The following is a 56,986-nucleotide window of genomic DNA, read 5'->3' as shown; positions in this document are numbered from 1 at the left end:
CCACCTGCCCTCCCTCGGCGTCATCGGCTGGGCCCGCTGGTTCTGGCGGCAGCTCACCTCGATGCGGGTCGCGCTGCTGCTGCTCCTGCTGCTGTCGCTGGGCGCGATCCCCGGCTCGCTGATCCCGCAGGAAGGCATCGACGCCACCAAGGTCGAGGACTTCCGCGCCCGGCACGACGTGCTCGCGCCGCTCTACGACAAGCTCGGCCTCTTCCACGTCTACAGCTCGGTGTGGTTCTCCGCGATCTACATCCTGCTGTTCATCTCCCTCATCGGCTGCATCATCCCGCGGACCTGGCAGTTCGTCGGCCAGTTGCGCGGCCGGCCGCCGGGCGCCCCCCGGAAGCTGACCCGGCTGCCCGCCTACACCACCTGGCGCACCGAGGCCGGCCCCGAGCAGGTCCGGGAGGCCGCGCTCGCGCTGCTGAAGAAGCGCCGCTTCCGGGCCCACCTCGCCGGGGACGCCGTCGCCGCCGAGAAGGGCTACCTCCGCGAGGTCGGCAACCTCGCCTTCCACATCGCGCTGATCGTGATGCTGATCGCCTTCGCCTGGGGCCAGTTGTTCAAGTACGAGGGCAACAAGCTGGTCCTGGAGGGCGACGGCTTCTCCAACACGCTCACCCAGTACGACGACTTCAAGTCCGGCAACCTCTTCACCCAGGACGACCTGGACCCGTTCAGCTTCACCCTGAAGGACTTCCACGGCACCTACGAGACCACCGGCCCCAACCGCGGCACCCCCCGCCTCTACCAGGCCGAGGTCACCTACAGCGAGGGCGCCTACGGCAAGGAGAAGTCCACCACCGTCAAGGTCAACGAGCCGCTGGAGATCGACGGCTCCAAGGTCTACCTGGTCAGCCACGGCTACGCGCCCGTCGTCACCGTCCGGGACGCCAAGGGCGAGGTGGTCATGGACCGCGAGGCCGTGGCCCTGCTGCCGCTGGACGCCAACGTCACCTCCTCCGGCGCCATCAAGGTGATGGACGGCTACCGCAACGCCGAGGGCGAGAAGGAACAGCTCGGCTTCAACGCCTTCTTCCTGCCGACCTACGGCGGCAAGGGCAGCGCGATGTACTCCACCTTCCCCGCGCTGCTCAACCCGATGCTCGCGCTCTCCGCCTACCACGGCGACCTCGGGGTCGACGCGGGCATCCCGCAGAGCGTGTACCAGCTCGACCGGACCAACATGAAGGAGTTCAAGGACTCCGACGGCGAGCTGTTCAAGAAGCAGCTCAAGGTCGGCCAGACCATGACGCTCCCGAACGGCGCCGGCTCGGTCACCTTCGACGGCGTCCAGGAGTGGGCCGGCTTCCAGGTCACCCAGCAGCCCGGCAGCGGCTGGGCGCTGGGCGGCGCGGTCGTGGCCGTCTTCGGCCTGGCCGGCTCCCTGTTCATCCAGCGCCGCCGGGTGTGGGTGCGGGCCGTCACGGGCGCCGACGGCGTGACGGTCGTCGAGATGGCCGGCCTCGGCCGCAGCGAGTCCGCCAAGGTGCCCGAGGAACTCGGCGACCTCGCCGGGACCCTGTACGAGCGGGCCCCCGGCGCGCCCGACCCCGACCCCTCCGACTCCCCCGATCCCACCGCCGTATCCGACCCCGCAGCCGCATCTGCCGAGAGGGCTGAGAAGAAGTGACTCTCGCCGCCGTAACCGAACTGGCCGCAACGACCAACGAGCACCTCGCGAACATCAGCAACACGCTGATCTACTCCGCGATGGCGGTCTACACCCTGGCCTTCTTCGCCTACATCGCCGAATGGATTCTCGGCAGCCGCAGCAAGGTCGGCCGCACCGCCGCCGCGCTCACCGCCGACACCGGGACCCGGGCGGGCACCGCACCGGCCGTCACCGTGCGCAAGGCCGGCGGCACCGCCGTACTGGAGCGGCCCCAGGTCGTCGTCCGCTCCGCGGCCGGCGCGCGGGACGTGCCCGACGGGCCCGGCGCCCACGGCGGGACCGAGAAGGGCGACCTCTACGGACGTATCGCCATCTCGCTCACCGTGCTCGCCTTCCTCATCGAGTTCGGCGGCGTGCTCGCCCGCGCCCTGTCGGTGAAGCGGGCGCCGTGGGGCAACATGTACGAGTTCAGCATCACCTTCTCCACCGTCGCCGTCGGTGTGTACCTGGTGCTGCTCCTGCTGAAGAAGAACATCCGCTGGCTCGGCCTCCCCCTGGTCACCACGGTCCTGCTCGATCTCGGACTGGCCGTCACCGTCCTGTACACCGCCAGTGACCAACTGGTTCCCGCGCTCCACTCGTACTGGCTCTACATCCACGTCTCTACGGCGATCTTCTGCGGCGCGGTCTTCTACGTCGGCGCGGTCGCCACGCTGCTGTACCTGTTCAAGGACTCCTACGAGAGCAAGCTCGCCTCCGGCGGCACCCCCGGCCGGTTCGCCGACTCCGTCCTGGACCGGCTGCCCTCCGCGGCCTCCCTGGACAAGTTCTCCTACCGGGTCAACGCCGCCGTCTTCCCGCTGTGGACGTTCACGATCATCGCGGGCGCGATCTGGGCGGGCGACGCCTGGGGCCGCTACTGGGGCTGGGACCCCAAGGAGACCTGGTCCTTCATCACCTGGGTCGCCTACGCCGGCTACCTGCACGCCCGCGCCACCGCCGGCTGGAAGGGCCGCAAGGCCGCCTACCTGGCTTTGATCGCCTTCGCCTGCTGGCTGTTCAACTACTACGGCGTCAACATCTTCGTCTCCGGCAAGCACTCCTACGCGGGCGTCTAGCGCCTGCCGTCCGGTTCAGGCCGCAGGCGCGTGCGCTTGCGCGCCCCGGGGGTCAGGCTGGTGTCATGACCGGTTCCATCGAACAGGGCACCAGCCAGACCCACGGCAGTACGCAGATCCTCCACTTCCTGGTCCGCCTGCCGCGGCCCGTGGCGGAGGTCTGGCCCGCGCTGGCCACCCCGGACGGGCTCGCGGGCTGGTTCACCCCGGCCGACGTCCTCGAACCCCGCCTCGGCGGCGCGGTCACCCTGCGGGGGCTGGGCGGCGGACGCGTCACCGCCTGGGACGTGGAGCGGATCGCCGAGTACTCCGTCGAGGCCGGCGGCCGCATCCGCTTCCACCTGGAACGGGACGGCGACGACGGCACCGCCCTCCGCCTCACCCACGAGTTCCGGGACGGCGACGACTCCGAGCACCGCTGGCGGCTCCGCTTCGACCACCTCATCGCGCTGCTGTCCCGCTCCTCGTGACGTGGTCAGTCCCCCTTGGGGTCCTCGTCCTTCCTCGGGTCCTCGTCGAGGGACTTCAGGAACTCGGGGTTGTCGTCGGGGGCGACCCACTGACGGCGTTCGAAGGACGGTGCGGTGGCGCGCTTCTTGCCGGCGATGATCCAGGAGATCGAGCCGACCAGGGGGAAGAGCAGGACGAGGATCGCCCAGAGCGCTTTGGGCATGTGACGGACGTCGTCGTCCTTGGTGCTGATGCAGTCGATGAACGCGTAGACGCTCAGCGCGAGGGGCACGAGGAACATCAGCACCCGCAGCATGGGGCCTCTCCAGCGAAAGCGGTGGGCGGTACGGGGCCAGGGTAGCCGCTCGGGGATACTGGACCGCATGGCTTACGACGATCTCCGCTCCCTGCTCCGGGCACTGGAACGCGAGGGCGACCTCAAGCGTGTCAAGGCCGAGGTCGACCCGTACCTGGAGGTCGGGGAGATCGTCGACCGGGTGAACAAGGCCGGCGGCCCCGCCCTGCTCTTCGAGAACGTCAAGGGCTCCGACATGCCCCTGGCGATGAACGTCTTCGGCACCGACCGCCGCCTGCTGAAGGCGCTGGGCCTGAAGTCGTACGGGGAGATCTCCGAGAAGATCGGCGGGCTGCTCAAGCCCGAGCTGCCGCAGGGCTTCGTCGGGGTGCGGGAGGCGTTCGGCAAGCTCGGGTCGGTGACCCATCTGCCGCCGAAGAAGGTCAAGCCCGAGAACGCCCCGGTCCAGCAGGTCGTGCTGCGCGGCGACGAGGTGGACCTGGAGCGGCTGCCCGCCCTGTTCACCTGGCCCAAGGACGGCGGGTCCTTCTTCAACCTGGGGCTCACGCACACCAAGGACCCCGAGACCGGGGTCCGCAACCTCGGGCTCTACCGGCTCCAGCGGCACGACAAGCGCACCATCGGGATGCACTGGCAGATCCACAAGGACAGCCGCAACCACTACCAGGTCGCCGCCAGCAGGGGTGAGCGGCTGCCGGTCGCCATCGCCTTCGGGTGTCCGCCCGCCGTGACGTACGCCTCCACCGCGCCGCTGCCCGGGGACATCGACGAGTACCTGTTCGCCGGGTTCGTGCAGGGCAAGCGGATCGAGATGGTCGACTGCAAGACCGTGCCGCTCCAGGTGCCCGCCAACGCCGAGGTCGTCCTGGAGGGATGGCTGGAGCCGGGCGAGATGCTGCCCGAGGGGCCGTTCGGCGACCACACCGGGTTCTACACCCCGCAGGAGCCCTTCCCCGCGCTGACCATCGACTGCGTGACCATGCGCAGGCGCCCGCTGCTCCAGTCGATCGTGGTCGGCCGGCCCCCGACCGAGGACGGGCCGCTGGGACGGGCCACCGAGCGGTTCTTCCTGCCGCTGCTGAAGATCATCGTCCCGGACATCGTGGACTACCACCTCCCGGAGGCGGGCGGCTTCCACAACTGTGCGATCGTGTCGATCGACAAGAAGTACCCCAAACACGCCCAGAAGGTGATGCACGCCATCTGGGGCGCGCACATGATGTCCCTGACCAAGCTGATCGTGGTCGTCGACGCCGACTGCGACGTCCACGACCTGCACGAGGTCGCCTGGCGGGCGCTCGGCAACACCGACTACGCCCGCGACCTCACGGTCGTGGAAGGTCCCGTCGACCACCTCGACCACGCCTCCTACCAGCAGTTCTGGGGCGGCAAGGCGGGCATCGACGCGACGCGCAAGCTCCCCGAGGAGGGGTACACACGGGACGGGGGCTGGCCGGACATGGTCGTGTCCGACCCGGAGACACACGACCGGGTGACCCGGCGCTGGAAGGAGTACGGGCTGTGAGCAGCGAAGCCACCCTCGGCGAGGGCAGCGCGAACCACGCTCCCCGCACGCGCGGGGGTGTTCCGGCGTTCCTGCGCCTGGTGATGATCGAGCACTCGGTGTTCGCGCTGCCCTTCGCCTACATCGCCTCGCTGACCGCGATGTACGACTGGGACCGCAACATCCACTGGGGCAAGCTGCTGCTGGTGACCGTCTGCATGGTGGGCCTGCGCACCTTCGCGATGGCCGTCAACCGGATCATCGACCGCGAGATCGACGCCCGGAACCCGCGCACCGCCCACCGCGAGCTGGTCACCGGCGCGATGTCGGTCAAGCACGCCTGGACCGGCGCGCTCATCGCCCTCGTCGTCTTCCTCGGCGCCGCCGCGCTGCTCAACCCGCTCTGCCTCGCCCTCGCGCCCATCGCGGTGATCCCGATGGTGGTCTACCCGTACGGCAAGCGGTTCACGAACTTCCCGCAGGCCATCCTCGGGCTCGCCCAGGCCATGGGCCCGATCGGCGGCTGGCTGGCGATCAGCGGCGAGTGGTCCTGGCCCGCGGTGATCCTCGGCCTCGCGGTCGGCGTCTGGATCGGCGGCTTCGACCTGATCTACGCCTGCCAGGACGTCGAGACCGACCGCCGCATCGGCGTCAGGTCGGTCCCGGCCCGCTTCGGCATCCCCGCGGCGATCTGGGGAGCGCGCGCCTGCCACACCGTGACGACGGCCCTCTTCGTCTGGTACGCCCTCGCCACCGACGCCGGTGCCTTCTTCTGGCTCGGCCTGCTGGTCGTCGCGGGCGCCTTCGGGTACGAGCACACCATCGTCCGGCCGAACGACCTCTCCCGCCTCAACCGGGCCTTCTTCTCGGTCAACGGGTTCATCGGCATCGCCCTGTTCGTGTGCGCGCTGCTCGACCTGCTGGTCCGGGGGCTGACCGTCTGAGTTCGGCCCGGACGGCGCACCGGTACGCTCAAGACGTGAACGCAGGAGAAACGCAGCGCACACCTTGGATCGTGGGGGTCTCCGGAGCATCCGGCACCCCGTACGCCGCCGCCGTGCTGCGTGCGCTGCTCGACGCCGGTGAGAGCGTCGACCTGGTCGTCAGCCGGGCCTCGCGGCTCACCCTGCTGGACGAGACCGGCATCTCCTTCCGGGACGCCCACTGGCGCGAGGACCTGCGCGAATGGCTCGCCCGCGGCGCCGACGGCAAGCCCGGCACCTTCACCGTCGACCTCGACCGGGTGCGGTACTGGAGCGCGGGGGACCTCGCGGCCGGGCCGTCCTCCGGGTCGTACCCCGCGAAGGGGATGCTGATCGTGCCCGCCTCCACGGCGTGCGTGGCCGGGGTCGCGCTCGGGCTGTCGAAGGACCTTCTGCAGCGCGCGGCCAGCGTGACCCTCAAGGAGGGCCGCAAGCTGGTGGTGTCCGTCCGGGAGACGCCGCTGGACGGGGGGACCCTGCGCCATCTGGTCGCCCTCGACGACGCGGGCGCGGCCGTGGTGCCCGCCTCGCCGGGCTTCTACGCGGGCGCCACCCACATCCAGGACCTGGTGGACTTCGTCGCCGGGCGGGTGCTCGACGCGGCGGGCGTCGCGCACGGCCTGTACCGGCGGTGGCGGGGCGAACTGGGCGGCGGGGCACGGCCGGTCCGCTGAGCACGAGAACTTTTCCCCGAATTCCTCTGACCTCATTCATCGGAAGGCTTCGATCGCATGGACGCGGTGGACAGGCAGCTCATCCAGGCTCTGCGGGAGAACGGGCGGGCCTCCTACGCGGAGCTGGGGCGCCTGGTCGGACTGTCGGGGCCCAGCGTCACCGACCGCATCAACCGGCTGGAGGCGGCCGGTGTCATCACCGGTTACCGGGCCACGGTGGACGCCGCCTCGCTGGGCCTCGGCGTCACCGCCCTCATCGGCATCTCGCTCTCCGACGCCGCCGACCACGAGGACGTGGCGCAGCGGCTGAAGGAGCTGCGGGAGATCGAGGACTGCTGGTTCATCGCCGGCGACGACTCCTACATGCTCAAGGTGCGGGCGACCGACGTGGACGGCCTGGAGCGGATCATCCGCCGGCTCTCCGGCACGAAGGGCGTCTCCCGCACCCGTACCACGATCGTGCTCTCCACGAAGTGGGAGAACCGGGTTGGGGAACTGCCGGAAGAGGTCTAGGCGTACCGTTGGTCGGGTTGTCGAGGAAAGGTGTGGGCATGGACGTCGGGCTCAAGCGCGAGCTGGAGGAGAAGGTCCGTTCCGGTGAGCGGCTGACCCGCGAGGACGGCATCGCGCTGTACGAGTCGGACGACCTGGCCTGGCTCGGCGGCCTCGCGCACGAGGTGCGGACGCGGAAGAACGGCGACGTCGTCCACTTCAACGTCAACCGCCACCTCAACATGACCAATGTGTGCACCGCGTCCTGCGCGTACTGCTCCTTCCAGCGCAAGCCGGGGGAGAAGGACGCGTACACGATGCGCATCGAGGAGGCGGTGAAGCTCGCCAAGGAGATGGAGAGCGAGAACCTCACCGAGCTGCACATCGTCAACGGGCTGCACCCGAACCTGCCGTGGCGGTACTACCCCCGCTCGCTGCGGGAGCTGAAGGCCGCGCTGCCGCACGTGTCGCTGAAGGCGTTCACCGCGACCGAGATCCACCACTTCGAGACGATCAGCGGTCTGTCGGCCTCCGAGATCCTCGACGAGCTGATCGACGCGGGCCTGGAGTCGCTGACCGGCGGCGGCGCGGAGATCTTCGACTGGGAGGTCCGGCAGCACATCGTCGACCACCGCACCCACTGGGAGGACTGGTCGCGCATCCACAGGCTGGCGCACGAGAAGGGGCTCAAGACCCCGTGCACCATGTTGTACGGCCACATCGAGGAGCCCCGGCACCGGGTCGACCACGTGCTGCGGCTGCGTGAACTCCAGGACGAGACCGGCGGCTTCCAGGTCTTCATCCCGCTGCGCTACCAGCACGACTTCGTGGACATGAAGGACGGCAAGATCCGCAACCGGCTCCAGGCGCGGACCCAGATGGCGACCGGCGCGGAGGCGCTGAAGACGTTCGCGGTGTCGCGGCTGCTGTTCGACAACGTGCCGCACGTCAAGGTCTTCTGGGTGATGCACGGTGTGCAGACGGCGCAGCTCGCGCTCCAGCACGGCGCCGACGACATGGACGGGTCCGTGGTCGAGTACAAGATCACGCACGACGCGGACAACTACGGCACGCCGAACAAGCTGACCCGTGAGGACCTGCTCGACCTGATCCGCGACGCCGGGTTCCGGCCGGTGGAGCGGAACACGCGGTACGAGATCATCCGCGAGTACGACGGGCCCGACGCGGGGCGCCGGGACGAGCCGCAGCCGATGCGGGTCTGAGTCCCGACGCCGGGCGCGACCGGCCCCGTCCGCCCGCGCCCGGCGGCAGGGCGTACGCCCATTCGTAATGGCTACCATGGTCGTGTGCCTCTTACCTTTACTCTCGATCCCGCCGTCACCCCCGCCCTGCGCGACGGCGTGCTCGACCTGTGGACCGATGTCTCCGAGGCCGGCGGCTCGGTGGGCTTCGTGCCGCCCGTGACCCGCGAGGAGATCCGCCCCGAACTGGTCAAGCACCTGGTCGCCATGGCCGAGGGCCGCGCCCGGCTGCTAGTCGGGCACGACGAGGACGGACGGGTGGCCGCCACCGCGTTCCTCACCTTCAACACCCACCGGCTGATGACGCACTGGCTGTGGCTCTACACGGTGATGGTCCACCCCCGCCACCAGGGCCAGGGGTACGGCCGCGACCTGCTGGCCGCCGCCGCCGACGCGGCCCGCGCCTGCGAGGGCATCGAGGCGATCCGGCTGACCTGCCGGGGCGGCACCGGCCTGGAGCGGTTCTACGCCTCCTGCGGCTACAAGGAGGTCGGCCGGGTGCCCGGCGCGATCCGGGTGGCGCCCGGCGACGACCGCGACGACGTGTTCATGCTGCTGCCGCTGACCTGAAGCCCGTACCCCCGTGCGGAACCGGTGGTCCGGCGTGCTTCACTGGACGTGCCCCTTTGTGCCGGAAACGGAAGAGTGGATTGAGATGCTCCGCTACACGCTGATGCGCCTCGGGATCTTCGTGGGCTGCCTCGTGGTCGTCTGGGGTCTCGTCTACTCCGGCGTCTTCCCGCGCGGCCTCGGCGACTCCAACGGCATGTGGATCGTCCTGCTGGCGCTGCTGATCTCGGCCCCGATCAGCTTCGTCGCGCTGCGCAAGGAGCGCGACCGCGCCTCCGTGCAGGTCGTCAGCCGGGTGGACCGGATGAAGTCCAGCCTGGACGCCAACCGCAGCCAGGAGGACGTCGCCGACGACGCCACCCGGGCCCAGGGCCAGACCACCTGACCCGACCCCGATCCCGTACCAGCGCCCCGGTCCGCCGGGGCGCTTTGCGTTGCGCGGGGAGAAGGTGCGTTCCACCTCTCAAAGTCAGGCTATGGGCGTCTCAAAGCAATAGTGTTAATGTCGTATACATGAAGTCGGTAGCCGCACCCCCGTTCCCCGCGAGCGTCCCGCTCGTGCAGCGGCTGCACGTGGACCTCTGCCGGTGCGCGTCCGCGAGCTGTCGCCCCTGACGTCCCCCCGCTTCTCCCCGCCCGTCACGTCAGCCCTGCGCGTCCCGTCCCCCTACGGAGCCTGTCCGTGTCCTCACCCACCAAGTCCTTCAAGGTGCCCTTCTGGGCCCAGATCATCGCCGGTCTCGTCGCGGGCGTCCTGCTCGGCTGGCTCGCCCGCGGCCAGGACGTGTCCTGGCTGGTCACGACCCTGGACAAGATCGGCAGCATCTTCATCGGCCTGCTGAAGCTGGCCGTCGCCCCGCTGGTCTTCTTCGCGATCCTGGTCTCGATCACCAACCTGCGGAAGGTCAACAACGCGGCCCGCCTGGCGTCCCGCACCCTCCTCTGGTTCATGATCACGTCGCTGATCGCGGTGGCCATCGGCCTCGTCATCGGCCTGGTCACCAACCCCGGCGCCGGCACCGGCCTCACCCCGAAGGACGGCGCCAAGCCCGACCACACCGGTTCCTGGCTCGACTTCCTCACCGGCATCGTCCCGACCGACGTGATCACGCCGTTCACCGAGCTGAACGTGCTCCAGATCGTCTTCATGGCCGCCGTCGCCGGTATCGCCGCCCTCCAGCTCGGCGACAAGGCCAAGCCGATCCTGACCCTGAGCGAGTCCGTCCTCGAACTCCTCCAGAAGGCCCTGTGGTGGGTCATCCGCCTCGCCCCGCTCGGCACCGTCGGCCTGATCGGCACCGCCATCGCGACCTACGGCTGGGACCTGATCGGCAAGTACGCCACCTTCACCGCCGACATCTACGTCGGCTGCGCGCTCGTGCTGTTCGTGGTCTACCCGACGCTGCTGGCGACCGTCGCCAAGGCCAACCCGCTGCAGTTCTTCAAGGGCGCCTGGCCCGCGATCCAGTTGGCCTTCGTCTCCCGCTCCTCGGTGGGCACCATGCCGCTGACCCAGAAGGTCACCGAGCGGCTCGGCGTGCCGAAGGAGTACGCGTCCTTCGCGGTGCCGTTCGGCGCCACCACCAAGATGGACGGCTGCGCCGCGATCTACCCGGCGATCGCCGCGATCTTCGTCGCGCAGATCTTCGACATCCAGCTCAACGTCGGCGACTACCTGCTGATCGCGTTCGTCTCGGTGGTCGGCTCCGCCGCCACGGCCGGCCTCACCGGCGCCACCGTCATGCTGACGCTGACCCTCTCCACGCTGGGCCTGCCCATGGAGGGCGTCGGTCTGCTCCTCGCCATCGACCCGATCCTGGACATGATGCGCACCGCGACCAACGTCGCCGGCCAGGCCCTGATCCCGGTCATCGTCTCCGCCCGCGAGGGCCTGCTCGACCGGGACGCCTACGACCGGGCGCACAGCTCCCCGATCGACGAGCCGGAGCCGGAGCCGGAGCCGGTCCGCGACGAGCCCCGGGTACCGGCCGCCGCGTAGGACGCGGTCCGACGACCGCCGCACGGACCGTACGCTGATCCGCATGGGTGCCGGAAAGACCAAGCGGATGCCGCGTGCGGTCCGTGAGCAGCAGATGCTGGACGCCGCCGTACAGACCTTCGCGCGGCGCGGGTACACGGCCGCGTCGATGGACGAGATCGCCGAACTGGCGGGCGTGTCCAAGCCGCTGGTCTATCTGTACCTGAACTCCAAGGAAGACCTCTTCACCGCCGTCGTCCGCCGCGAGGCCCGCGCCCTCGCCGAGGCCGTCCGGGCCGGTGCCCGGCCCGCCGGGGAGCCCGCCGACCGCCAACTGTGGAACGGGCTGCGGGCGTTCTTCACCCACACCGCCCAGCACCCCGACGGCTGGGCGGTGCTGCATCTCCAGGCCCGCACCCACGGGGAGCGGTTCGCCGCCGAGGTGGCGGCGGCCCGCGAGGAGATCGTCGCCTTCGTCACCCAGCTCATCGCCGCCGCGGCCCGCGACGCCCACCGCGATCCCGACCTGCCCGAACGGGAGGTCGCCGGGCTCGCCGAGGCCCTGGTCGGCGCCGCCGAGTCGCTCGCCGACTGGGCGGGCGCCACCCCGGGCGTCACGGCCCGGCAGGCGGCGGCGACCCTGATGAACTTCGCCTGGGCCGGCCTCGACGACCTGATGCGGGGCCGGCCCTGGATACCGCCGGAGGACGACGCCGGGGAGGGGGCGGCCGTCCGGGCGGGGTAGCGGCCCGACCGGGCGGGCCGGCGCGCGGGCCGGTCGGGGTGGCGCGCGGGCCGGTCGGGGTGGCGCTCACAGTGGCCGTACCTCGCCGGTGACGTGCAGTCGCCCGTCCGCGCCCCGCAGCTCGAAGCGCCCGTCCTCCGCCCCGTACGTCACCGTCCCCGGCAGCGGGACCGGCGCCCGGAACTCCGCTCGTACCGTCACCGCCTCCGGTGTGCCGTGCTCGGCCAGGCACCGGGCGGCCGTCCACATGCCGTGCGCGATGGCGCGGGGGAAGCCGAAGAGGCGCGCGGTGAGCGGGTGCAGGTGGATCGGGTTGCGGTCCCCGGACGCGGCGGCGTACCGGCGCCCGAGGTCCCCCGCGACCCGCCACTCGGCCCGTACGGGAAGGGGGTCGGGCCGTGCCGCGGAGGGGGCGCCGTCCGGTGTGCCGTGCCGGGCCAGGTACGTGCTGCGGGACTCCCACCGCGGCTCCCCGCCCGCCCGCAGTTCCGTCACGACGGTGGCCTCCGTGCCCCGGCGGTGCGGGGCCAGCCCGGCGACGTGGACGGCGAGTTCGTACTCCCCGCCGGCCGGCAGCGGGGCCCGGCGGGTGATGTCCAGCGACGTGTGGACCAGGCCGAGCAGCGGCAGCGGGAAGTCCCGCGCGCTCATCAGCCGCATCGCCAGCGGAAAGCCCAGGACGTGCGGATACGTCACGGGCAGCGTGTCCGAGCCGACCGGGAGGCCGCACACCCGCTCGTACGCCGCCAGCCTGGCGAGGTCCGCGGTCAGGCCCGGCAGGACCAGGCGGACGCGGGGGAACTCCGCGCCGGGGCGCGGCCGTTTGACCGGGGAGAGCAGCGCGCCCCGGGCCAGCAGCGGCGGCAGGGCGGGCACCGACCTCAGCGTGCCGGTGCGGTACGCGGCGGTGGTCATCACGCCCCCAGCAGGCTCTGGCCGCAGACCCGCACGACCTGGCCGTTGACCGCGCCGGACGCGGGGTGCGCGAGCCAGGCCGTGGTCTCGGCGACGTCGACGGGCAGGCCGCCCTGGGCGAGGGAGTTCATCCGGCGGCCGGCCTCCCGGATGAACAGCGGGATCGCGGCCGTCATCTTCGTCTCGATGAAGCCCGGCGCGACCGCGTTGACGGTCACCCCGTGCTCGGCGAGGGCGCGCGGCGCGAGCGCGCGGACCAGGCCGATGATCCCGGCCTTGCTGGCGCCGTAGTTGGTCTGCCCGGCGTTCCCCGCGATGCCCGCGATGGACGCCGTCGCCACGATCCGGCCGCCCGCCTTCAGCGTCCCGGCGGCGAGCAGCGCGTCGGTGGTGCGCAGCACGCTCGCCAGGTTGACGTCGAGGACGGAACTCCAGCGGTCGGCGGGCATGTTGACCAGCCTGCGGTCCCGGGTGACGCCCGCGTTGTGGATCAGCACGTCGAGTCCGTCGGGCAGCGCCGCGGCGATCCGGGCGCCCGCGTCGGCGGCCGTGATGTCGAGGGCGAGGGCGGTGCCGCCGAGCCGGCCGGCGACGCGGCGGGCGTCCGCCTCGGCCCCCGGCACGTCGAGGACGACCACGTGGGCGCCGTCCCGGGCGAGGGTCTCGGCGACCGCCGCACCGATGCCGCGTGCCCCGCCGGTCACCAGGGCGGTGCGGCCGGCGAGGGGCCGGGCGGGGTCGGCGGGGGCGGTGACCGGGCCCGCGCCGACGCCGATCACCTGGCCGCTGACGTAGGCCGATCTCGGGGAGAGCAGGAAGCGGAGCGTGGACTCGGCGGCCGGTCCGTCGGCCGTCCGGACCAGGTTGACGGTCCTGCCCCGGCCGATCTCCTTGCCGAGGGAGCGGATGAATCCCTCCAGAGCCTGCTGGGCGGCGGCGCGATGGTGGTCACGGGCGCCGAGGGACGCTCCCGCGCCGAGCGATCCCGCGCCGAGGGACGAGTCCGCACCACGGGGCGGGCCCGCGTCGAGCGGCGTCCTCGCGCCGGGAGACGAGCCCGTACCGAGCGGCGTCCCCGCGTCCAACGGTGCGCCGAGCACGACCACCCGCCCCCCGGCCGCGACCGACCGCACCACGGGATGCAGCGCCGCGTGCACCTCCGCCAGCCCGTCGACGTCCCGCACCCCGGTGGCGTCCAGGACGACGGCGGCGGGGCGGTCGGACGCGTCCGCGCGCAGGCAGGACAGGTCCAGTTCGGACTTCCCGGCCGTCAGCAGCAGTGTCCCGCCGTCCAGTTCGGGGTGCTCCGGCGACCAGCGGCGCAGTGGCGCCGGCTGCGGCAGACCGAACCGCCGGGTCAGGAAACGGCCCGGCGCGGTGCCGGTGAAGCTCAGATAGCGGTCGGCCATGCGTGACTCCCAGCTCCCGATCTGCTTACTCTGGAGTAAGGTTACCGTAGGTAATACTAGGTGGGGTCGGACCGGTCCCGTTCGGTGGAGGAGCAGATCGAGATGAGTTCCCTTGAGTCCGCGCGGGTCCGCCGGGTCGCGGTCGTCGGCGGTGCGCGCATCCCCTTCGCCCGCTCCGACGGCCCGTACGCCACCGCGTCCAACCAGGAGATGCTGACCGCCGCCCTGGACGCGCTGGCCGAGCGGTACGGCCTCCAGGAGCCCGGCGCGGTCGGCGAGTTCGTGGCCGGCGCGGTCCTCAAGCACAGCCGCGACTTCAACCTCGCCCGCGAGACCCTCCTCGGCTCGGCGCTGGACCCGCGCACCCCCGCCTACGACATCCAGCAGGCGTGCGGCACCGGCCTCCAGGCCGTGATCGCCGCCGCCAACAAGATCGCCCTCGGCCAGACCGAATCGGCGGTCGCGGGCGGCGCCGACACCGCCAGCGACGCCCCGCTCGGCGTCAACGACCGGCTGCGGCGCATCCTGCTCCAGGCCCGCCGCGCGAAGTCGGTGGGCGACCGGCTCAAGGCCCTCGCCCAGGTACGGCCCGCGCACCTGGTCCCCGACATCCCGCGCAACGCCGAGCCGCGCACCGGCCTGTCCATGGGGGAGCACGCCGCCGTCACCGCCCGCGCCTGGGGCGTCACCCGCCAGGCCCAGGACGAACTGGCCGCCACCAGCCACCAGCGCCTGGCGGCGGCGTACGAACGCGGCTTCTTCCAGGACCTGGTGGTCCCCTTCCGGGGCCTGGCCCGCGACCAGAACCTGCGCCCCGGCTCCACCCCGCGGAAGCTGGCCGGACTGAAGCCGGTCTTCGGCCTCGCCCACCCCGACCCGACCATGACGGCCGGCAACTCCACCCCGCTGACGGACGGCGCCGCCACCGTACTGCTGGCGAGCGAGGAGTGGGCCGCGGCCCGGGGGCTGGAGCCGCTGGCGTACCTGACCGCGTACGAGACGGCCGCCGTCGACTTCGTGGCCGGGGACGTCACCGGCGGCGAGGACGGGCTGCTGATGGCCCCGGCGTACGCGGTCCCGCGGATGCTGGAGCGGGCCGGGCTCGGTATCGAGGACTTCGACCTGATCGAGATCCACGAGGCGTTCGCCTCCCAGGTCCTCGCCACCCTCGCGGCCTGGGAGAAGCGGGGCCTGGCCCCCGTGGACCGCGCGAAGCTCAACGTGGCCGGGTCCTCGCTGGCGACCGGCCACCCCTTCGCCGCCACCGGCGCCCGGATCGTGGCCACCCTGGCCAAGCTGCTCGCCGAACGCGAGGGGCCGGGCCGGGGGCTGATCTCGATCTGCGCGGCCGGCGGCCAGGGGGTCACCGCCATTCTGGAGCGAAACTGACGTACTGGCAGGTAACCCCCGAGACTGCACACCCCCGGCGCCGTACCGTTCCCGAACCCGCACCAACTCCCCACGTGCGCCCCGTACGATCGCCGACCTGACCGCCGGACCTCCCCCTTCGTGGTCCTCCGGTGAACGCCTCGGCGCGCGAGGCACGTACGTCACGCAGCAGAGCAGCGCCGCCGCACGTCCCAGGAGCCGCCCGTGTCCACACCGCTTCCCTCCTTCGCCGCGTCCGCCGCCTACGCCGACGCGCCCGGACCCGTCCTCGTCGCGCCCGAGATACGGAAGCTGGACGGGGTGGTACGGGAGGCGTACGTACCGCCGTTCGCGCCCCCGGTGCGGCACGGGTCGCTCGCCGAGCTGCCCTTCGACAACGCGCGGGCGGTCCCGGACAAGGTGGTGCTCAACCGCCGGGGCCCGGACGGGCGGTGGCGGGACGTGACGGCGGCCGAGTTCGCCGGGCAGGTCCGGGCGGTCGCCAGGGGCATGATCGCCGAGGGGCTGATGCCGGGCGACCGCCTCGCCGTGATGGCCCGCACGACCTACGAGTGGACCCTGCTGGACTTCGCCGCCTGGGCCGCCGGACTGGTCACCGTCCCCGTCTACCCGACCTCCTCCCTCTTCCAGACCCGCTGGATACTCCAGGACTCCGGCGCCGTCGCCCTCGCCACCGAGACCACCGCCCAGGCGGCGGCCCTCGGCCCGGAACTCGACCGGCTGCCCGACCTCAAGCACCTGTGGGTCATGGACAAGGACCACGTCGACCGGCTCGCGGAACTCGGCGAGCGGACACCCGACGCCGAGGTCGACGTCCGCCGGGGCATGCTGAGCCCCAGCACCCTCGCCACCCTCATCTACACCTCCGGCACCACCGGCCGGCCCAAAGGCTGCGCCCTCACCCACGGCAACTTCTTCGCCGAGGTCGACAACGCCATCGAGCTGCTCTACCCCGTCTTCAAGGCGAGCACGGACGAGGACCCCTCGATCCTGCTCTTCCTGCCCATGTCCCACGTCTTCGGCCGCATGGTCGCCGTCGCCTGCGTCCGCGCCCGGGTCCGCCTCGGCCACGCGCCGAGTCTGAGACCCGAGGAGCTGCTGCCGGACCTCGCCGCCTTCCGCCCGACCTGCCTGCTGACCATCCCGTACATGCTGGAGAAGGTCTACAACAGCGCCCGCGCCAAGGCCGAGTCGGGCGGCCGGACCGCCACCTTCGACCGCGCCGCCTCGGTCGCCGTACGGTACGGCGAGGCGCTGGAGGCCCGGCAGACCGGCACCGGCACCGGCCCCTCCCGCTCCCTGAAGACCGCCCGCGCCTGCTACGACCCGCTGGTCTACCGCAAGATCCGCAACGCCATGGGCGGCCGGGTCAAGTACGCCATCTGCGGCGGCTCCCCGCTCGGCCGCCGCCTCGCCGCCTTCTACGCCGGCGCCGGCATCGAGATCTTCGAGGGCTACGGCCTCACCGAGACGACCGCCGCCGCCACCGTCACCCCGCCGCTCAAGCCTCGCCTCGGCACGGTCGGCTGGCCGCTGCCCGGCACCCGCGTCCGGATCGCCGCCGACGGCGAGATCCTGCTGGCCGGCGAGCAGGTCCTGCACGGCTACTGGGACCCGCGGGCGGGCGGCGTGGTGCCCGCCGCCCCCGACGGCTGGTTCGCCACCGGCGACCTCGGGGGCCTCGACGACGAGGGCTACCTCACCATCACCGGCCGCAAGAAGGAACTGCTGATCACGGCCGGCGGCAAGAGCGTCGCCCCGGCCCCGCTGGAGAACTGGCTGCGCTCCCATCCCCTCATCTCCCAGTGCCTGATCGTCGGCGACCGCCGCCCCTATGTCGCCGCGCTGATCACCCTCGACCCGGAGGGCGTCACCCACTGGCGCCGGATGAACGGCAAGCACCCGGTACCGCCGGAGCTGCTCGTGGACGACGCGGAACTGCGCGCCGTCCTCCAGCGGGCGGTCGACGAGGCCAACAAGCTCGTCTCCCGCCCCGAGTCCATCCGCCGCTTCACCGTCCTGCCCAGGGACTTCACGGAGTACGAGGGCCATCTCACCCCCTCGATGAAGCTGCGCCGCGAGACGATCGTGCGGGACTTCGCGGACGCGGTGGAGGGCCTGTACCGGGGGTGAGCGGGCGGGCCGGGCGGGATCATCCGCGGGTGGCGGTCAGGAACGCCTGGGGCGCGGACTCCCCGGCCGTCTCCTCCGGCTCCCGCACGGTCCGGGACCGCACGTCGAACCCGGCCGCCGCCAGCAGCTCCGCCATCCGCTCCGGGCGCCGCCGCAAGAAGTCCAGCGAGACCGGGCGCCCGAAGGGCCGGTCCAGGGTGAGGGGTATGTCACCCACCTGGAACGCCAGCAGCAGATGGCCGCCGGGCGCCAGCACCCGGTGGAACTCGGCGAACAGGTCCGGGAGCTTCTCCTCGGGCGTGTGGATGGACGAGTACCAGGACACCGCGCCGGCCAGCGCCCCGTCCGCCAGGGGCAGCTCCAGCATCGATCCCCGCTGGAAGCGGAGCCCGGGATTCTCCCGCCGGGCGACCGCCAGCATCCCCTCGGACAGGTCCAGCCCGAAGACCGGCAGGCCCAGCGAGGCCAGGTGTCCGGTGATCCGCCCCGGCCCGCAGCCCAGGTCGGCCACCGGACCGGCGTCCGCACCGGCCGCCCGGACCGTCTCGGCGAAGGCGGCCAGGACCGCCCCGTCCAGCGGCGCCACGACCAGCACATCCCGGAAGTGCTCGGCGTAGTCCTCGGCGATGGCGTCGTAGAAGGCCCGGGTGCGGTGGACGGCACCGGCGTGCGGCGCGTCGGATGTGGTCTGCGTCATACCGGAAAAGTAGCGGCCCCCACTGACAACGGGCGGGCGCCGGAAAAGGCAGGAGTCCCGTCGCCGTCGGGACGGCGCGGGACTCCTTGGGTACTGCTAACTCGATCCGGATCGGAGGATCAGATCAGACCGGGGTGACGTTCTCCGCCTGCGGGCCCTTGGGGCCCTGCGTGACGTCGAAGGACACCTGCTGGTTCTCCTCAAGGGACCGGAAACCGGTCGCGTTGATCGCGGAGTAGTGGACGAAGACGTCGGGGCCGCCGCCTTCCTGGGCGATGAAACCAAAGCCCTTTTCGGCGTTGAACCACTTCACGGTTCCGGTAGCCATAAGCCCTCCTTGGGCTCAAAGGGTTGCCCTGCTCCAGCACCAGCAAGTGTGAAGACCAAATGCCGCACAACTGCATATGTCTGAGAACGACGAGAGCCCGCGGTCACATGCTCCGCAGGCTCTGTACTGCAAGGGAAACCAAACTGCAACTTGCGGCGAGCCTAGCATGCGGGCGGCGGAAAGCAACAGAGGCCAAGATCACTTCACTCGAAGGTTTGAACGTCTGCGGCGTCCGGCTGACGCCCGGGGGGTGTCCGGGGCGCCCGGAGAACGCCCCGGGAGCCCTCCGGGGGTCGCCGCTCGGACCGGACCGGGTGAGGGCTAGCCTCGCGATGTGGACAAATCTCGCACCCGGCCGCGCGTCGGCCACATCCAGTTCCTGAACTGCCTGCCCCTCTACTGGGGGCTCGCGAGAACGGGCACGCTCCTCGACTTCGAGCTGACGAAGGACACCCCGGAGAAGCTCAGCGAGAAGCTCGTGCGCGGCGACCTCGACATCGGGCCGATCACCCTCGTCGAGTTCCTCAAGCACGCCGACCGACTGGTCGCCTTCCCGGACATCGCCGTCGGCTGCGACGGTCCGGTGATGAGCTGCGTGATCGTCTCGCAGGTCCCGCTGGAGCGCCTGGACGGCGCCCGGGTCGCCCTCGGGTCGACCTCGCGCACCTCCGTCCGGCTCGCCCAGTTGCTGCTCGCCGAACGCTTCGGCGTCCAGCCCGACTACTACACGTGCCCGCCCGACCTCAGCCTGATGATGCAGGAGGCCGACGCGGCCGTCCTGATCGGGGACGCGGCCCTGCGCGCCAACATGCTCGACGGGCCCCGCTTCGGCCTCGACGTGCACGACCTGGGCGCGCTGTGGAAGGAGTGGACCGGCCTGCCGTTCGTCTTCGCCGTCTGGGCCGCCCGGCGCGAGTACGCCGAGCGCGAGCCGGTGATCACGCGCAAGGTGCACGAGGCGTTCCTCGCCTCCCGCAACCTCTCCCTGGAAGAGGTCGACAAGGTCGCCGAGCAGGCCGCCCGCTGGGAGGACTTCGACGAGGCGACCCTCGCCCAGTACTTCACCACCCTGGACTTCCGCTTCGGCGCCCCGCAGCTCGCCGCTGCCGCCGAGTTCGCCCGCCTGGTCGGGCCGACCACCGGCTTCCCGGCGGACGTGAAGGTGGAACTGCTCCAGCCCTGACCGGCCCCCGGCGCACTACCCTGCTCTCCAGGCCACGTACCCGGGGGAGGGGTGGACGCCATGCGCCCGCTGGAGGCCGGCGAACCCACGGCGGTGGGCCCGTACAGGCTGCTCGGCCGGCTCGGCTCCGGCGGCATGGGCCGGGTCTACCTGGGCCGCAGCGCCGGGGGGCGCACGGTCGCGGTGAAGATCGTGCACCCGCACTTCGCGCTGGACGAGGAGTTCCGCGCCCGGTTCCGGCGTGAGGTCGACGCCGCCCGCCGGGTGGGCGGCGCCTGGACCGCGCCCGTCCTGGACGCCGACCCCGGGGCGCGCGTGCCCTGGGTGGCCACGGCGTACGCGGCCGGTCCGTCCCTCGCGGCGGCGGTCTCCGACGGCGGCCCGCTGCCCGCGCACACCGTACGGGTGCTGGGCGCGGGCCTCGGCGAGGCGCTGACCGCCGTGCACGCCCTGGGCCTGGTCCACCGCGACGTCAAGCCCTCCAACGTGCTGCTCACCCTCGACGGCCCGCTGCTGATCGACTTCGGCGTCGCCCGCGCCACGGACGGCACGACGTCCCTGACCTCCACCGGCGTCTCGGTCGGCTCGCCCGGCTACATGTCCCCCGAGCAGATACTCGGCCGGGACGTCACCGGCGCGGCCGACGTCTTCTCCCTGGGCGCGGTCCTGGCCTTCGCGGCGACCGGCGAACCCCCGTTCCGCGGGGACACCTCGGCCGCCCTGCTCTACCAGGTCGTCCACGAGGAGCCCGACCTCGGCACCCTCACCGGCGACCTCCGCGGCCTCGCCGCCGACTGCCTGGCCAAGGACCCGTCCGCTCGCCCGGCCCCGGCGGACATCGCCCGCCGCCTGGCTCCCGACGGCGGCGCGGCCCGCCTCGTCGCGGGCGGGTGGCTGCCGGGCCCCCTGGTGGAACAGGTCAGCCGCAGCGCCGTACACCTGCTCAACCTGGACCCGACGGGCGAACCGGCCTCGGGACCGATCGGGTTCAGCAGCCCGTCGGTGGGGGGCGTCCCCGGCGACGCCGACGCCGACGCCGACGCCGACGCCGGCTCCGGCTCCGGCTCCGGCTCCGGTTCCGGCTCCGGTTCCGGCTCCGGCTCCGGCTCCGGCTCCGGCTCCGACGCCGGCTCCGACGCCGGCTCCGACGCCGGCTCCGGTTCCGGGCGGTCGTACGAGCCCGCCCGGCCCGCTGACGGTGGAACCGGGCGGGCGGGGGAGCCGGCGCGGGCGGGCGGTCGTGGTCCCGGGAGGCTCTCCCTCACCGTGGCGGCCACGGCGTCGGAGGAAGGCGCCGGGCGGGTCCGGAAGCTGAGCTGCACGGTCGCCCTGGCGGTCGCGGGCGCGCTGGCGGCGGTGACGATCGGGTCGGTGGCCGTGTTCGACCTGCTGCCGAGCGGCACCGACGACGCGGGCGGCTCGAACGACGCCGGACCCGCCGCCTCCGCGCCGGCCGGCGCCCCCACCGACCGGGTCCCGGCCGCGTACGTCGGCACCTGGGAAGGGCGGGCCGCGGCCCGCGACGGCGACCTGCCGCTGGGCACCTTCCGGCTGACCGTCCGGCAGGCGCGGCCGGGCCAGCGGCTCGGCATCCTGCGCCGCACCGACACCGCCGGCGGCACCTGCGACGACGTACTGACCCTCAAGCGGGTGTCGGCCCGGCAGCTCGTCGCCGACGCGGTGGGCGCCGCCGGCAACCGGAGCGTCTGCGACCAGGCCCGGCACACCGTCCGCCTCACCCCCGTGGGCGACGACGTGCGCTACGAGTCGGACAGCGAGGACTCCGGACGCCCGCAGGCCCGGATGTCACGGATCAGGTAGCCGCCGGGCCGGGGCCCCGCCACGAAGCACCGCGCCGCTCACCCCCCGGTGAGAATTCGGGTCACCCGGAGCGGGCCGCGCCGCTCACCCCGGCACCACCACCGTGCGCAGCTCGCCGTCGCCGAGGTGGAGCATGCCCTTGCCCGGGGTTATCTGGCCGCCGACCAGGCCGCGGGAGAGCCGCAGCCCGATGAGGTCGCCGCTGGAGGTCTCCTGCGGGGAGAGCAGGATGCCGCGGCGGGCCTTCTTCACGTCGACCTGCCAGCCGGAGAAGCCGCTGCACACGTCCTCCTCGTCACCGGCGAGGACGAGCGCGAGGCCGCGTTCGGCACCCCGGGAGACGATCTTCTTCATCTGGCTCGCGGCGTCGCAGTCCTCCAGGATCTCCGCGTCGTCGACCAGCACCGCGACCGGCGCCCCGGGCGACGGCTCGGCCTCGTCGAGCAGTTCCTCGAAGTCGTCCTCGTCGATGTCGTCGCCGGTGAACAGCCGCAGCACCCCCTCCGTCCCGTCCAGGGCGCGCAGCGGCGACTGCCGGGGCGCGGCGAGGACCAACCGGGTGCCCTGCGCGAGCAGCGAACGGGCGATGTTGAGCAGGACCGTCGAGCGCCCCGACTTGGCCGGACCGCCGATCACGAACGCCGGCACGCCCGCGGCGAGATCCGGCCCGAAGCCCACGATCTCGTCGCCGCCGATCCCGGCCAGCGCCCACAGCTTGGAGCGCGACGCGTCCGGGTCCCGCATCTCCCACGCCTCGGCGAACGAGATCCGGCTGGGCAGGCTGTCCACCCGGAACGGCCGCCGCGCCCGCGGCACATCCGCGTCGCGCGCCGCCGCCGCCTCGCCGATCGCGCCCAGCGCCGCCGCCTGCCCCTGCCCGGTGGTGTCCTCGGCGAGCAGCGCGAACTGCGTCTCCGTACCGGACTCGTTGCGGAAGGCGCGGCCCGGCGGGATTTCCTCGGGGACCTTGCGGGCCGGGATGCCGAGCGAGGAGAAGTCGCCGCGGTCGGCGAGCCGCAGACCGTACTTGTCCTCGGTGAGCGTCGCGATCCGGCCGACCAGCAGCGTGCGGTCGCCGGTGAGGACGAGGTGGACGCCGGCGCCGGCGCCCTCGCGCATCATCGTCTGCAACTCGTCCGTCAGCGCCCCGTGGTCGATCTCGCCGAGGGTGGGCACCCAGCCCTCCCAGCGGTCCAGCAGGACGACGATGTGCGGCAGCCGCTCGTCCTCGGCGACCGCGGCCCGCTGCTCGCCGATGTCCGCGAAGCCCTTGTCGGCGAGGAGCGTCTGGCGGCGGTCCAGCTCGCCCTTGAGCCGGTTGACCAGGCGGACCACCCGCTCGGTCTGGTTGCGGGCGACGACCGCGCCGCAGTGCGGCAGTCGGGTCAGCGCGTTCAGGGCGCCGTTGCCGCAGTCGATGCCGTACAGATGGACGTCGGCGACCGAGTGGGTGCGGGCCAGCGAGCCCGCGATGGTGCGCAGCACCTGGGACCGGCCGCTGCGCGGGGCGCCGCCGATCATCAGATGCCCGAAGGACGCGAAGTCGACGACGACCGGGCGGCGGGCCTGGTCGGCGGGCAGGTCCTCGACGCCGTACGGGGCGGGCGGCAGCGCGCCGGGGGCGGGCGCCGGCCTGACCGGGACCTCGATGTCGTCGAGCAGCAGTGTCTCGTCCAGCGCGGGCAGCCAGGGGCTGTGCTGGGCGGGGACGGCGAGCGCCCGGTCGGCGTCGCGGACGGCGTCGACCAGCACCTTCAGGTCGGTGATCTCGTCGTCCTCGCGGGCCTGGGACGCCGGTTTGGCCAGCGCCGCCCGGCCCAGGTCCTCCCAGGCCAGCGGCCCGACCCAGGGCCTGAGCGCCGCCGGGTCCGCAGCACCGGGCCGGCGGCCGCCGACCCGCCCCGACTGGAACGGCACCAGCGAGGCGTGCCCGAGCCGCGCGTACGCCCGTCCCGGCGTGCTCTTGGAGATCTGCCCGGCCTCGGGCGAGTCGATCACGTCCGTGGACTCGCCGCTGTCCGTCACGCGCAGCGCGATGCGCAGGTTGGTGTTGGCCCGGATCTCGGGGGAGACGACACCGCTCGGCCGCTGGGTGGCGAGCAGCAGGTGGATGCCGAGGGACCGCCCTCGCTGGGCGATGTTGACCAGCCCGGTGACGAAGTCGGGCAGGTCCCGCACCATCGACGCGAACTCGTCGATGACGATGAGCAGCCGGGGCACGGGCGGGCGCGCGGGGTCGCGCCGGACCAGGTCCTGGTAGTCCTCGATGTCCTTGGCGTCGGCGGCGGCGAGGATGTGCTCGCGCCGCTTCAGCTCCGCGCCCAGCGACTGAAGGGCCCGCTCGACGAGGTGGGCGTCGAGGTCGGTGACCATGCCGACGGTGTGCGGCAGCTTCACGCAGTCCTTGAAGGCGGAGCCGCCCTTGTAGTCGACGAGGACGAACGTCATGTGCTCCGGCGTGTTCGCCACGGCCAGCGCGGCGACGATCGTCTGCAGCAGCTCGGACTTGCCGGAACCCGTGGTACCGGCGATCAGACCGTGCGGCCCGTCCTTGCGCAGGTCGATGCCGAACGGCCCGTCGTACGACTCACCGATCACCGCCAGCGTCGACTGCCCGCCCGTGCGCCACCGCGCGGCGATCGCCTCGCCCGTCGGCGGCTCCAACCGGAGCACGTCCAGCAGCCGGCTGGACCCGGGCAGCGCCGAGTCCTCGGTCTCCCCGCTGATGTCCCGCAGCGGCGCCATCGACCGGGCCAGCCGCAGACACCAGGCCGGGGTGACGAAGTCGGGCCGTACGTCCTCGATCCGCTCGGCGCCGGCCTCCTCGACGCGCAGCCGCAACGTCCGCTCGTCGTACCGGCGTTCCGGCTCGGGCGTCCCGGTGTGCCACGCCTGGAAGGACGGGAACCCGCCGACGAACTGCTGTGCCTGTCGCGGGGCCGCGCGGGCGGCCTCGGCGTCGGCCTTCGGCTCGGCGACGACGAACGCCTGGCACTCACCCGGCAGGAAACGCTCCTCGGCGTCGAGGCAGAGGGCGTACAGGGACACGGCCGGACCCTCGCGCAGCAGCCGTACCACACCCGGCAGGGACCGCAGCCGCCGCGAACCGTCCCAGACGACGACGATGTCCGGGTCGCTGAAGGAGGCGCCCTGGGACCTGTGCTGCTCGGCGGCCTTCTTGCGGGCGTCGAGGATCTGGGTCAGCTCGCCGATGCGGGCGCCGACGGTCTCGGCGTCCGTGCCGATCAGCACGTTGACGTCCTGGCCGGCGGAGGGCCGGGCGTGCGGCAGCCACCGCACCCAGTCCCAGGACTCCCGCGCCGCGTTCTCGCTCAGTATGTAGAACTGCACGTCCATCGGGCTGTGCAGCGCGGCGGTCTGCGCGACGGCCCAGCGGCCCATCGCCCGCGCGGAGTCGCCGGGTCCGGCCATGCCGATGACACCGAGGTCGCGCAGCGACAGCGCGACGGGCGCGTCCTCGATCTTCCAGGTGACCTGCCGGCGGTGGTCGTCCTGCTCGGGGTCGTCGAGCACGACCTCGGACGGCAGTTGCCCGGTGCCCACCCGCATCAGCAGATGGTCCCGGTCGTTGCGCCGCCGCTCCCACAACCGCGTCCGCGGCCCGGTCCCCATCGAGAGCACGGTCGCCGGGTCCGGTATGGCGTGCCGCCGGTCGTCGCGCTCGACGACGAGCGCCTCCTGCGCGTCGCGCTCGATCCGCTCCTTCTGCTCCTTGTACTCCTTGACCTGCTTGGCGTGGGACTTGCGGCCGTGCTTCTTGTCGCTGAAGTACTGGGCGAAGAGGATCAGCGGGCTCAGCGCCGCCATGATCAGGTAGTACCAGCGCTGGAAGATCAGCACCGAGACGATCGCGCCGACCAGCGGGGTGAGCGCCATCAGCCAGGGCAGCGGCCGGGGTTCGAACTCGCGGGGCGGCGACGGCAGCCGGAACGTGGTCTGCCGCTCGGGCGGACGCAGCCGGGGCGGCCGGTTGTAATCGAGCCCGATCCCGTCGTCGGACCACTTCAGGGCGGCGTCGGGCGGCGTGTAACGGGCCAGCTCCAGCAGGCTGTTGCCGACGCCGATCTGCCCTCCGATCGGCCAGCCGGCACCGTCCCCGCCGCCGATCGGCTCCCCGTCGAGGGTGACCTTCGGCCCGTCGGCGTGCACGGCGACCTCGCAGGACCCGTCGCCGGCGACGGAGAGGGTCAGCGCGCGCCCGTCGACCTCCGGATCATCGACGCGTACGTACGAGGCGGCGCCGCTGCCGATGTCGTACCGCCCGACCCCGAGCCGGTGCACGGACCCGGCGCCGGGGCCCCCGACGACCCGCAGCTCCACCAGCCCGGTCGGCTCGCCGGGCACACATCCGGCCGGGTCCTGCAGACTGACGACGGCTCCGTCCCGCAACGGCGACCCGACGACCGTCGCCGACGGGTCGACGGGGTATCCGTCGACGTACACCAGCGGCGCGTTGCCCGCCGGGGCGAGCCGCTGGTGCCCGAGCGGAACGACCTGGGCGCCCCGCACACCGACCTGCCCGGCCAATTCGGCGGCGATGTCCCCCACGGTGGACTCGGGATCGGCGTCGAGCACGACATCGGCGGTGCCCCCGCCGAACGGGTCGACGACGGTCAGAGTCAGGCGCACGCTCGTCCTCCCCAGCATTCCCCCGTGGCCGCTTCCGCGACGCGGGTCACGGTCCGGACGACGATATCCGCTGGGTACGACAACGGGGCAACGGTTCGCGCGGGGCCGTTCCCGAAGGCAACGGCCGACAGGCTCTCCCCACCGCGTTCTCCCCCTCCGGTCCACTCTTCCTTCGGGGATGTGACACCACAAGTCACCCCCGTAAGCTGCTGCCTCGAGAACGGACGATCACACCGGCCCGGCCCGACGGCAGTCGACCGGTTCTGTCCGCGAACAGGGAGCCACGGGGGTTGGCCCTGCGGCATGTTGAGAGGAAGCGGCTTCATGGCCAAGGACCTTGACATCACATACCAGGACATGCGGGAAGCTGCGAAGCATGTCGTGAAGGAAAAGGAAAAGCTCCAGGAGAAGCTCGACGGCCTCCGCAAGTACATCAACAACCTCGTCCAGTCCGGCTACGTCACGAAGTCCTCCTCCAAGGCGTTCGACGAGAACTTCGACGAGTTCGTCCGCGGCACCAAGGACACCCTGGACGGCCTGGACGGCATGGGCGACTACCTGACGACGGCGGCCGACAAGTTCGAACAGATCGACGAGGAACTGGCCAAGCAGGCCCGGAGCAAGTGAGTTCCTGACCGGTACCGCGGGCCGGCCGCGGGCCGCTCGCGGCCGGCCCGCACAGAGCGAAGCCTCGACGGGGGGCAGGGGTGTCGGATCAGACCGCCGATATCGGACGCATCAAGGAGAGTGCCAAGTCGATCTCCCGGATTCACCGGGAATTCACCGGCAACGCCAACCCGGCCGAAGGTCTGGGAGTGGGCACGCTGGGCGACCAGGGACTGGTCGATGTCTTCCGTGCCTTCGGTGACAACTGGAAGATCCACCGGGAGCGACTGACGGAGGAACTGGAGAAGCTCTCCAGTCTTCTCTCCACGGCTGCGAAGGCATACGAGGACATCGACCACGCGCTTGCCGAGGCCCTGCGCGGCACGGACAAGAAGACGCCGAACACCAAGGGGGGCGGCCGGTGACGCGCCCTCGCGCCGAAGAGTGGGCGGTGATCGGGGAATTGTCCGATCCGATCCCCGGCGACCCGGAAGAGATCGCGGGGCTCGGCCGTGAACTGAGACGGACCGCCGAGGCCATCAAGAAGCAGGCGGACGAGATCAAGGCACTCGCATCCGTCGACGAGTGGAAGAGCAAGACGGCGGAGGAGTTCCGCAAAGAGGCCGAAGAGGCGGAGGGGAAACTGCGCAAGGCATTCAAGCGGTACGACACCGCCGCCGATGCCCTGGGCGAGAAAGTGGTCGAAGGCGGCTCCTCGAAGGAGTACGCTTCGGAGCTCCACCGGGCGCAGACGATGGCCGACAAGGCGCTCCGGGATGCCCGTGAGGCTGATGACGAGCAGAGGGCGAGCAGCGGCGCCATCGACAAGCTTCCGGAGAAGACGGCCGATGACGCCCCCGATCGCAAGAAGCTGGAGAAGCGGCAGGAAGCCGCCACGACCGCGCTCGAGAAGGCCAAGAAGGATTTAGAAGCCGCGAAGCGTGTCCGCGACGCGGCGGCGAAGCGGGCACGGGATGCCATTCGTCACGCCATCGACCACGACGGGTTGAAGGACGGCACCTGGGACAAGTTCAAGGACTGGGTGCACGACAATTCCGGATGGATCAAGAAAGCCCTGGACACATTGGGCTGGGTCGCGACCATCTGCGGGACCCTGTCCCTCATGGTCGGCTGGGTCCCGATCGTCGGACAGGCGCTTGCCGCGGTCCTCGGCACCATCGCGCTCGGGGCCACGCTGCTCTCTCTGGTGGGACACACCTTGCTGGCGCTCGCCGGTGAAGGAAGCTGGTTCGACGTCGCTCTCGACGTTGTCGGTCTTGCCACGTTCGGCATCGGACGGGGAGCACTGGCGGGCGCCAAGGGTGCGTCGCAGGCGGCGCAGAGCCTTGGGCGGTCGGCGGCAGCGCGGGCGCTCCGCCAGGGAATCAAGGCCAAACCGAATACGGCGGCGTACAAAAAGGCGGTCAACAAGGCCTGGAAAAAGGCGAATGAACTCAGCGGCGGGGCGCCTCGCGGCAAGGCCGCTGTCGAAGCGGTCGCCAAGGCACCGAAAGGCTGGTTTCCGGGCGCACGGAACATGGTCGACGCGTTCAGTCCGAGACTCATCTGGAAGGAGTCGGTGGACAGCATCAAGGGAGCCAAGGACCTGCGTCCCAGCAATGTGCAGCAGCTCTTCGACGCCGACACGTGGGCAGGCGCGCGGCCCAGAGTCGGGGATTCGGGCATTGCCGACATCCAAAGCAGCCTCGGACGAATGGCGGATTCCCTGCACGCCGACAGCGCGGTGAAGGCGGCTACGGACGTATACCAGGCCCAGACCCGCATCTGGGCGGGTTCGACCGCGGTCGCGTCGGCCACGGACGCACTGGACAAGGGGCCGATCACCGGCCTGATCGGTGATCAGGTGGGAATCCCGGGACTGGACGACGGCGTGTGGTCGGCAACCGGTGTCAAGGACGCCACGACGACGAGCAACGGGTGAGACGGACGAGCGGTGGGCCAATGGAACCAGTGATGACCGAGCGGCCGGCACGGCGCGAGCCGCCGGAGCCTCCGGCGGAGCCCGTGGTGCGGCCTCGGGGCATGACACGGCATCGCACGCTCCTGGTACGCCGGGCCCGGCTGTACGCAGACGGACGGACCTTGGTCGTGCGCGACGACCGACTGCGAGAACAACGCTACGAAGCAGGGCCCGGCGGTATCCACCGTGCCGTCTTCCTGCCACCGGACGGTGACGCGTGGGACGCCGCGACACGTCGACCGGCGGAGCGCTGGGGTGTCCTCGTCTTCCGTGCGGACGACGGCCGAGACCTGCTGACCGCGCCCCTGGCTGATTGGCTCCCGGAGGCCGGTGCGGTGGGGGTCGCGGAATTGCGCCCATCCGAGTGCCTGGGCCGGACCGGGCTCCGCGATGTCGTCGCGGCCGTCGGGATTCCGCTGGAGGAGAGAGCACACGGTTCGCGAGACGGTACCGGTACCGGGCGGTACGACCGCAGCCGTGGCGCACGACCGGATCGGGCGAGCCATTCCGAGTTGCCCCGCTGGCACGGCCGGGCCCGGGGGATCGGGCTTCTCGGGTGGTTCATCGGCATGGTCGTCGGATTCGCGTCCGGACTGGACTGGGCGCTGACCATCGCGGCGTTCGGTCTGCTGCTGGTCCCTTCGGCTGACGCGATCCTGCGCCTCAGCGCCTGGTGGCGCACCAGAAGGGACACCACGGTCTCCGTGGCCACCGTGATCCGGCCCGCTCCAGCGGCGGGCACGGAGACGACCCGCAGATTCCTGCGGACGGCGGTCGTACGGGTGACCCCACGAGAAGTCGTCCTGACCAACACGGTCGGCGAAGAACGTCGACTGGGCCGCACCGGTACGCACGGTGCGGCCCGGATGGTCAGCCTCGTCGCCCCGGACACCGGGGAACGGCTGGGCGTCGAGATCCGAGACGGTGCCGGCCGCGCTCGGGCCCTGCTCCCGTACCGGTACTGGTTCTCGGGGCCAGGCGGAGCCGACCGATGGGCGGAACTGGCCGGGGCATTGGGCGGCACCGCGACGGACGAGGAGCTACGGCACACCAACGACGGTGACCCCTGGTGGCATGGCCACGTGCTGGCCGCGGACGCTCGCAGGATGTCACCCATGGACGCCAGAACGGCGCGCACGGAGACGGACTGGCATCGCGCGGTGATAGGCGGCAACGAGCTGATCGTCGTACCTCTCATGGCCGCCGTGCTGCTCGCGGGGCTGTTCGGCGGCACGGTGCCGGAGTTCACCGCGGGCCTGCTGTCGGCGCTCACCATCGTGGCCACGTGGGGCCCGGTTTCGGTGAGTTCGCTCGCCAGCCGACTGTATCTCGACAGAGTACGGCAGAATCCCACAAATCGATGATGCGCGAAATGGAAGAACAGGAGTCGTCTCTTTGACTTCGCAAGCGGGGACCGCCACGGTGCCTCCCTCCGATTACCGACTCCTCCTGCCGGAGGGGTGGTTCCGTGTCCATATCGAGCCGCAACAGCGAGTCCGTTCGGTCGAAGCCCTGGTCAACCGCCAGTTCGAGGGGACGGACAGCGCGCCGCACATCAAACAACGGCTGCGCCAGGAACTCCTCACCCAGGCCGAAGCTGCCTATGAAGAAGGCGGCATCGAGCTGTACATCAGCTTGCAGCGGGCAGGCGCGCTCACTGTGCCCGCGTCGCTCCTGGTCAGCCTGGTCCCGCCATTGCCTGGTGGCAGCGTACCGACGGTGTCGAACCTCGCCTCCCGGTACTCCGAGAACGTGGACGCGGACGTGTCAGAGGTCGAGCTGCCCGCCGGGACGGCCCTCCGGGTGCGCAGGTCAACGGGAGAGCCGGGCCACCCGGCGCCCATGGGCGCAGCGGGGAGTTCCGCGGAGGCTCTTCCTTCGGTCACCGTGAGCTATCAGATGCCGGTACCGGGAACGGGAGGGCATCTGCTGCTGACGTTCTCCTCGCCCTTGGTGCGGATCGCCGACGCCATGACCGAACTCTTCGACGCCGTGGCGGGCTCTCTCACCTGGGTGGGCGGTGACGGCTCCCATGAGTGACATCAGCACATGCGGCATCGTCTGCCCCACGGACTGGGTACCGCTTCCGCTGGAACCGACGGACGACGTGCGGAGCTGGGCCAAGGAGACCGCAACCCTCCTCTGGGAGCGCGGCAAGGCGGCCGGCCATGAATTGGACAAGCGTGTCCTGCGGAAGAACCTGCGCGCCCGTGCCGACGACAGCCGCGGACGCGACCCGTTCTACGCCTTCGCGTACTACCCCGACGGGTTCGACACCGCTCTCGCATTGCTGGAGGTCGATCTCATCCACCCGGACACAACGGTTCCCGAGCTGAGTCTCGACTGGCTCACCGACACCTTCAGCGCACACGACTTCGGAGCGCCGGATGTCAGGCGCGTCGATCTGCCGGCCGGACCCGCCGTGCGTATTCGGCAGAACTTCGCAGCGGATGACCGGCCGCCCGGCGGACCCGGAATCCTGATGGAGACACTCACGTACGGGATCAGGCCGACCGGTGCGGAGGCTGCTGTGATGCTCCTCGGCTCTTGGACGATTCCTGGCATCGCCGAGGAGATCGAAGAGGCGATCGACAGCATGGCCCAGACGGTGACTGTCGAGTTCTGACGCCTTACGACTGCTCGGAGGCAAACGTCGCGGGCTCACCGGCCCATTCCTCGGCCGGGTCGGTGAACGAGACCGTCTGGAGGATGGCCGACATCAGTCGGTAGATCGCCGTCCAGTGGTCCATCGAGGCGGTGTGCAGCGTGAAAACCGCGGTGCACGGGCCGGTGGGGAACGGAATGTGCACCTGGATCTGTCCCGTGAGCAGTGTCGTCTCCTCGGTGCTGGCGGTCACCTCGGGCCCGAGACGGTACTCGCGCAGCGTGATGCTGGAGACCGCCGGGCCGCAGGGGAGATCGAGCCATACGGCGTCGTTGTAGGGGTCCGCCGCGAGTGTGGCCAGGATGCCCTGGGCGACGACGTCGGTGTCCTGGCCGGCGTGGTCCGTGGCGACGATGCCCACGGTCAAGGCGCACTGCGCGACGCCTTCGGAAGGTTCGTGCCTCTCTGCCGACCCGTCGGTGTCGTCCGCTTCGTCGGCTGTGGAGAACAGGCCCAACGCGGCGTACGAGAGCCCCGCTGAGCCCATCATGTCGGCTATGGCCGCGTAGTAAGGGACGGCGGGTTCCCACACGCTTTCGTCGCCCCGGGAGTACAGCTCCCGGACGAAAGAGGAGACGCGGTCGGTGATCTGCTCGGCCCGCGAGGAGAGCGGGAGGGCGAAGAATCCCTCAGGGGCGAGGAACCAGAGCGGTGGAATGCCCTCCGCCATGAGTGTGTCTGTCACGGGTGGTGCCGTTCGGGTCGGTCCGACGGGTGGTGGTCAGTCACGGACGTCCTCGGGGTGATACTCCGTGAGTCGGCGTTCCGTGCCGTCGGAGGCCATGACCATGGTCAGGTCGGGACGGCCGAAGAATGCGTCGGTCCGGCTCGGGGCCACGACGTCGACCCGGAAACAGCCGCACGCGTTGCGGGTCACCAGAGGCGGCTGGGCGTCCGGAGCCTGCGCCGAAGCGAAAGACTCCGCCGTGGCCCGTTGTGCCGGGGTGAGCGATGCGAGGGGTAGGAATTCCGGTGGCTTTTCCAGAGACCGGACCAGCCGGTTCCGTCTGATGCTCTCCAGTCGGCACCATGAGTCGTCGGCGAAAACGACCTTGGCGTCCGTGCCGTGTCTGAACTGCCGTCTCTCGACCAGCCGGACGGCGGAGCGCGGGACACCGAACAGGACCTCGTCGTCGATCAGTTCATCGTTGCCCTTGATGTAGGGAAAGCCCACGATCAGCAGGCGCCGGTCGGTAATGACGGCATGGGTGCGGTACACCTTGTCCGAGGAACGCCCGGGGTCCAGTCGCCAGGGCAGTGACCGGGCGATGGTGCCGGGCGCGGCCCACATGACGGGGAAGTCGTCGACTTCATCGGCGTGGTCATGAGAGAAATCGGAGCCGTCCTCCGACGGACCACCAGGCGTGCTGCCGCCCTGAGAGGTGAACACACCGAGAATCGCGACCCCCGCTGCCACAGCCACGCCCTTGAGGGTATTCCGCGACGCCGTCTCGCCGGTCGGACGCGCTGTGTACGACGGTCCTCCGGGCCAGCCTTCCAGGTCCCGCTGGATATCGCGGCGCTCCGGGTCGCGGAACCACCGCATACCTTTGACGCGCGTGGCGGCACCCGTGGCGAATCTGACCGGGACGCGCTCCAGCGTCGTCTCCTCCGGACCGGGCTCCCAGATGGGCATATCGGCGTGCATCCTCCTCGAGGCGTATCGGCTAGTCGTCGGTCACATGGCCGTAGACCTTGGGTGCGATCTTGAGACCGGCGTCGAGGGCGATACCCGCTCCGAACGGATCGATGTTCACCCCGGGGATGAAGTTAGCGCCCTTGGTACCGATGAGCTGGCCCTGGTGGTAACCCTGCACGGCCAAGCCCCCCATACGGGACATCAGCCCACTGCTTCCGTGCGCCACCTGATACACGTCATCGGAGATGCCCCCGATCTTCACCAAGCCTGCCTTTCCCAGGCCGCCTTTGAGCGCGGTCGACTCCTGGCCGAAGGAGAGCAGCACACGCGAGCTGCCGATCTTGGTGGCTTCGAACCCCTTGCCCAGCCTGCCCGCCGTGGTCACCGCCTTCGCCTCGCTGACGACCTTGACTCCCTTGCCGAACATGCCGATGCCCGGCAGCAGCCCGACCGCGTCGAGTCCGACCTGCATCCAGCTCACGTCGGCGCCCGCGGCCTTGGCCACACCATGTGCCGCCAGGGACAGCCCGCTGCCGATCAGAGCCGCCGTACCGAAGATCGCGGCGAGGGGTGGGAAGGGAAGGGTGACAATGGCCAGCATGCTGAGTACGGCGGTGATGTCGCTGAGTACGTCGCCGATCGCCTTGATCAGGTCGGCGTGTTCCTTGAGCCAGTCGCCGGTGGCGTCCCAGGCGTCGGCTATGCCCTTGCCGAGTTTGTCCCAGAAGCCGGGCTCGTCGGGAGCGATGTCGGCGGCCTTGTCCAGTTCCTTGCTGATCTGGCGGGCGGCCTCTTTGTAGCGTTCTTGCAGGTCGTAGACCTTCTGCGTGACCTGGTCGACAGCGCTGGACGCTTCTGCGAGTTCCTTGCTGCCTTTGCCGCCGGCTTCGGTCTCCGCCTTCTCCTGCTCGTCGAGTTTCTCGCCGGCGGCCTTCTCCAGCCGGTCGGCCTCGTCCTGGAATTCCTGCAACTCGTTGGCCCAGCGGTGCAGGGCGCGAGAGGCCTTGTCGAAGGACTCGTAGCTCTTGCGTACGAGAGGGGTGACGTCGTGGCCTATGTACTCGGTGAAGGCGAGGGCGGTCTTGCCTTTCCAGGCGCCGCACTCGATGCGCGACAGCTCCTCCACCGTGGTGCCCAGTTCACTGGCCAGGCTGCCCAACTTTTTGGCGAGTTCGCGGGTGTCTTCCACGTCTCCGGGAGTCGGGTCCCAGCCTATGCGGGGGAAGGCGGGCCGCTTTCCGGACACGGTCACTTGCCCTTCTTCTTGACCTTCAGCGACTCGGCCAGCTCCAGGTCGAGCTGGTCGAACGTCTTGCTGATCGTATTGATCATCTTCACGGCGCCGTGGGTGTGCTTGCCGAGCTGCTTGATGCCGTAGCCCCAGTCGTCGGCGAAGTCCTGGAGGTTTTCGATGAGCCCGCTCTCGCCCACGACGGAGGCGTCGGAGCCGCGCAGGGTGCGGCGGGTCGACTCCATGCGGTCGCTGATGGACGAGAAGGTCTTCTTCAGATGCTCGAAGACGGTGTCTTCGAGGCGCAGGTCACTCATCTGGTGTCCGGTCTCCGCGAGCGGTCGTCATGGGTGTGCGGGGCCGAAGGAGGCGTTGCGCGACGGCTTCGGCCGAGCTGATCGACGGTATCGGGGCGGCTCCTCGTGCCGCCAGCGCGAACAGTTTCGTAAAGCGGGCATCAGGGGCGTTTCGCGTGCATGTTCTGTAGCGATCGAGCGAACAGTTCCCTGCTGACGGTCACCGGTTGACGGACTGGATCTCCTGGACGGTGACGGCCTGGGTGGTGCCGAAGGTGCCGTCGGGGAGGTCGTCGCCCGTGCCGCCGGTGCCGGTCCAGGTGATGTCCCAGGTGATGGTGGCCCGGAGCTTGAACGTGCCGTCGCCGGAGGAGCGCAGGTACTTGATGCCGCAGGGCGGGGTCCGGTCGGCCTTGCCCTTGGCGTACGGCTCGCCGATGGAGCCGCCGTCGATCAGGCACTCACCGGAGGCCGGGTACGTCTCCGCGTCGGGCGTGCCCGGCACCAGTGTGAGGGAGACCGGCTTGGCGGTCGTCGTGGCCTGGATGCTGAAGCCGGGGACGTCGATGGCCGCCGTGGCCCGGACCTCGTCGAAGACGGCCTTGTCGAGCCATGCCCAGGTCGGCAGGTTCACCTTGGTCGTGCCCGCCGGGGCGAGGCTGACCTCGGTGCCGGGAAGCTGCATGTGCTGGTAGGCGAGGGCGGCGAGCAGCTCCGGGCGGATGGCCTCCTCGTACTGGGGCGGCGGGGCCTCGCCGTTGTCGACCCAGAACGGGAGATCCGTGCAGGAACCCCGCTTGAGGATGTCGGGCTCGTCGGGGTTCTCGACGCCGGCCCAGAACATGCCCTTGCCGTCCTGCTCGACGTTGTAGTCCTTGTAACCGGGGGTGCCGGTCCAGCCGTACTCGTCCTCGTAGTGGCGCTTCACCTCGCCGATCGCCGAGCCGGCGGTGCCGCCCATGCCGGGGGTGTTCAGGGCGTTGTCGATGTCCTCGGACATCTTCTCCTTGAAGTCCTTGGCACCGAGGTAAGGGGCGTACCAGCAGGGCGGTGGCGACCAGTTGACGTCGGACGGCGTGACGTTTCCGGCGCTGCCGTCCTTGGTGACGGAGCCGGAGTACTGGATGCGGGCGGCGGCGTAGATGCCGGTGGTGTCACCGCCGCCTGTCTGTTCCGTGGTGGCGCCCTTGCCGGAGCCCACCGGCTTCGCCGCGTACGCCGACTCTGTGAAGACGAGGGTGCTGAGGGTCAGAGTCAGTGCGGCAGTGCCTAGAAGCGTGCGGGCCGAGGCCTTCACTGGCACTTCGCCGCCTTCGTCTCCACGAACACCTTCGACGCCTGCCACAGCCCCTCACCCGTGGGGTACTTGACCATGATGATTCTGTAGTAGTCGAAGTCCTCGATGCTGGGATCGGTCTTGAGGACCTTCCCGGTTTTGATTTCCTTGCCGAAGAACTTCCCCGAGTCCGCGCAGAAGGCCACCTCGACAGAGGTGCCGTTCGCGGCGGACCGGGTGGTGACGTCGTAATGCCGCAGTGTGCCGGCCGCGGTCCAGCCGCCTTCGATCCAGGCATTGATCTGCGTCTGTGCGTACGACAGTCCTTCGCGAGTGGCATATGCGGTCACGGCCGCGTCTTTGGCCGTGCGTTTGTCGACGCCCCGGTAGATGGCCCGGAAAAAGTTCGCCGCGTCGTCCATCGCGGCCGCCTCGTTCTCGTTCTGCGGCTTGTCCCAGTCGAAGACCAGGTTCATGTCCTTGGGCAGGGACACGTCCACGCCGTCGGGCTTGTCGGCCGCCGGTGCTCCCGAGGGCTGTGCCGGCTTCTCGGGAGCCTCTGTTCCCTGATCGGCTCCGGCGATCTTGTCGTTGTCGCTGGACTTGCCGTCCTCGCCGCCGCAGGCCGTCAGCAGCAGGGCTGAGGCGGCGGCGAGCGCGGCAGCGGCGTGCACAGTGCGGCGCTTCACAGTGGGCTCCCCGTGAGACAGATGGTCAGTCAAGGCCACAGACGGTATCCGTGGGAATCTCGGTTTCGCCAGTGCGAAGCTTTTCGGACAGGGTGTGGTCGCGTATGGCGGATGCGCGCCGCACCACCGGTCGACGGACTGGATCTCCTGGACGATTGCGGCCCGGGTGGTGCCGAAGATGCCGGCGAGCAGGTCCCCGATCGTGCCGCCGGAGCCGGTCGGGGCGGGAGGGGTGAGGGCCGGGGGAGTTGTGCGGGCGCACCCGTGCGCGCCGTGCGCAGCCGTCGTCGCCGTTCCGGGCGGACGGTGCGCCGTGCGTCGGCTTGTGACCCTCGTGAGTGAATCGTGCAGGCATCATGTCCGGCCCGTGATGGGCTCCGGCCGCGTGCGGCACCGTCGCGGGGGCCGGGGGTTCGCTGCCGCACATGACGTAGGCGGTGAGCGGTGCCCTCGGCAACTGGGGGTCAGGCGTGCGAAGTTGCAGATGAGTAACGGGGTGGGCGGCGGGTGGCGGGGGGTCGTGTATGCCTTGAGGGGCCTATGGGCGGCTGATACGGTGCGATGGCTTGACACTCGCCGCGGCGCTGGCCGTTCGCCCAGGTCGCGCGGACACGGGCGAAGTGTCCGAAAACGCAGAGTCTTCTGCGGACTTGGCAGACAGATCTTGGGTGTACGGGGAGCGGTTGCGTGAAGATCCGAGAGCGTACGGGGGCGGGCGCGGGGCGTGCCGCGGTTCCGGCTCAGGCGCCGGTCGGCGACCGGCTTCCCACCCCTCCTCGCGAGCGCAAACCCGCACTCGCCGCGCTCGCCGTCCTGCTGGTCCTGGTCGGCGCGCTGGGCGCCACCATGCTCGTGCTGCGCGCGGGGGACCGGGTCGAGGTCGTCAAGGTGACCGCCGACATCCAGGCCGGTGAGTCCATCACCGACAAGAACGTCACCTCGGTGATGGTCGCCGAGGACCCGGACATCCACTACGTCGAGTGGTCGAGCCGCGAAGTCCTCAAGACCTTCAAGGCGAAGTCCACCATCTACGCGGGCTCCCTCGCCGTCGGCGAGATGTTCGCCAAGGAAGAGCAACTTCCCGCCGGCAAAGCCGCCCTGGGTGTCGCACTCAAGGAGGGGCAGTACCCCGCGGACATCAAGCCCGGTGACCATGTCGCCGCCTACCGGGTCGGGGCGAACAACTCCTCGTCCTCGTCCTCCGGCAGCGGCGACGACGCCGCCGCGTCCTCCGGCGGTGGTGCCCTCGTCGACGACGCTCAGGTCTACACCGTGAAGAAGCCGGGCGACTCCACCATCAGCACCGGCACCCTCTCCCTCACCCTCCTCGTCGACGCGGGCGACGCCGCCGCGCTCGCCTCGGCGGCGTCGGCGGGCGAGCTGGCCGTCGTGCGCGTCCCGGCGAAGTAGAAGGCGGCACCGACAAGCCATGGCGCTCATCGCTCTCGCCGCCGACAAGGGTTCCCCCGGCGTCACCACCGCGGCCGTCGCCCTCGCGGCGGTCTGGCCGCGCCGCGTCCTGCTCGCCGAGGCCGATCCGGCGGGCGGCGACCTGGTGTACCGCTCCGCCGCCGCACACGGCGGGCCGCTCAACCCCAACACCGGGATGCTGTCCATCGCCGCGACCGCGCGGCGCGGACTCGTTCCCGACCAACTGTGGGACCACGTGCAGCCGTTGAGCGGGGGGCTGGAGGTGCTCGTCGGGCTGGGGATCGCCGAGCAGGCCGCCGGGCTGGCCGGGCTGTGGCCCACGCTGGGGCGGGCCTTCGCCTCGCTCGCCGACTCGCCGCACGCGCCCGCCGACGTCATCGCGGACTGCGGGCGGATCAGCGGCGACACCCCGGCCGTCGAGCTGTTCCCGCACGCCGCGCTGGTGCTGCTGGTCTCCCGTACCGAACCCGAGGCCATCGCCCGGGTCCGGGACCGGGCCGCCGCCCTGTCCGCCAGGCTGCACGGCGGGCCGCGCGGCGCCGCCGGCCTGGCCTCCCCGGCGATCGGCGTGGTCCTGATAGCCGACCCGAACACCGCGGGCAAGCTCTCCGGGCAGGTCAACGACATGCTGGTGCACGCCGGGACCGGCGCCCGGGTGGTCGGGACCATGGCCGACGACCCCGCCGGCGCCGGCCAGTTGGCCGGGCGCAAGCGCGGCAAGCTGGAGAAGTCGCTGCTCATCCGCACCGCCCGCAAGGTCACCGCGGACCTCTACCAGCAGTTCGGCGCCGCCTGGTCCGTACCCGCCGGTCCGCACCTGAACGGCCGCGCGGAGGCCGGGCGATGACCGCTGTCGACCACCAGTTGGTCAAGCGGTTCCGGCAGGAGGCCGGCGACCGGATCGCCGAGCAGCGCCGCCTGGACCAGGTCAACGGCGTCACGCCGATGTCCACCGAGGACGAGCGGCAGTACGCGCGGGCGGTCATCGCGCAGATCCTGGAGGAGTACGCCCGCACCGAGATCACCGCGGGCCGTACTCCGCTGGACGCCGAGACCGAGGAGCAGTACGCGGCCGCCGTGCACGCCGCGCTGTTCGGCGTGGGCCGGCTCCAGCCGCTGCTCGACGACCCCGAGGTCGAGAACATCGACATCAACGGCTGCGACCAGGTCTTCGTCGGCTACAGCGACGGGCGCGAGGTGCGGGGCGAGCCCGTCGCCGACACCGACGAGGAACTGATCGAGCTGATCCAGGTGCTCGGCGCGTACTCCGGGCTGTCGTCCCGTCCGTTCGACTCCGCCAACCCGCAGCTCGACCTGCGGCTGCCGGACGGCTCCCGGCTGTCGGCCGTGATGGACGTGGCCCGCCGGCCCGCGCTGTCCATCCGCCGGGCCCGGATGGGCAAGGTGTTCATCTCCGACCTGGTCGGCAACGGCACGCTCACGCCCGAGCTGGGACACTTCCTGGCCTGCGCGGTCCGGGCCCGGAAGAACATCATGATCGCGGGCGCCACCAACGCCGGCAAGACGACGCTGCTGCGCGCCCTCGCCAACGAGATCCCGCCGCACGAACGCCTCATCACCGTCGAGCGGGCCCTGGAGCTGGGCCTGGACCAGTTCCCCGAACTCCACCCCAACGTGGTGGCGTTCGAGGAGCGGCTGCCCAACTCCGAGGGACAGGGCGCCATCTCCATGGCCGAACTGGTCCGCCGGTCCCTGCGGATGAACCCCTCCCGCGTCATCGTCGGCGAGGTCCTCGGCGACGAGATCGTCACCATGCTCAACGCCATGTCGCAGGGCAACGACGGCTCGCTGTCCACGATCCACGCCAACAGCTCCAGCGAGGTCTTCAACCGCATCTCCACGTACGCGCTCCAGGCCACCGAACGGCTGCCCATCGAGGCCAGCCAGATGCTGGTGGCCGGCGCGGTCAACTTCGTCGTCTTCGTCCAGCGGCGCAACGACTTCCAGACCGGCGGACGCCTCCAGCGCATGGTCACCTCCGTCCGCGAGGTCAACGGCGTCGACGGACGGGTGCTGTCCAGCGAGGTCTTCGCGGAGGCACCCGACGGCCGGATCGTGCCGCACGCCCCCCTCGCCTGCCTGGAGGACCTCATCGCGCACGGATACCGGCCCAGCGGAACGTGGGGGTGAGCATGACCACCAGCACCCCGCTCGCGGCACTCGGCTCGCTCGGTTCGCTGGGCGGACTGTTCTCCGCCACCGTCCTGTACTCCATCGGCTGCGGCGTCGCCGTCGGCGGCGGCCTCGCGCTGCTCCTGGTCGCCGTACGCGGGCTGCCGGTCAAGCCCGAGCACGAGAAGCGGCAGGCGAGTGAGCGGGCGGGCGAACTGATCCGCTGGGCGGGTCAGCGCGGCTCCCTCGCCGCCATCGTCGGCCTCGCCGTCCTGCTGCTCACCCGCTGGGCGGTCCTCGGCATCGCGGCCGGCGTCCTCGTCTTCTTCTGGGACCGCCTCTTCGGCGGCGCCGCCGAGGAACGCGCCGCCATGAAGCGCGTCGAGGCCCTCGCCTCCTGGACGGAGTCGCTGCGCGACACCATCGCCGGCGCGGTCGGCCTGGAGCAGGCCATCCCGGCGTCGGCGCGGGCCGCCGCACCCGTGCTCCGGCCCCATCTGGACGCCCTCGTCGACCGGCTGCGCAGCCGTACGCCGCTGCCGGACGCGCTCCAGCACCTCGCCGACGAGATCGACGACGCCTCCGCCGACATCATCGTCGCCGCGCTGATCCTCAACGCGCGGCTGCGCGGCCCCGGCCTGCGGCAGGTGCTCGGCGCGCTCGCCAAGTCGGCGCGCGAGGAGGTCGACATGCGCCAGCGCGTGATGGCGCAGCGCGCCTCCACCCGCCGGTCGGTGCAGATCGTGGTCGCCGTGTCGGTGGCGTTCGTCCTCGGCCTGTCCGTCTTCAACCGCGACTTCGTCGAGCCGTACGGCACACCGGTCGGCCAACTGGTCCTGCTCTGCGTGTGCGGGCTGTTCGCGCTGGGCTTCTGGTGGCTGCGCAAGCTGTCCACGATCGAGACGCCGGAGCGGTTCCTGGTGCGGAGCGACTCGGGCGTGCGGTTCGTACGTCCCCGTACGGCCGCGTCGGGCCGGCCTCAGACGGCGGGGCAGGCCCCGGCGGCGGTGCAGTCCCAGCCGTATCCGGGCCAGCAGGGAGAGGGAGAGGGAGAGGGAGAGGGGGTACGACGGTGAACCTGACGATGCCGGTCCTGGTCGGCGCGGTCCTCGGCCTGGGCGTCTACGCCCTCGTCCGCGCCCTCATGCCGAGCAGGCGCAGCCCCGTCCAGCAGGTCGCCCGGATCGACGCGATGCGGGCGCGCGGATCGGCGTACGAGACGGCGCGCACGCCGCAGGAGACGGGGCGGTTCGGTGCGCTGCGCGCCCAGGTCGGGGCGCGGGTCGCGGAGTTCTACCTCCAGCAGGGCTGGGAGCAGCGCTCGCTGCGCGCGGACCTGGCGGTGCTGGACCGGAGCTGGGAGAAGTTCCTCGCCACGAAGGTGCTGCTGGGGGCGACCGGGCTGTTCTTCGGCCCGTTCCTGTTCGCGGTCGTCTACGCGCTGGGCTTCAACCGCAGCCCGGCCGTCCCGGTCTGGCTGGCCCTGCTGTGCGCGGTGGTCTTCTTCTTCCTCCCCGACCTGGAGATCCGGCGGGACGCGGCGGACAAGCGCCGTGACCTGCGGCGGGTGATCGGCGCCTATCTGGACCTGGTCTCCATGAGCCTGGCCGGCGGCCGGGGTCTGCCGGAGGCCCTGATGGCGGCGGCGGAGGTGTCCGACGGCTGGGCGACACAGCGCATCCGCAACGCCCTCGCCGACGCCCGTATCACCGGCGTCAGCCAGTGGCAGGCGCTGGGCCGGCTCGGCGAGGAACTCGGCGTGGAGGAACTGAAGGACCTCTCCGCCTCCCTGGCCCTGGTCGCGGACGACGGCGCCAAGGTCCGCGAGTCCCTCGCCTCCCGCGCCGAGACCATGCGGCACCGCGAACTCGCCGAGATCGAGGGCAGCGCGGGCGAGAAGTCGCAGTCGATGCTGGTGGCCCAGTTGCTGCTGTGCGCCGGGTTCCTGGTGTTCCTGATCTTTCCGGCCGCGATGCGGGTGTTCCAGGTGTGAGCGGCTCCCGACGAATCCTGCCCACCCCACTGTTTCGAGAGGACGACACATCATGAACGGACGGAACTTCAGCACCGGCATCCCGGCGATGGACTTCCTGGTCACCTTCCTGCGCGCCCGCGTGGAGCGCGCCCGCTCCGGCGAACTGGACCGGGGCGCGTCCGCGGTCGAGTGGGTCATCATCTCCGCGGTCGTGGTGGCGATCGTCGGCGTGGTGGCGGCCATCATCAACGCCGCGCTCAGCGAGGGCGCCAACAAGGTCGGCAACTGCATCAAGGGCGCCGACGCCGACGGCACCTGCTGAGCCGGACGCGGGACGGCGGACGGCACGGGGACACGGGGACACGGGGACACCGGGGGCACGGGGATGCGGGCGAGACTGCGCGACTGGACGCGCCGCAGGGTGGGGGCCGCGCGTGCGGCGGCGGCCACCCGCGGCGATTCCGGCATGACCGCGATCGAGTTCGTGTTCCTCACGCCGGTCCTGTTCTTCATGATCTTCGCGACGGTCCAGTTCGCGCTGTACTTCTTCGCCGACCACGTCGCCCAGGCGGCGGCCCAGGCCGGGGCGCGCAAGGCCCGTGCGACGGCCGACGCCCAGCCCGGAAGCTGGCGCGGCGAGGCGGGGGCCGTGGTCGACAGCTACATCAGCCAGCTCGGCCCACAGCTCGTCCTCGCCCCCGACGTCACGATGCTCCAGCCGGAGCAGGACATGGTCGGCGTGGAGATCACCGCCCGTATCCCGACGGTCTTCCCCGGCCTGGACCTGACGGTGCACGCGCGGTCGGTGGGGCCGGTGGAACGGTTCGTGCGGGAGGAGGAGAACTGATGGGCCCGTACGACCGGGGCCCGCGGGGCCGTGGGCCGGACGACCGCGGATTGTCGACCGTCGAGGTGGTGATCCTCGCGCCGGTGATGATCCTGTTCATCCTGGTCCTGGTCGCCTTCGGGCAACTGGTCGACGGCCGGGGCGCGATCGACGGCGCGGCCCGGGACGCGGCCCGCGCCGGCTCCATCCAGAAGGACCACGGTACGGCGATGGCGGAGGCGCGCAAGGCGGCCCAGGCCGACCTGGAGGACATCTGCTCCGGCCCGGTGTCGGTGGTGCAGAAGAGTGCCGGTTTCGAACCGGACACGCTGTTCACGGTCGAGGTGAGCTGCGAGGTCCGGGGCCTGGCGATGATCGGCCTGGACATCCCGACGACGCTGTCGGCGAGCTTCAGCTCCCCACTGGACCCGTACCGGAGGACGGCGTGAGGGCGTGGGCGCGCGGGTGGCTCGGTGCGCGGCTCGGGCGACTGGACGACCGGGGCTCGGGCGCCGGCGCGGTCATCATCTTCGCGCTGGTGTTCCTCTCCCTCTCCGCCTTCGTGATCGACGGCGGCCTGTCCATCTCCAAACGCGAACGCGCCGCCGACATCGCGGAACAGGCGGCCCGCTTCGCCGCGCAGGACATCGACCGCGAGGCCCTCTACGACAACGAGGGCGGACCCGCGCCGATCAACTACGAGAACTGCGACGCCCGGGTCAAGACCTTCGCCCGCGAGATGGACATGACCGGCGCGGACATCGCCGGCACCCACTGCGTCGCGGCCGACACCGACCGCGTCGAGGTCGAGGTGCGGCTCACGTACTCCCCGGTGTTCACGGGCATGCTCTACGGCGGGGACGTGGTGGTCCGGGGCCGCGCGGTGGCGGAGAACGAGGTCGGCTGAGCCCTGCCCGTCCCTTTCCTCGGTTCAGCCAAGGCGGCGGTGACCTGCGAGACGCCCGGTCACTTCGCGCCGCCACCCTTGCCGCCCCGCTTGTCCTCCGTCTTCACCGCGTCGTTGATCTGCTTGGTGAGTTCGTCGTCGAGTTTCTTGAACTCGCGGACGACGGCGTCGGACATGTCGGCGAGGGCGTCGAGCTGCTGGGTGATGTCCTCGCGGCCGTCCTCCCAGTTGGACTCGAAGTCGCCGAGGGCGTCGTTGACACTGCCGTCGCCGATGTCGTCCTTGTACGACTCGAACAGCTTCCTGGTGTGATTCAGCCGCGTCTTCAGCGACCGCAGCCGGCGCCCGTATCCCTCCAGCTCCTCCAGCGGCAGCGCGAGATCGCTCTTGCCCTTGCCCATGGCGTGCGGCCCTCCTCGGGTCAGACGAAACGGAAGGTGCCGGTCACGGCGTCGAAGATGTCGTGGAACGCCTCGGCGAGGTCCAGCACGGGACTGGCCCCGGAGACGAGCACGACCTGATCGGTGGTTCCCGGTACGGGGATGTACGTCTGCGTCAGCACCATGCGCAGGGTACGGCTGTCGCCCTCGGCGACCGGGACGTCCTCGACGCCGTAGGTCCGCGCCGCGGTGCCCACGTCCGGGATGTCGACGGTCGTGACCTCGCGCCAGGCGTCGCCCTCGCGGCGCGGAGTGATCGTGCGCAGGTTCTCGGCGATCGCCCGGGGATCGGTGGACAGGGCGACGCCCTGCCGGTCCTTCGCGCCGAGGACCGAGACGGTGACGGTCGCGGACAGCGGGACACCGTCGAAGTTCTCGGCCATGCAACCGAGGTACAACGCCCCGGAGTCGTGGGCGTCCTTGGCCATCTTGCGGAGCATGGCGGAGATGTCGGCGCGGTACGGCGCCAGGTCGGGCAGGTCCCGGACCCGCGCGTCCACCAAGCTCCGGATGGTCGCCTCCCGCCCTTCGGGCCGGATGTCGAACTCCCACCACGACTCGGGAACGGAGACCGAGATGCCGAAAGGAGTGTCCTGGTGCTCTGTGTTTGCTGATGGTGTCTCGCTCATGACCTTGTTTTTCTCGGTGTCGCGCTGTCCAGTGGAGTGGTTTTGTCCCGCCGCGTTCTCGAATCATTCGGGCATGGGGATTCCTTCTGTTTCGGCGATCTCCATGGCGCGTTCCACACCGATGTCCGGTGCTGTGTAGTCGAGTGAGGCGATATGATCGAGAAACGCAGTCGGTGGGGCCACGCGGTGGTACTTGACGTAGTCGGACCAGGCGAGATGCCATACCCATTCCCCGTCCGTCATGACGCCGATGCGTACGTGCATCTCCGGAGATTCGGAAAACGGGTCCGGTACGGTCCCGGGGGAGTAGATCAGTGGTTCGGCCTCTTCCAGGAAACTGGCAAGGCGATCGGTCAGTTCCGCTGGCAGGGTATTCGCTAGGAAGTCGGCTTCCGTTCGAGGTTCACCGATGCGATGCGGTACGGGGACCTTGGCCATGTCTTACTTCCCTCCGTTGGGATAGAAGGTCTCGAAATCGCCACGAAGCTTCGGGTGCATGTAGGTGCCGTTGGCGTCGAACGGAGCCACGGCCGTCCTGCCGTTGGGCCACACCCACAGGAAGTCATTGGGTGCCTCGACTTTGACGCCGAGGGAGTTCGCCAGGTTCTGTGCGAAACCGTCGGATTTCATGCCTGTCTGGCAGGAGAGAAGCCTGACGGTCTCGCCGTTCCAGCCGTGTGCACGTATCAGTGACGCGATCTCTCGATGGTTGAAGTTGTGCCAGTTCTCGGAGAGGTGTGCCGGGCCGTCTTTGATCTGGTACCCCACCGAGGTGGGGGAGCCGTGAATTCCCACATCGAAGGTCCCGTTGTTCTTGATTCGGTTCATGCTTTTCAGTAGAGGGTCCCCGGGTTTGAAAACCAGCATTCCAGGGCGCCCGTCCTTGAACGCCTGAACTTTGAAGGAAAGCGGGCTCTTGCCCCGGCCGGCGAGTCCCTTGACCAGCGAGACGACGTTGGCCGATCCGTTGCGAATACCGTTGGCCAGCCCTTTCAGACCGCCACCGATGCCGCCCATGAGGCCGGTGCCCAGTGCCCTGAGGCCCCCCGCCTTCCACAGCTTGCCGAGTTTGGCGAGGCTGGTGAAGCCCTTGGTGGCGGGGATGCAGTCGAGGGCCGCCCAGACCAGGTCGCCCCAGCCCGCCTGGCCCTTGATGACCTTTCTTATCGTGTCGGCCATCACGATCAGCGCGGCCGCGAAGACCAGCCAGCCCAGTGGGCCGCCCACGATCATCACGATGATGCCGACGATGGCCACGACCCATTTGCAGACCGTGACGATCTCGTCCCAGTGGTCGGAGACCCAGTCGCCGATCTCCTCCCACCAGTGGCGGTTGGGGATGCCGGCGTCCGACGCCTCGCGGAGCTTGGTGACCGTGCGGCGGGCGGCCTCCTCGCGCAGGCCCCTCGCCTGGGCGGCGAGCTTCTTGGCCGCGTCGAGGGCGCTCTGCGCGTCGTCGACGTTCCGCTGGGCCGCGGCCTCGCGGGCCTTGGCGTGCTGGGCGTCGCGGGTCGCGCGGCGGACGTCGGCCTCGTCGGGCTTGGGGATGTCCCGGCCGCCGTTCTCGGCCGGGTCGTAGGAGTCGGCCTTCTCGGTCGCCGTGCGCACCCAGTCCTGGGCGCCGGACAGGGCGGTCTGCGCGGTGGTGAGTTCCTCGCGTGCCTTGCGGCCGTCGCGCAGTGCCTTGTCGGCCTTCTCCTGGGCGTCCTGGAGGTCGGGCCAGAAGGAGGCGAGCGCGTCACCGGCCAGGTCGTAGGACTTCTTCAGTTTGCGGAGCTTCTTCGGCGCGTCCGCGAACTCCTCCGCGAAGACGTCCGCCGTCTTCCCGGCCCACGAGAGGATCTCGTCCTCCTTGGCGATCCCCTTGAGGTCGCGCAACGCCTCACCGACATCGGCGGCGAAGTCGTGCAGGGTACTGGCGAGTTTGCGGATGCGGTGCGGGTCGCCGGGGGTGGGGTCGTCGTCCAGATCGAGTATGTGCCAGTCCGTCGGCCTGTGCGACACGCGTACTCCCCCGTCATCACTTCAGCAACGCCCGTGTCGGAGCGTGCAGCGAAGCTACCGCACGGTGGGGTGGCGGACTCAAGAGCGGCCTGGGCGAGTGTGGCTGGTGTGGCTGGTGTGACCTAGTGCGGCACGGGCGTGGTCCGAGGGCCGGCGCCGTACCGGGGGCACTGGCTTCCGCCCTGCGGACTATCGACGCGGGGAGCGCGGCGGTTTTCCGGCAGTTCGTCGAATCGTGCCTGGCCGATTCCCAGGGGAGATCTTCGGGGGGTGGGGGGTGAAATGGCGGGTGCGGTGGGCAAGTCGGGCTTACCGGGCGGGGGTGAGTGCTCGGTTCGGTCGGGGCTTCGACCGGGGCTTGTGGAGTCAATAGGATCTCCCTACGCCTCTCCCTCCACACCGACCCGGGACACCCGCCATGCCGCGACGTCGCCCTTCCAGTCCGTCGAGTCCGTCGAGTCCGACGGGCAGTTCGCCGGGCCCCAGGAACCGGACGCCGCAGCCCGTGCGGATGCGGCGGCGTACGGCCGGGGACTTCGTGAAGGCGTTCCTCGCCTTCGTCGTGCTGGTCGTCCTGGTGCTCGGGGTGCCGTTCGCGCTGGCGACGCAGATCGGGTGGCCGCTGCCGAGCGGGGCGCCGAGCCTGGACTGGCTGCAGCGGGAGATCAGTGTCCAGACGTTCCTGAACATCCTGACCGTCATCGTCTGGTTCGCCTGGGCCCAGTTCGCCGCCTGCGTGCTCGTCGAGGTCAAGGCCGCGCTGTCCGGGGTCGGCGTGCCGGGACGGGTGCCGGGCGCCGGGCCGAGTCAGTTGCTGGCGCGGCAGCTCGTCGCCGCGCTGCTGCTGGTCGGCGCCACCGCCGCCGGCCTCATGCCGGGGCTGGCGCAGCTCGGGCAGCAGCACGGACTGGAGGGCAACCAGAAACCCGCCGTCGCCGCCGCCCAGCAGACGCCGGGGATCTTCGCCCAGCAGGAGGCGCGCACCGGGGCCGCCGCGAGCGCCCTCGCCGAGCAGGCGGCCCACGCCGCGGCCGACGCCCGGGGCACCGCCGAGCACGGCGACACGAAGTACTACCGCATCCAGCCGCCCGAGGGACGTCACCACGACTCCCTCTGGGAGATCGCCGAGCGGCACCTCGGGGACGGACGCCGGTACAAGGAGATCTTCGAGCTGAACAAGGACCGGGTGCAGCCGGACGGTTCGAAGCTGTCCGAGGCCAGCCTCATCCGGCCCGGGTGGATCATGGAGATGCCCGGCGACGCGCACGGCGGCGAGCTGGTCGAGATGCCCGACGAGGCGCCGGGCGTCTCCCCGCAGGTGCGGCAGCAGATCGACGCGTACGCCCGGACCGGGGATCAGCACCAGCAGCAACGGGAGAATCAGGGGGACGCCGGCTCCCGTGCCTCCCTTCCCGAGCAGCGGCCCGCCCCCGCTACCCCCGCCCCCGCTACCCCCGCCCCCGCTACCCCCGCCCCCGATGCCGCCGGTCAGGAACAGCGGTCGTTCGGGCTGCCCGAGGCACTCCTCGCCGCTCCCCTCCTCGCCGCCGGGCTGCTCGGGGCGCTCGGGCGGCGGCGCCGGCAGGCGCTGTGGCAGTCGGCGCTCGGGGCCGTCGGCGGGCGGCGCGGCATGGAGCCGCCGACGCCCACCGGCGACGCGCAGGACGTGCAGGACGCGCTGCTCGTCGGCGCCGACCCCGACGGCGTACGGATGCTCGACCGGTCGCTGCGCGGGCTCGCGGCCTCGCTGGCCGCGGAGTCGCGGGCGCTGCCGGTCGTGTACGCGGCCTGGCTCAGCAACGGGGACCTGCACCTTCAGCTCGCCCAGCCCGCCGGGAAGCCGCCCGCGCCCTGGCGACCGGGGCAGGACCAGACGTTCTGGACGCTGGGCCGCGCCGACGCCGAGCGGTACGAGGACGCCGACACCGCCGCCCCGTACCCCGGCCTGGTCAGCCTCGGCACCATGGACGACTCCCGGCTGCTGCTGAACCTGGAGTCGGTGCCCGGCATCGTCTCGCTCAGCGGCGGCGAGGCCGACCGGGCCGCCGTGTTCGCGTCGATCGCCGCCGAACTGGCCACCAACGGCTGGTCGGACCGTATGACCATCACGCTCGTCGGGTTCGGCGACGACCTCACCCCGCTCGCGCCCAACCGCATCCGGCACCTGGACGGCACCGAGGCGCTGTTCGAGACGATGGAGGCGGAGACGCGGCAGCGGCGCGGCGCGCTGGGGGCCGCCGGGCACGACTCCGTACTGACCGGGCGCACCGGCCCGGCCCGGCACACCCGCTGGGCCCCGCACCTGGTGCTGCTCGCCGCGCGGCCCTCCGACGAGGACGCGCGCCGGCTCGCCGAACTCGCCGCCGACGCCGGCCGGCTCGGCATCGGGTACCTCGTCGGCACCGACGGCGGTGAACTGCCCGGCGCCGCCTGGGAGATGGAGATCACCGCCGACGGGCGGCTGCTCGCCCCGCTGCTCGGCCTGGAACTCGACGCCCAGCTCCTGCCGGCCGCCCAGCGGCGGGCCGTCGTCGAGCTGTTCTCCGCCGCCGACCCCGGCAGCGGACCCGACGGGGGGCCCGGCAACAGCCCGCCGTTCCTCGTCGACATCAGCGAGGAGGGGCGGCCCGCGGTGTACGCGCGGCTGGTCGGCCCGTACGAGATCATCGGGCTCGACGCCCCGGACGGCGAGCGCAGCGCCCAGTTGCACGAGGCGCTCGCGCTGCTCCTGCTGCACCGCGAGGGCGTCCACCCGCGCGTCCTGGCCTCCGCGCTCTGGCCGCGCGGTGTGACGGACGACGTGCGCGAGGCCCTCCTGGAACGGTTGCGCGACTGGCTCGGCACCGACCCCGACGGCAGCCCCCGGCTCCGTACCGACGCCACCGGACGGCTCACCCTCGCCCGGTCCGTCGTCTCCGACCTCGACGTGCTGCGCTCCCTCTATTACGAGGCCACGCAGGGCAAGGGCACCGACAACCGGGCCGTGCGCGGCCGGCTGCTCACCGACGCGCTGGTGCTGGTGCGGGGACCGCTGCTCGCCGACCGGCCCGGGGACCGTTACCGCTGGCTCACCCACGAGATCGTGGACGCCCGGCTTCCGCTGCTGGTCGCGGACACAGGGCTGGCGCTGTCGGAGTTCCACATGGAGAAGGACCGGGCGGAGAAGGCCATCGAGGCGCTGAACGCGGCGCTGCGGACCGCACCCGCGGACGAGCGGCTCTGGCACGAACTGCTGCGCGCCACGCACGCCACCGGCGACCCGGCACGGCTGCGCGCCCTCGCCGCCGACCTCGTCGGACGCGGCGGGGCACGCGGGCTGCCGCCGCGCACCGAGGCGCTCCTGGACGAACTCCTCCCGACCTGGCGCGAGGCGTCCCCGGCGGCGGGATGACCTCGGTGGGCGCCCTCGACGTGCTGGTCATCGGCGTCGCCGCGCTGTGGGGCGCGGCCATGGGCGCGCTGCTGCCGCGCGCCGCCTACCGCTTCTCCGCGCCCGCCGGGGAGCCCTGGCGGGACCGGTGTCCGGGGGGACATCCGGTACGGGGGTGGCTCGGGCGGGCGTGGTGCGGTGCGTGCGCTGGGGGGGAGGGGGCGTACGCCGTCCAGGACGGGGGGACGCACGCCCCGCGCGCCTCGCACGCTCCGCAAGGGGGCTCCCACGCCCCGAACGACGGCCCGTTCGCCCCGGACGGCGGCCCGTTCGCCCCGGACGGCGGCCCGTCCGTCCCGAACGACGGCCCGCCCGCCCCGGGCAACGGCTCGTACGCCCCCGGCCCCGCGCTCCCCGCCGTCGTGACCGCCCTCGTGTGCGCCGCCCTCGCCGGTGCCGCGGGGGTCCGGCCCGAGCTGGTCGTCTGGCTGCTGCTGGCGCCCGTCGGGGTGCTGCTGGCGGTGGTCGACCTGCGGGTGGCCCGGCTGCCCGACCCGCTCACCCTGCCCTTCGCCGGTGCCGCGCTCGCGCTGCTCGGGGTCGCCGCGTTCCTGCCCGAGCACGCCGGGTCGTGGACCACCGCCCTGCTGGGCGCCCTCGCGCTGGGCGCCGGTTACTTCGCGCTGTGGCTGATCAACCCGGCCGGCATGGGCTTCGGTGACGTGAAACTGGCCCTCGGCGCCGGGGCCGTCCTCGGCTGGTACGGCTGGGCGACGGTGATGCTGGGCACCCTCGCCGGGTTCCTGCTGGGCGCGGTGTACGGCGGCGCCCTCGTCCTCGCACGCCGGGCCGGACGCAAGACGGCCATCGCGTTCGGGCCGTTCCTCGTCGCGGGCGCGTTCCTCGGCGTGCTGGCGGGGGCGTACGCGGCGTGACCCACTGGCGCGTACACGCGTGACGTGCCCGCGATCAGTAACGGCCTGACGTCGGGGGCGCGCAGTGGCTGGCGTACGCTGGATCGGTCCGTCCACAACCCTTACGAAAGGGACGCCGGTGACCGAGAAGGCCGACCTTCAGCCCATCCTCGACCGTGCCGCCGCCGGTGGGCGGATCACCCCCGAAGAGGCCCTCGCCCTGTACCGCGACGCCCCGCTGCACGCGCTCGGCGCCGCCGCCGACACGATCCGCCGGCGCAAGTACGCCGGGATCGAGCACATCGCGACGTACATCATCGAGCGGAACATCAACTACACCAACGTGTGCGTCACGGCGTGCAAGTTCTGCGCGTTCTACGCGGCTCCGAAGGACACCGCGAAGGGCTGGACCCGCGACCTCGACGACATCCTGCGCCGCTGCGCGGAGACCGTCGAGCTGGGCGGGACGCAGATCATGTTCCAGGGCGGCCACCACCCGGACTACGGCGTCGAGTACTACGAGAAGCACTTCGCCGCCATCAAGAAGGAGTTCCCGCAGCTCGTCATCCACAGCCTGGGGGCGAGCGAGGTCGAGCACATGGCGCGGATCTCCAAGGTGTCCGTGGAGGAGGCGATCCAGCGCATCCACGCCGCCGGGCTGGACTCGTTCGCCGGCGCCGGCGCGGAGCTGCTGCCCGAGCGGCCGCGCAAGGCGATCGCGCCGCTGAAGGAGTCCGGCGAGCGCTGGCTGGAGATCATGGAGACGGCGCACAAGCTCGGCGTCGAGTCCACCTCCACCATGCTCATGGGCACCGGCGAGACCAACGCCGAGCGCATCGAGCACCTGCGGATGATCCGGGACGTGCAGGACCGCACCGGCGGCTTCCGCGCCTTCATCCCGTACACCTACCAGCCCGAGAACAACCACCTGAAGGGCCGTACGCAGGCGACCCTCTTCGAGTACCTGCGCATGATCGCCATCGCGCGCATCTTCCTCGACAACGTGGCGCACATCCAGGGCTCCTGGCTGACCACCGGCAAGGAGGTCGGCCAGCTCTCCCTGCACTACGGCGCCGACGACCTCGGCTCGGTCATGCTGGAGGAGAACGTCGTGTCCTCGGCCGGTGCCCGGCACCGCTCCAACCGGCTGGAGCTGATCGACCTGATCCGCAAGGCGGGCCGGGTCCCGGCGCAGCGCGCCACGACGTACGAGCACCTCGTCGTGCACGACGACCCGGCGAACGACCCCGTCGACGACCGTGTCGTCTCGCACATCTCCTCCACCGCGATCGAGGGCGGCACCGCGCACCCCGAGCTGAAGCTGATCGCGACCAACTGACGTCCCCGTGCTGACGATCCACGCCGCCGACGAGGTCCGCACCGCCTGGGACGGTGAGCCGCTGACGGACGGCGCGGTCGCGGTGGAAGGTGAGCGGTTGGCCCGGGTGGGGCCCGCCGAGGACGTGGTACGGGCCTTTCCCGGCGCCCGGCTGCGGCGCTGGCCCGGTGCGCTGGGCCCCGGGCGGGTGCACGACGGGCCGCTGCCGGACGCGCCGAGCCCGCGGGAACGGGTGCACGCGGTGCTGAAGCTGGGCGCGGTGGCCGTCCTGGCTCAGCACGTCGACGCCGAGCTGCGGGCCGCCGCCGTGCGCGGGGGCGTCCTCGTGCTGCCGGCCGCGCGCCCGGCCGTCCTGGCCGAGGGGGGCCGCGCCGACCTCGCCGTGCTCGACGCCGACGGGGCGTGCCTGGCGACGGTGTGCGCGGGGCGCCTGGTGCATCGGCGGCGCTGAAGCGGCCTGCTGCCGGGGCCCGTCGAGCCGGTCAGCCCGCCAGTGCCTCCCCGAACGCCCCCGCCTCCTGCGTCACACCGCTGCAGTCGGTCGCCGCGTCGTCCGAGTCGGCGTCGCCGTCGCAGCTCCGGTCGCGGAAGGCCGCCCACATCGACACCCAGGCAAGGGACTTCTCCTCCGCGAACGCGCGCACCCGTGCCGCGTCCTGAAGCGTGAACGTCTCCCCGGCCACGTCGTTGACGCCGATCATCGAGGTCAGTGCCATGCCCCGCCAGGCGTCCGCGCCGGACAGGCCGAACACCTCCTTGAGCTGGCGGTGCGCGGCCTTCGCGGAGGTGATGGCGTAGTCGCCCATGTCGCCGGTGTAGGACTCGCCGTAGTTCATGGTCATCAGGTTGACCGTGGAGACCTGGACGCCGTGGTCGTCGGCGGACTCCAGCAGCGCCAGGCCGTCCTCGTCGAGACCCGAGGGCATCACCGGCAGGGTGTAGGAGATCCGCAGGTCCTCGCGTTCGTCCTGGAGCAGCGCGAGCGCCCGCGAACGCAGGGCGACCGAGTCGGGGTCGGTCAGCTCGTCGCCCTCGATGTCGAAGTCGGCCAGCGTGGCACCGGCGGCGTCCAGTGCCGCGCCGTACGCCTCGGCCAGCTCCGCCGCGCTGTCGCAGGTCGCCGCCAGCTCCTTGCCGGAGGCGCCGCCGAAGGAGACCCGGACGTCGGCGCCGTCCTCGGTGAGCCGGTCGATGCGGGAGGTGACCGAGGAGTCGTCGATCGCGTGGGTGCCGTTCCACTCGGGGGTGCAGCCGCTGCCCGAGGAGATCACGAAGGCCAGGTTGTACGTCGAGGGGGAGCCCGCCGAGTCGTCGGCGGAGGCGCCGGTCGCGCTCACGTACGGGGCGTACGCGGTGGCCGACGAGGGGGTGGTGGGCGCCGCGTCCGTCGTGCCGGTACCGTTCTGCGAACATCCCGCCGCCGCGAGGGCGACCAGACAGACGAGCCCGGCGGCGGACTTTCGTGGACGGCTCATCGCGTGCGCTCCTGCTTTTGTGGATGGTGTCCCAGAATGGAGACGAAGACTGTCCCCGGACCGGAAAGGTTCCATACGACACTGTGTCTCACCTGGGAGAACATCCGTTATGCCGAAGGATTTCTCAGGTGAATGACAGGTCCGGGCGTTTCTCATGGACGGCGCACAAGAGAGCCAGAGTTTCGGGCACATAAACGCTCTCTAATATCCGGGGAATGCATTCCGAGACTGCCATCGAAACCCGCGCCGCAGCGCGCGGTCGCCGTCGCAAACGCGGCAACGGGCCCGCCGGCGGGCCCGTGTTCGTTGACACCTCCGGTCGCCGGGCCCGGCTGCTGCGCCGGATCGGGCTGCTCCTGGGCGTCGTCTGTTCCGGGTACGCGATCGTGCTGGGCCTGGCCTTCATGGGCATCGGCACCTCCATCAACCCGTCCTCGCTGCTGCCGTTCGGCGCGAGCGGGAACGGCACCGCCCCGGGCGGCGGAATCCGGCCCCGGGGCGGGACCGCGCCGAGCGGCGTCCCGAGCGACGTCCCCGGCCGGGCTCCGAGCGGCGCCCCCACCGGCGCCCCGCCCAGCGCCGCCGCCGACTCCGCCCCCGCCCCGGCCGCCTCCGCGACCGCCCCCGCCCCGGCCGCCTCCGCGACCGTCCCCGCCCCGGCCGCCTCCGCGACCGCCGACTGACCGGAGTCGCAGCCACCCCATGACCAGCACCACACCCTCGCGCGGCCGGCGCCGTGCCCCCGGCCGCATGGAGCGGGCCGCCGGCCGTGCCGCCGCCCTGCAACGGCCCCGGGTCGTCCTCGCCCTGCTGCTCCTGCTGGCGCTGACCTGCGTCATGCTCCTGGACGGCTATCTGCGCGCCGAGGTCGGCGGCGACCAGCGCGTCCGCACCGGGGCCAGCTCCAGCGACGTCCCCGACGACATCATCGACGGCGGGCCGATCCTCACCTTCCGGGGCGGGCAGGCCACCACCGTCTCCGTCCCGGACAAGACGATCGCGCTGACCTTCGACGACGGCCCCGACGCCACCTGGACGCCGAAGGTCCTCGAGATCCTGGAGAAGTACGACGTGCCCGGCACGTTCTTCCTGGTCGGCTCGATGGTCTCGCGCTATCCGGACATCGTCGAGGACATGGTCGAACAGGGCAACGAGGTGGGCGTCCACACCTTCACCCACGTCGACCTCTCCTACCAGAGCGCCGCCCGCGTCACCCGCGAGATCGAGCAGACCCAGTTGGCGCTGGCCGGCGCGGCCGGCATCACCACCACGCTGTTCCGGGCGCCGTACTCCTCCGAGACGGACGCCATCGACAACTACAGTTGGCCGGTCTACAAGAAGCTCGGCGAGGACGGCTACACCAGCGTCTTCATCGACACCGACAGCGACGACTGGAAGCGCCCCGGCGTCTCGAAGATCATCGAGTGGGCCACGCCGGAGGACGGCGAGGGCGCCTCCGTCCTCTTCCACGACGCCGGCGGCGAGCGCGCGCAGACGATCGCGGCGCTGCCGAAGTACATCGAGAAGATGCGGGCGAAGGGCTACACCTTCACCACCGTCAGCGGCGTCATGGCGGAGCAGCGCGGCACGGGACAGGGCGCCGCACCGCTCCAGGACGGGACCTCCCGGCTCCAGGCCGCCCACCACCGGGCCACCGGCGCCACCCTCTACGAGGGCAAGGCGCTCGTCGCGGCCGTCGCCGTCGCCGAGTGGACCGTGCCCGCCCTGTCGGTGGGGCTGACGATCGTCGGCGTGGCCGTCCTGGGCCGGTTCGGGATGATGCTGCTGCTCGCCCGCCGTCACCACCGGCAGCGCAACAGACGCCGGTTCGGCTGGGGACCGCCCGTCACCCGGCCGGTGAGCGTGGTCGTCCCGGCGTACAACGAGAAGGAGTGCATCGCCAACACCCTGCGGTCGCTGGCGCGGAGCACCCATCCGATCGAGGTCGTCGTCGTGGACGACGGCTCGACCGACGGCACCGGCGAGATCGCCCGCGAGGCGGCCCGCTCACTGGGCATGACCGACGTCCGGGTGATCCGCCAGGAGAACGCGGGCAAGCCCGCCGCCCTCGACAACGGCGTCCGTCACGCGAGGTGCGACATCGTGGTGATGATGGACGGCGACACCGTCTTCGAGCCGGACACCGTACGGCACCTCGTCCAGCCGTTCGCCGACCCCGCCGTCGGCGCGGTCGCGGGCAACGCCAAGGTCGGCAACCGCGACACCGTCATCGGCGCCTGGCAGCACATCGAGTACGTGATGGGCTTCAACCTCGACCGGCGGATGTACGACCTGCTGCGCTGCATGCCGACCATCCCCGGCGCGATCGGCGCGTTCCGCCGCGCGGCGGTGCTCGACGCCGGCGGGATGAGCGACGACACCCTCGCCGAGGACACCGACATCACCATCGCCCTGCACCGCGCGGGCTGGCGGGTCGTCTACGAGGAGCACGCCCGCGCCTGGACGGAGGCCCCAGGTTCCCTCAAGCAGCTCTGGTCCCAGCGCTACCGCTGGTCGTACGGGACCATGCAGGCGCTGTGGAAGCACCGCGAGTCCCTCACCGACCAGGGGCCCTCGGGCCGCTTCGGCCGGGTCGGGATGCCACTGGTGGTGCTCTTCCAGATCGTCACGCCGCTCTTCGCCCCGCTGATCGACGTGTTCACCGCCTATTCGATGATCTTCATCGACTTCCGGGCGGCGCTGCTGGCGTGGCTGGCGGTGCTCGGCGTCCAGGTGTCCTGCGCGGCGTACGCCTTCCGCCTGGACCGGGAGAAGTACCGGTATCTGCTGATGATGCCGCTCCAGCAGCTCGCGTACCGGCAGATGATGTACCTCGTCCTGATCCACTCCTGCGTCACCGCCCTGACCGGCGGCCGACTGCGCTGGCAGAAACTGAAGCGCACGGGAGAGGTCGGCACCCCGGCGGGG

54 protein-coding genes (2 of these 54 cut by a window edge) are annotated in these 56,986 nt (G+C 71.3%); 37 read left to right on the top strand and 17 right to left on the bottom strand.

The genetic code is table 11. The annotated features are described in order from the left end of the window. From ACFY32_RS06620 to ACFY32_RS06610, 3 genes are all read left to right on the top strand, one after another. Window positions 1-1,633 carry the 3' portion of a cytochrome c biogenesis protein ResB gene (locus ACFY32_RS06620; RefSeq protein WP_390673577.1) on the top strand. 110 nt of this gene lie to the left of the window's left edge, so 1,633 of the gene's 1,743 nt are visible here — the last part of the coding sequence; the start codon falls outside the window, past its left edge; the stop codon is at window positions 1,631-1,633. Continuing rightward, complete coding sequence (gene ccsB / locus ACFY32_RS06615) at window positions 1,630-2,733, top strand: c-type cytochrome biogenesis protein CcsB (protein WP_390673576.1); 1,104 nt, start codon at window positions 1,630-1,632, stop codon at window positions 2,731-2,733. The genes ACFY32_RS06620 and ccsB overlap by 4 nt, the downstream gene beginning before the upstream one ends. A gap of 65 nt (window positions 2,734-2,798) precedes the next feature. After that, window positions 2,799-3,203: an SRPBCC domain-containing protein gene (locus ACFY32_RS06610; RefSeq protein WP_359189624.1), complete on the top strand. Its 405-nt coding sequence runs from the start codon at window positions 2,799-2,801 to the stop codon at window positions 3,201-3,203. A 5-nt stretch (window positions 3,204-3,208) separates the two neighbouring features. Here ACFY32_RS06610 and ACFY32_RS06605 read toward each other — a convergent pair whose 3' ends face one another. After that, entirely contained in the window at window positions 3,209-3,499 is a 291-nt protein-coding gene (locus tag ACFY32_RS06605; protein ID WP_359189622.1) for a PLD nuclease N-terminal domain-containing protein, read from the bottom strand. 67 nt (window positions 3,500-3,566) lie between these two features. On the opposite strand from ACFY32_RS06605, the gene ACFY32_RS06600 reads away from it, so the two are divergent. The 9 genes from ACFY32_RS06600 to ACFY32_RS06560 all read left to right on the top strand — a co-directional run bounded on the left by ACFY32_RS06600 (window position 3,567) and on the right by ACFY32_RS06560 (window position 11,707). Beyond that, window positions 3,567-5,024, top strand: a complete 1,458-nt coding sequence (locus tag ACFY32_RS06600; protein WP_359189619.1) for a menaquinone biosynthesis decarboxylase — start codon at window positions 3,567-3,569, stop codon at window positions 5,022-5,024. Window positions 5,025-5,095: 71 nt separating this feature from the next. Beyond that, on the top strand, window positions 5,096-5,947 hold the full coding sequence (gene mqnP / locus ACFY32_RS06595) for a menaquinone biosynthesis prenyltransferase MqnP (RefSeq protein WP_390673611.1): 852 nt from the start codon (window positions 5,096-5,098) through the stop codon (window positions 5,945-5,947). Window positions 5,948-5,982: 35 nt separating this feature from the next. After that, the gene (locus ACFY32_RS06590) at window positions 5,983-6,660 is read left to right on the top strand and encodes a UbiX family flavin prenyltransferase (RefSeq protein ID WP_359189613.1); all 678 of its coding nucleotides are present in this window, start codon (window positions 5,983-5,985) and stop codon (window positions 6,658-6,660) included. 57 nt (window positions 6,661-6,717) lie between these two features. Further along, complete coding sequence (locus tag ACFY32_RS06585; protein ID WP_190207638.1) at window positions 6,718-7,173, top strand: Lrp/AsnC family transcriptional regulator; 456 nt, start codon at window positions 6,718-6,720, stop codon at window positions 7,171-7,173. 38 nt (window positions 7,174-7,211) lie between these two features. Continuing rightward, complete coding sequence (gene mqnE, locus ACFY32_RS06580; RefSeq protein ID WP_359189609.1) at window positions 7,212-8,375, top strand: aminofutalosine synthase MqnE; 1,164 nt, start codon at window positions 7,212-7,214, stop codon at window positions 8,373-8,375. Between the two features lie 84 nt (window positions 8,376-8,459). After that, a complete protein-coding gene (locus tag ACFY32_RS06575; RefSeq protein ID WP_359189606.1) occupies window positions 8,460-8,984 on the top strand; it encodes a GNAT family N-acetyltransferase in 525 nt (174 codons plus the stop codon). Between the two features lie 85 nt (window positions 8,985-9,069). Continuing rightward, a complete protein-coding gene (locus tag ACFY32_RS06570; protein WP_390673575.1) occupies window positions 9,070-9,369 on the top strand; it encodes a DUF4229 domain-containing protein in 300 nt (99 codons plus the stop codon). A gap of 291 nt (window positions 9,370-9,660) precedes the next feature. Further along, complete coding sequence (locus ACFY32_RS06565; protein WP_390673610.1) at window positions 9,661-10,983, top strand: dicarboxylate/amino acid:cation symporter; 1,323 nt, start codon at window positions 9,661-9,663, stop codon at window positions 10,981-10,983. Window positions 10,984-11,026: 43 nt separating this feature from the next. Continuing rightward, window positions 11,027-11,707 carry a TetR/AcrR family transcriptional regulator gene (locus ACFY32_RS06560; protein ID WP_390673574.1) on the top strand — a complete coding sequence of 227 codons (681 nt, stop codon included), beginning with the start codon at window positions 11,027-11,029 and terminating at the stop codon, window positions 11,705-11,707. Between the two features lie 66 nt (window positions 11,708-11,773). Here ACFY32_RS06560 and ACFY32_RS06555 read toward each other — a convergent pair whose 3' ends face one another. Both ACFY32_RS06555 and ACFY32_RS06550 read right to left on the bottom strand, forming a co-directional pair. After that, complete coding sequence (locus tag ACFY32_RS06555) at window positions 11,774-12,622, bottom strand: MaoC/PaaZ C-terminal domain-containing protein (protein WP_390673573.1); 849 nt, start codon at window positions 12,620-12,622, stop codon at window positions 11,774-11,776. Continuing rightward, complete coding sequence (locus tag ACFY32_RS06550) at window positions 12,622-14,031, bottom strand: 3-oxoacyl-ACP reductase (protein WP_390673572.1); 1,410 nt, start codon at window positions 14,029-14,031, stop codon at window positions 12,622-12,624. The genes ACFY32_RS06555 and ACFY32_RS06550 overlap by 1 nt, the downstream gene beginning before the upstream one ends. A gap of 102 nt (window positions 14,032-14,133) precedes the next feature. Between ACFY32_RS06550 and ACFY32_RS06545 the strand changes: the two genes are divergently transcribed. Next, window positions 14,134-15,420, top strand: a complete 1,287-nt coding sequence (locus ACFY32_RS06545) for an acetyl-CoA C-acetyltransferase (protein ID WP_390673571.1) — start codon at window positions 14,134-14,136, stop codon at window positions 15,418-15,420. Window positions 15,421-15,624: 204 nt separating this feature from the next. Then, window positions 15,625-17,553 (top strand): AMP-dependent synthetase/ligase, encoded by a 1,929-nt coding sequence (locus ACFY32_RS06540; RefSeq protein ID WP_359189588.1) that lies wholly within the window; start codon window positions 15,625-15,627, stop codon window positions 17,551-17,553. 19 nt (window positions 17,554-17,572) lie between these two features. On the opposite strand, the gene ACFY32_RS06535 is transcribed toward ACFY32_RS06540, so the two are convergent. Both ACFY32_RS06535 and ACFY32_RS06530 read right to left on the bottom strand, forming a co-directional pair. Continuing rightward, the gene (locus ACFY32_RS06535; protein ID WP_390673570.1) at window positions 17,573-18,250 is read right to left on the bottom strand and encodes a class I SAM-dependent DNA methyltransferase; all 678 of its coding nucleotides are present in this window, start codon (window positions 18,248-18,250) and stop codon (window positions 17,573-17,575) included. Window positions 18,251-18,374: 124 nt separating this feature from the next. Next, entirely contained in the window at window positions 18,375-18,578 is a 204-nt protein-coding gene (locus ACFY32_RS06530) for a cold-shock protein (protein ID WP_004984723.1), read from the bottom strand. Between the two features lie 334 nt (window positions 18,579-18,912). Between ACFY32_RS06530 and ACFY32_RS06525 the strand changes: the two genes are divergently transcribed. Beyond that, complete coding sequence (locus ACFY32_RS06525) at window positions 18,913-19,761, top strand: menaquinone biosynthesis protein (RefSeq protein ID WP_359189582.1); 849 nt, start codon at window positions 18,913-18,915, stop codon at window positions 19,759-19,761. A gap of 60 nt (window positions 19,762-19,821) precedes the next feature. Further along, window positions 19,822-21,582: a serine/threonine-protein kinase gene (locus ACFY32_RS06520; RefSeq protein ID WP_390673609.1), complete on the top strand. Its 1,761-nt coding sequence runs from the start codon at window positions 19,822-19,824 to the stop codon at window positions 21,580-21,582. 84 nt (window positions 21,583-21,666) lie between these two features. Here the strand turns inward: ACFY32_RS06520 and ACFY32_RS06515 are convergent, their stop codons facing one another. Next, window positions 21,667-26,232, bottom strand: a complete 4,566-nt coding sequence (locus ACFY32_RS06515) for an FtsK/SpoIIIE domain-containing protein (protein WP_390673569.1) — start codon at window positions 26,230-26,232, stop codon at window positions 21,667-21,669. Between the two features lie 324 nt (window positions 26,233-26,556). On the opposite strand from ACFY32_RS06515, the gene ACFY32_RS06510 reads away from it, so the two are divergent. From ACFY32_RS06510 to ACFY32_RS06485, 6 genes are all read left to right on the top strand, one after another. Next, entirely contained in the window at window positions 26,557-26,859 is a 303-nt protein-coding gene (locus tag ACFY32_RS06510) for a WXG100 family type VII secretion target (protein ID WP_359189574.1), read from the top strand. Window positions 26,860-26,939: 80 nt separating this feature from the next. Next, window positions 26,940-27,263 (top strand): hypothetical protein, encoded by a 324-nt coding sequence (locus ACFY32_RS06505; RefSeq protein WP_390673568.1) that lies wholly within the window; start codon window positions 26,940-26,942, stop codon window positions 27,261-27,263. Further along, window positions 27,260-28,780: a putative T7SS-secreted protein gene (locus tag ACFY32_RS06500; protein WP_390673567.1), complete on the top strand. Its 1,521-nt coding sequence runs from the start codon at window positions 27,260-27,262 to the stop codon at window positions 28,778-28,780. Before ACFY32_RS06505 ends, ACFY32_RS06500 begins: the two co-directional genes overlap by 4 nt. Before the next feature lie 161 nt (window positions 28,781-28,941). After that, window positions 28,942-30,183, top strand: coding sequence for a hypothetical protein (locus ACFY32_RS06495; protein ID WP_390673566.1), 1,242 nt, complete (start codon window positions 28,942-28,944; stop codon window positions 30,181-30,183). A gap of 31 nt (window positions 30,184-30,214) precedes the next feature. Further along, window positions 30,215-30,859: a hypothetical protein gene (locus tag ACFY32_RS06490; RefSeq protein WP_390673565.1), complete on the top strand. Its 645-nt coding sequence runs from the start codon at window positions 30,215-30,217 to the stop codon at window positions 30,857-30,859. Further along, window positions 30,852-31,445 (top strand): hypothetical protein, encoded by a 594-nt coding sequence (locus ACFY32_RS06485; RefSeq protein WP_390673564.1) that lies wholly within the window; start codon window positions 30,852-30,854, stop codon window positions 31,443-31,445. Before ACFY32_RS06490 ends, ACFY32_RS06485 begins: the two co-directional genes overlap by 8 nt. A 4-nt stretch (window positions 31,446-31,449) precedes the next feature. On the opposite strand, the gene ACFY32_RS06480 is transcribed toward ACFY32_RS06485, so the two are convergent. The 6 genes from ACFY32_RS06480 to ACFY32_RS06455 all read right to left on the bottom strand — a co-directional run bounded on the left by ACFY32_RS06480 (window position 31,450) and on the right by ACFY32_RS06455 (window position 36,615). Next, window positions 31,450-32,169, bottom strand: coding sequence for a hypothetical protein (locus ACFY32_RS06480; RefSeq protein WP_390673563.1), 720 nt, complete (start codon window positions 32,167-32,169; stop codon window positions 31,450-31,452). A gap of 36 nt (window positions 32,170-32,205) precedes the next feature. Further along, complete coding sequence (locus tag ACFY32_RS06475; protein WP_390673562.1) at window positions 32,206-33,120, bottom strand: hypothetical protein; 915 nt, start codon at window positions 33,118-33,120, stop codon at window positions 32,206-32,208. A 31-nt stretch (window positions 33,121-33,151) separates the two neighbouring features. Continuing rightward, window positions 33,152-34,369 carry an enoyl-CoA hydratase/isomerase family protein gene (locus ACFY32_RS06470; RefSeq protein ID WP_390673608.1) on the bottom strand — a complete coding sequence of 406 codons (1,218 nt, stop codon included), beginning with the start codon at window positions 34,367-34,369 and terminating at the stop codon, window positions 33,152-33,154. 2 nt (window positions 34,370-34,371) lie between these two features. Then, window positions 34,372-34,671 carry a hypothetical protein gene (locus ACFY32_RS06465; RefSeq protein WP_390673561.1) on the bottom strand — a complete coding sequence of 100 codons (300 nt, stop codon included), beginning with the start codon at window positions 34,669-34,671 and terminating at the stop codon, window positions 34,372-34,374. Window positions 34,672-34,870: 199 nt separating this feature from the next. Next, the gene (locus tag ACFY32_RS06460) at window positions 34,871-35,947 is read right to left on the bottom strand and encodes a hypothetical protein (RefSeq protein WP_390673607.1); all 1,077 of its coding nucleotides are present in this window, start codon (window positions 35,945-35,947) and stop codon (window positions 34,871-34,873) included. Next, window positions 35,944-36,615 carry a hypothetical protein gene (locus ACFY32_RS06455; RefSeq protein WP_390673560.1) on the bottom strand — a complete coding sequence of 224 codons (672 nt, stop codon included), beginning with the start codon at window positions 36,613-36,615 and terminating at the stop codon, window positions 35,944-35,946. Before ACFY32_RS06455 ends, ACFY32_RS06460 begins: the two co-directional genes overlap by 4 nt. A gap of 687 nt (window positions 36,616-37,302) precedes the next feature. Between ACFY32_RS06455 and ACFY32_RS06450 the strand changes: the two genes are divergently transcribed. The 9 genes from ACFY32_RS06450 (at window position 37,303) to ACFY32_RS06410 (ending at window position 43,887) form a co-directional block, all read left to right on the top strand. Continuing rightward, window positions 37,303-38,025, top strand: a complete 723-nt coding sequence (locus ACFY32_RS06450) for a hypothetical protein (RefSeq protein WP_390673559.1) — start codon at window positions 37,303-37,305, stop codon at window positions 38,023-38,025. A gap of 19 nt (window positions 38,026-38,044) precedes the next feature. After that, entirely contained in the window at window positions 38,045-38,893 is an 849-nt protein-coding gene (locus ACFY32_RS06445; RefSeq protein ID WP_390673558.1) for a hypothetical protein, read from the top strand. Continuing rightward, window positions 38,890-40,197 carry an ATPase, T2SS/T4P/T4SS family gene (locus tag ACFY32_RS06440; protein ID WP_359189545.1) on the top strand — a complete coding sequence of 436 codons (1,308 nt, stop codon included), beginning with the start codon at window positions 38,890-38,892 and terminating at the stop codon, window positions 40,195-40,197. Before ACFY32_RS06445 ends, ACFY32_RS06440 begins: the two co-directional genes overlap by 4 nt. 2 nt (window positions 40,198-40,199) lie before the next feature. Then, the gene (locus ACFY32_RS06435; protein WP_390673557.1) at window positions 40,200-41,255 is read left to right on the top strand and encodes a type II secretion system F family protein; all 1,056 of its coding nucleotides are present in this window, start codon (window positions 40,200-40,202) and stop codon (window positions 41,253-41,255) included. Beyond that, on the top strand, window positions 41,252-42,172 hold the full coding sequence (locus ACFY32_RS06430; protein ID WP_390673556.1) for a type II secretion system F family protein: 921 nt from the start codon (window positions 41,252-41,254) through the stop codon (window positions 42,170-42,172). Before ACFY32_RS06435 ends, ACFY32_RS06430 begins: the two co-directional genes overlap by 4 nt. 52 nt (window positions 42,173-42,224) lie before the next feature. Next, window positions 42,225-42,476: a hypothetical protein gene (locus tag ACFY32_RS06425; protein ID WP_359189536.1), complete on the top strand. Its 252-nt coding sequence runs from the start codon at window positions 42,225-42,227 to the stop codon at window positions 42,474-42,476. Window positions 42,477-42,539: 63 nt separating this feature from the next. Beyond that, entirely contained in the window at window positions 42,540-43,001 is a 462-nt protein-coding gene (locus ACFY32_RS06420) for a TadE family protein (RefSeq protein ID WP_359189533.1), read from the top strand. After that, window positions 43,001-43,429: a TadE/TadG family type IV pilus assembly protein gene (locus ACFY32_RS06415; RefSeq protein ID WP_390673555.1), complete on the top strand. Its 429-nt coding sequence runs from the start codon at window positions 43,001-43,003 to the stop codon at window positions 43,427-43,429. The genes ACFY32_RS06420 and ACFY32_RS06415 overlap by 1 nt, the downstream gene beginning before the upstream one ends. After that, entirely contained in the window at window positions 43,426-43,887 is a 462-nt protein-coding gene (locus ACFY32_RS06410) for a pilus assembly protein TadG-related protein (protein WP_359189528.1), read from the top strand. Before ACFY32_RS06415 ends, ACFY32_RS06410 begins: the two co-directional genes overlap by 4 nt. A 59-nt stretch (window positions 43,888-43,946) precedes the next feature. On the opposite strand, the gene ACFY32_RS06405 is transcribed toward ACFY32_RS06410, so the two are convergent. From ACFY32_RS06405 to ACFY32_RS06390, 4 genes are all read right to left on the bottom strand, one after another. After that, complete coding sequence (locus ACFY32_RS06405) at window positions 43,947-44,288, bottom strand: hypothetical protein (RefSeq protein WP_359189526.1); 342 nt, start codon at window positions 44,286-44,288, stop codon at window positions 43,947-43,949. A 20-nt stretch (window positions 44,289-44,308) separates the two neighbouring features. Next, on the bottom strand, window positions 44,309-44,956 hold the full coding sequence (locus ACFY32_RS06400) for a hypothetical protein (RefSeq protein WP_359189524.1): 648 nt from the start codon (window positions 44,954-44,956) through the stop codon (window positions 44,309-44,311). A 63-nt stretch (window positions 44,957-45,019) separates the two neighbouring features. Beyond that, window positions 45,020-45,394: a hypothetical protein gene (locus tag ACFY32_RS06395; protein ID WP_359189523.1), complete on the bottom strand. Its 375-nt coding sequence runs from the start codon at window positions 45,392-45,394 to the stop codon at window positions 45,020-45,022. Between the two features lie 3 nt (window positions 45,395-45,397). Continuing rightward, the gene (locus ACFY32_RS06390) at window positions 45,398-46,960 is read right to left on the bottom strand and encodes a putative T7SS-secreted protein (protein WP_359189520.1); all 1,563 of its coding nucleotides are present in this window, start codon (window positions 46,958-46,960) and stop codon (window positions 45,398-45,400) included. Between the two features lie 511 nt (window positions 46,961-47,471). On the opposite strand from ACFY32_RS06390, the gene ACFY32_RS06385 reads away from it, so the two are divergent. The 4 genes from ACFY32_RS06385 (at window position 47,472) to ACFY32_RS06370 (ending at window position 53,034) form a co-directional block, all read left to right on the top strand. Then, window positions 47,472-50,351 (top strand): BTAD domain-containing putative transcriptional regulator, encoded by a 2,880-nt coding sequence (locus ACFY32_RS06385; protein WP_390673554.1) that lies wholly within the window; start codon window positions 47,472-47,474, stop codon window positions 50,349-50,351. Then, entirely contained in the window at window positions 50,348-51,265 is a 918-nt protein-coding gene (locus ACFY32_RS06380) for a prepilin peptidase (protein ID WP_390673553.1), read from the top strand. The genes ACFY32_RS06385 and ACFY32_RS06380 overlap by 4 nt, the downstream gene beginning before the upstream one ends. Window positions 51,266-51,383: 118 nt before the next feature. Next, entirely contained in the window at window positions 51,384-52,583 is a 1,200-nt protein-coding gene (mqnC, locus tag ACFY32_RS06375) for a cyclic dehypoxanthinyl futalosine synthase (RefSeq protein ID WP_359189510.1), read from the top strand. Window positions 52,584-52,590: 7 nt separating this feature from the next. Beyond that, a complete protein-coding gene (locus ACFY32_RS06370) occupies window positions 52,591-53,034 on the top strand; it encodes a hypothetical protein (protein WP_359189507.1) in 444 nt (147 codons plus the stop codon). A 31-nt stretch (window positions 53,035-53,065) separates the two neighbouring features. Here the strand turns inward: ACFY32_RS06370 and ACFY32_RS06365 are convergent, their stop codons facing one another. Further along, entirely contained in the window at window positions 53,066-54,058 is a 993-nt protein-coding gene (locus ACFY32_RS06365; protein ID WP_390673552.1) for a chitinase, read from the bottom strand. A 299-nt stretch (window positions 54,059-54,357) separates the two neighbouring features. On the opposite strand from ACFY32_RS06365, the gene ACFY32_RS06360 reads away from it, so the two are divergent. Beyond that, window positions 54,358-54,741, top strand: coding sequence for a hypothetical protein (locus tag ACFY32_RS06360; RefSeq protein WP_390673551.1), 384 nt, complete (start codon window positions 54,358-54,360; stop codon window positions 54,739-54,741). Between the two features lie 19 nt (window positions 54,742-54,760). Beyond that, window positions 54,761-56,986: the 5' portion of a glycosyltransferase gene (locus ACFY32_RS06355; protein ID WP_359189498.1), read on the top strand. It continues 9 nt past the right edge of the window; 2,226 of the gene's 2,235 nt are visible here — the first part of the coding sequence; the start codon lies at window positions 54,761-54,763; the stop codon falls past the right edge of the window.

Origin of the sequence: Streptomyces sp. NPDC000134 (genome assembly GCF_042899225.1) — a bacterium.
Classification (GTDB): Bacteria; Actinomycetota; Actinomycetes; order Streptomycetales; family Streptomycetaceae; genus Streptomyces.
Note: the sequence above shows the minus strand (reverse complement) of the source record. Positions and strands in the feature narration are given on the sequence as shown.

What these genes read in the sequence shown, in the direction of transcription:
- ACFY32_RS06530 (WP_004984723.1), bottom strand. Translation starts at nt 18,578, where the DNA reads ATGGCTACCGGAACCGTGAAGTGGTTCAACGCCGAAAAGGGCTTTGGT.
- ACFY32_RS06385 (WP_390673554.1), top strand. Translation starts at nt 47,472, where the DNA reads ATGCGGCGGCGTACGGCCGGGGACTTCGTGAAGGCGTTCCTCGCCTTC.
- ACFY32_RS06420 (WP_359189533.1), top strand. Translation starts at nt 42,540, where the DNA reads ATGCGGGCGAGACTGCGCGACTGGACGCGCCGCAGGGTGGGGGCCGCG.
- ACFY32_RS06365 (WP_390673552.1), bottom strand. Translation starts at nt 54,058, where the DNA reads ATGAGCCGTCCACGAAAGTCCGCCGCCGGGCTCGTCTGTCTGGTCGCC.
- ACFY32_RS06440 (WP_359189545.1), top strand. Translation starts at nt 38,890, where the DNA reads ATGACCGCTGTCGACCACCAGTTGGTCAAGCGGTTCCGGCAGGAGGCC.
- ACFY32_RS06585 (WP_190207638.1), top strand. Translation starts at nt 6,718, where the DNA reads ATGGACGCGGTGGACAGGCAGCTCATCCAGGCTCTGCGGGAGAACGGG.
- ACFY32_RS06425 (WP_359189536.1), top strand. Translation starts at nt 42,225, where the DNA reads ATGAACGGACGGAACTTCAGCACCGGCATCCCGGCGATGGACTTCCTG.
- ACFY32_RS06550 (WP_390673572.1), bottom strand. Translation starts at nt 14,031, where the DNA reads ATGGCCGACCGCTATCTGAGCTTCACCGGCACCGCGCCGGGCCGTTTC.
- ACFY32_RS06405 (WP_359189526.1), bottom strand. Translation starts at nt 44,288, where the DNA reads ATGGGCAAGGGCAAGAGCGATCTCGCGCTGCCGCTGGAGGAGCTGGAG.
- ACFY32_RS06555 (WP_390673573.1), bottom strand. Translation starts at nt 12,622, where the DNA reads ATGACCACCGCCGCGTACCGCACCGGCACGCTGAGGTCGGTGCCCGCC.
- ACFY32_RS06395 (WP_359189523.1), bottom strand. Translation starts at nt 45,394, where the DNA reads ATGGCCAAGGTCCCCGTACCGCATCGCATCGGTGAACCTCGAACGGAA.
- ACFY32_RS06605 (WP_359189622.1), bottom strand. Translation starts at nt 3,499, where the DNA reads ATGCTGCGGGTGCTGATGTTCCTCGTGCCCCTCGCGCTGAGCGTCTAC.
- ACFY32_RS06400 (WP_359189524.1), bottom strand. Translation starts at nt 44,956, where the DNA reads ATGAGCGAGACACCATCAGCAAACACAGAGCACCAGGACACTCCTTTC.
- ACFY32_RS06485 (WP_390673564.1), top strand. Translation starts at nt 30,852, where the DNA reads ATGAGTGACATCAGCACATGCGGCATCGTCTGCCCCACGGACTGGGTA.
- ACFY32_RS06510 (WP_359189574.1), top strand. Translation starts at nt 26,557, where the DNA reads ATGGCCAAGGACCTTGACATCACATACCAGGACATGCGGGAAGCTGCG.
- ACFY32_RS06600 (WP_359189619.1), top strand. Translation starts at nt 3,567, where the DNA reads ATGGCTTACGACGATCTCCGCTCCCTGCTCCGGGCACTGGAACGCGAG.
- ACFY32_RS06435 (WP_390673557.1), top strand. Translation starts at nt 40,200, where the DNA reads ATGACCACCAGCACCCCGCTCGCGGCACTCGGCTCGCTCGGTTCGCTG.
- mqnE (WP_359189609.1), top strand. Translation starts at nt 7,212, where the DNA reads ATGGACGTCGGGCTCAAGCGCGAGCTGGAGGAGAAGGTCCGTTCCGGT.
- ACFY32_RS06380 (WP_390673553.1), top strand. Translation starts at nt 50,348, where the DNA reads ATGACCTCGGTGGGCGCCCTCGACGTGCTGGTCATCGGCGTCGCCGCG.
- ACFY32_RS06520 (WP_390673609.1), top strand. Translation starts at nt 19,822, where the DNA reads ATGCGCCCGCTGGAGGCCGGCGAACCCACGGCGGTGGGCCCGTACAGG.
- ACFY32_RS06535 (WP_390673570.1), bottom strand. Translation starts at nt 18,250, where the DNA reads ATGACGCAGACCACATCCGACGCGCCGCACGCCGGTGCCGTCCACCGC.
- ACFY32_RS06445 (WP_390673558.1), top strand. Translation starts at nt 38,045, where the DNA reads ATGGCGCTCATCGCTCTCGCCGCCGACAAGGGTTCCCCCGGCGTCACC.
- ACFY32_RS06545 (WP_390673571.1), top strand. Translation starts at nt 14,134, where the DNA reads ATGAGTTCCCTTGAGTCCGCGCGGGTCCGCCGGGTCGCGGTCGTCGGC.
- ACFY32_RS06570 (WP_390673575.1), top strand. Translation starts at nt 9,070, where the DNA reads ATGCTCCGCTACACGCTGATGCGCCTCGGGATCTTCGTGGGCTGCCTC.
- ACFY32_RS06610 (WP_359189624.1), top strand. Translation starts at nt 2,799, where the DNA reads ATGACCGGTTCCATCGAACAGGGCACCAGCCAGACCCACGGCAGTACG.
- ACFY32_RS06415 (WP_390673555.1), top strand. Translation starts at nt 43,001, where the DNA reads ATGGGCCCGTACGACCGGGGCCCGCGGGGCCGTGGGCCGGACGACCGC.
- ACFY32_RS06465 (WP_390673561.1), bottom strand. Translation starts at nt 34,671, where the DNA reads ATGAGTGACCTGCGCCTCGAAGACACCGTCTTCGAGCATCTGAAGAAG.
- ACFY32_RS06560 (WP_390673574.1), top strand. Translation starts at nt 11,027, where the DNA reads ATGGGTGCCGGAAAGACCAAGCGGATGCCGCGTGCGGTCCGTGAGCAG.
- ACFY32_RS06475 (WP_390673562.1), bottom strand. Translation starts at nt 33,120, where the DNA reads ATGCCCATCTGGGAGCCCGGTCCGGAGGAGACGACGCTGGAGCGCGTC.